This is a genomic window from Streptomyces sp. NPDC001728, assembly GCF_040297565.1.
Lineage (GTDB): Bacteria > Actinomycetota > Actinomycetes > Streptomycetales > Streptomycetaceae > Streptomyces.
Map to the genome: position 1 here is coordinate 1 of NZ_JBEOZK010000009.1, position 55,172 is coordinate 55,172.

Genomic DNA, 55,172 nt, shown 5'->3' on the forward strand with positions numbered 1-55,172 from the left:
GCCGACAGCCCCGCCGACCGATGCCGGCGGGGCTGTCGGCCGTCTGTCGGGGGATTGTCGGTGGCGGCTGGTCTAGTGGTGGACATGACGCGATCACACACCACCGCCATCGAGGTCCGGGGCCTCGTGAAGCACTTCGGCGACACCAAGGCCCTCGACGGGGTCGACCTGGACGTCCAGGAGGGCACCGTCCTCGGTGTGCTCGGCCCGAACGGCGCCGGGAAGACCACTCTCGTCCGCTGTCTGTCCACCCTGCTGGTCCCGGACGCCGGGCACGCCACCGTCGCCGGGTACGACGTGGTGAAGCACCCCCGCCAGCTGCGCCGCACCATAGGACTCACCGGTCAGTACGCCTCGGTCGACGAGAAGCTGTCCGGCTGGGAGAACCTGTACATGATCGGGCGGCTGCTCGACCTCTCCCGCGCCGACGCCCGCCGCCGCGCGGACGAGATGCTGGAGCGCTTCTCCCTCACCGACGCCGCCAAGCGGCCCGCGATGAACTACTCCGGCGGCATGCGGCGGCGCCTCGACCTCGCCGCCTCGATGATCGGCCGGCCGGCCGTCCTCTACCTGGACGAGCCGACCACCGGCCTCGACCCCCGTACCCGCAACGAGGTGTGGGACGAGGTCCAGCGGATGGTCTCCGAGGGCGTCACCGTCCTCCTCACCACCCAGTACATGGAGGAGGCGGAGCAGCTCGCGAGCGAGCTGACCGTCATCGACCGGGGCAAGGTCATCGCCCGGGGCGGGGTGGACGAGCTGAAGGCCAAGGTCGGCGGCCGGACCCTGAAGGTCCGGCCGGTGGACCCGGACCGGCTGCCGGAGATGGCCGCCGCGCTCCGCGAGACCGGGCTCGACGGGATCGCCGGCGCGACGGTCGTGGCCGACGAGGGCGCGCTGTACGTGCCGATCCTCACCGACGAGCAGCTGACGGCCGTCGTGGGCCTGCTCGGCGCCCGCGGATTCGGCATCGCCCACATCGGCACCCATCTGCCCAGCCTGGACGAGGTGTTCCTCGCCATCACCGGCGAGAAGACCGCCGATTCCGTCGAGACCCACGAGGAGGTCGCCGCATGAGCACGACCACGGTCACCAAGTCCCCCGTCGGCACGCCGAGTCCGGCACCGGTACGGCGCGGCCCCGTCGCCGAGGGCCGGATAGGACTGCGCGGCAACCTGCGCCACATCGGCGCCCTGGCCCGCCGCAACGCCCTGCAGATCAAGCAGGACCCGGAGTCGATGTTCGACGCCGTGATGATGCCGATCATCTTCATCCTGCTGTTCGTGTACGTCTTCGGCGGCGCCATCGCCGGCAAGGGCAACAACGACGCGTACGTCAACTACGTGACCCCCGGCCTGATGGCGATGATGGGCATGAACATCGCGATGGCCGTCGGCGTCGGCATCAACGACGACTTCAAGAAGGGGGTCATGGACCGGTTCCGGACGATGCCGATCGCCCGGTCCTCCGTCCTGATCGCGAAGATCGTCGTCGAGGTGGGCCGGATGCTGATCGCCACCGCGATCCTGCTCGGCATGGGCTTCCTGCTCGGCCTGGAGATCCAGACCTCGGTCCTGCACCTCTTCGCCGCGATCGGTCTCTCGATGGTCTTCGGGGCGTCGCTGATGTGGATCTTCATCCTGCTCGGTCTCACCATGAAGACCGCCCAGGCCGTCCAGGGCATGGCGATGCTGGTCCTGATGCCGCTGCAGTTCGGCTCGTCGATCTTCGCCCCGCCGACCTCGATGCCCGGCTGGCTGGAGACCTTCACCGACTACAACCCGCTGTCCAACCTCGCCGACGCCGCCCGGGCCCTGATCAACGGCGGCCCGGTCGCCCACTCGGTGTGGATGACCCTCGGCTGGTCGCTGGTGATCACGGCCGTCACGGCGCCGCTGGCGGTGGCCAAGTTCCGCAAGAAGACCTGAGCCGGGTACGGGGGTCCCTCCGGGGGATCAGGACTCGGCGCGCTCACTGATCGCGTCGGCGGCGCGACCGAGCAGGGCGGCGGCCTCCCCCAGGGAGAGGCCGCCGCCCTCGGCGTACGCGGCCTCGAACTCCCCGTCCCCGAGGACGGACCGGCACAGTTCCGTCGCCCGCTCCCGATTCTCCCGCTCGACGGGCGGCGCGAGGTGCCCGGGCGGGGTCAACCCCTCGTACGCGCCGAGCAGCACCCCCGCGGTACGGGCCGAAGGGCCGCCCAGCCCGGCGAGCGCCCAGGAGGCGCTGATCAGATGGGTCGACGGCATCTGCGGCGCGACCATCTGCGAGAGGCCGCCGAGGGAGCGCTCGTACGCCCGCCGGGCCGTCACGAGCGCCGAGGCGTACCGCCCGTCGAGGTTGTCCACCCAGCTGAGGCTGCCGAGCGCGAAGCCCTCGAAGATGGAGAACGTCTCCGAGCTGAACAGCCTGGAGGAGCCGAACTCGTCGAGCAGCCCCTCCAGATGCGCCCGGGCCTCGGCCGTCCGGCCGGTCCGGCCGAGCAGCAGCGCCAGGAAGATCCGCCCGGCCAGCATCGGTTCGTGGCCCCGGCCGTGCTCGCCCTCGACCACCGCGCGCAGGATGGCCTCCGCCTCCACGCCGCGGCCGGTCTCGATCAGCATGTCGGCGTAGCGGGCGCGCAGCAGCGCCATCTGGGACTGGGCGCCGATCCGTTCCGCGTACGTGATGGCGTCGGCGTAGTCCTGCGCGGCGCCCTCGAACTCCAGCCGCCGTTCACGGGCCTCCGCGCGCGAGGACAGCGCCTCGGCCGCACCCCAGGAGTCCCCGAGACGGACGAAGATCTCCAGGCTCTCCTCGGCGTCGGCGCTCGCCCGCTCGGCCAGGTCGGCCCGGTTGGCGAACATGTTGGCGCGCAGCTGGAGGGCGTTGGCGAGCTCCCACTCGCTGCCGTGGCGGCGGCAGGCGGTGACGTGTTCCTCCAGGGCCTCGCCCATGCGGCCCGGTTCGCCGATGAGGAGGACGGCGAACACCGTGAAGGAGCCGGGCAGCCGGCAGGTCTGCGGGAGCCCCGGCGGGTAGATCGCGTTGATCCGCCGCAGCCGCGCGACCCCGGCGGGGGTGGTCCAGCGGCCGGTGTCGTAGTCCATGTTGAGCAGCTCGATGAGCCGTACCCCGCGCCGGGCCTCCCAGCGCTGCTCCTCGGAGAGCGGCAGCGGTACGGCGGTGCACGGCTCGTGCAGCGGTACGACGGGGGCGGCGGGCGTCCCGAACGGGTCGGGCCCGAGCGCGGCGACGGACTCCGCCCAGTGGAGGGCGTCGGCGCGCAGGTCGCGCATCTGCCAGTACCAGAGGAGCGAGTGGACGAGGACGAGGGCCTCGTCCTCGTCGCGGGCGTCGACGGCGCGGCCCATCGCGGAGCGGATGTTCCCGTACTCGACGCCGAACCGGGCCATGGCCTCGACCTGCCGGGAACCGCGCAGCTCGGGGTCGCAGCGGCGGGCGAGCTCGCGGTAGTACGTGAGGTGCCGGCGCTCGACGGCGCCCCGCTCACCCGCCTCGTCGAGCCGCTCCCCGGCGTACTCGGCGACGGTCTCGAGGAGCCGGAACCGCATGCCGGTGTCGCCGGGCGCGGCGACGACGAGCGATTTGTCGACGAGGGCGCCGAGCAGGTCGAGGACGGCGGGCACCCCACTGGGGCCGCGCTCCGCCTCCGTGTCCCCGTCCCCCGCGCAGACGGCCTCCGCCGCCTCCAGGTCGCAGCCGCCCGTGAAGACCGCGAGGCGGCGCAGGACCGACCGTTCGGCGTCGTCCAGGAGGTCCCACGACCAGTCCACGACGGCTCGCAGCGTCTGCTGCCGGGGCAGCACCGTGCGTGCCCCCGAGGTCAGCAGCCGGAAGCGGTCGTCGAGCCGGTCCGCGATCTGGCGCAGGGTCAGCATCCGCAGCCGCGCCGCCGCCAGTTCGATGGCGAGCGGCAGGCCGTCGAGGCGGCGTACCACCTCGCCCGCGGCGACCGGGTCGTCCTGGGTCACGAACCCCGGGCGGACCGCCGCCCCCCGCTCCCCGAGCAGCCGCAGCGCCATCCCGGTGGGCAGGGGGCCGAGGGGCCGGATCGACTCGCCGGGGACGCCGAGCGGCTCCCGGCTCGTCGCGAGCACCCGCAGGTCGGGGCAGCGCGCGAGCAGGGCCTCGGCCAGTTCGGCCGCCGCACCGACGAGGTGTTCGCAGTTGTCGAGGAGGAGGAGCATCCGCCGCCCGGCGCAGTGCTCGACGAGCCGGGCCATGGGGTATCCCCTGGACGAAGTCCTTGGGGAAGGATCGCCCCCGCCGCGCAGCTCCTCGGCTCCGGCACCGCGCAGTACGGTCTCGCGGGCGCCGACCGCGGCGAGCACCACCTCGGCGACGGCCTCCGGGTCCCGTACGGGCGCGAGCTCCGCCACCCAGACGCCGTCCGGCCAGTCCCCGGCGCCCCGCTCTGCGGCCTCCTGCGACAGCCGGGTCTTCCCGGCCCCACCGGGCCCGAGAAGCGTCACGAGCCGGGCGCGGCGCAGGTCCTCGCGGACCAGGGCGATCTCCTCGTCGCGCCCGACGAAACTGGTGAGCCGGGCCCGGAGGTTGCCGGGGGCCGTCGGCCGCGCCGCCGGAGGATCGGCGGCGGGCGGGGCGGCGGGCCGGGCCTCGGGCGGAGCGGTGGGCGCCGCCGGGGCCAGGAGCTCCGCGTGGAGGGCGCGCAGGGCCGGGGACGGGTCGGTGCCGAGGCGGTTGGCGAGGGCGCGGCGGACCGACTCGTACGCCGCGAGCGCCTCGGCCGCGCGCCCGGTGTCCCGCAGGGCCCGGATCCGGAGGACCTGGAGGGGCTCGTCCAGCGGGTGGGCCGCGCAGAGGGCGGTCAGCTCGGGGAGCGCCGCGTGCGCCGCGCCGAGGGCGAGGGCCGCGCCGAGCCGGGCGCGGCGGGCGTCGAGGCGGCGGGCCTCCCAGCGGGCGGCCTCCGCGTCCCGGTCCGGCAGGTCGGCGAGCGCGGGACCGCGCCACAGGCCCAGGGCCTCGTCGAGGAGGGCGGCGGCCCCGGCCGGGTCGCCGGCGGCGAGCGCGGCCACCCCTTCGACGGCGAGGTGCTCGAAGCGGCGGGCGTCGACGTCCTGGGGCCGGGCGTCGAGCCGGTAGCCGCCCTCGGCGGAGACGATCCGGTCGCGTCCGAGGGCCTTGCGGAGCCGTCCGACGAGGGCCTGGAGCGCGGCGACGGCGTCGGCGGGCGGCTCGTCGCCGTGCCAGACCTCGTCGACGAGCTCGGGTACGGGCACGGTCCGGCCCGCCCGCAGGACGAGGACGGTGAGCAGCGCACGGACCCGCGGGCCGCCGACGGACACGTCGGTGCCTTCGGGGGTGCGGGCGAGGGTCGGACCGAGGACGGAGTAGCGCACGGGCCCATTCTCCGTGAGAAGGTCCCCGACTCCGGAACTCGCCCCGTCACCCGGTACGTTTCCCGCACATCAGGAAGCGCACGATCCCGTCTCCGTCCCGCCTCCGTCCCCTGGGAGCTCCCGCGATGACCACGGCCACCACCCGGCGCCACGAACGGCGGATCAGTCCCGTCTTCCTGGCGATCCTCGCCGTCATGGCCGTCACCGGCTGGGCGGTGTGGACCGACTTCGCCGCCTCGCCCGGCCTGGCGGTCTTCCTCTTCGTGACCTCGGCGTGGGTGGTGTCGCTCTGTCTGCACGAGTACGCGCACGCCCGTACGGCCCTGCACGGCGGGGACATCACGGTGGGCGCGAAGGGCTATCTGACCCTGAACCCGCTCGCGTACACCCACGCGGTGCTGAGCATCGTGCTGCCGGTGCTGTTCGTGATCATGGGCGGGATCGGTCTGCCGGGCGGCGCGGTCTTCATCGACCAGGGCCGGATCAAGGGGCGCTGGAAGCACAGCCTGATCTCGGCGGCGGGCCCGCTGACGAACGTGCTGTTCGCGCTGGTCTGCACGGCGCCGTTCTGGCTGGGCGCGCTCGACGGCGTACCGGTGGAGTTCCGGTTCGCGCTGGCGTTCCTGGCGTTCCTCCAGGTGACGGCGGCGCTGCTGAACTTCCTGCCGGTGCCGGGGCTCGACGGCTACGGGGTGGTGGAGCCCTGGCTGTCGTACAAGGTGAAGCGGCAGATCGAGCCGTACGCGCCGTACGGCTTCTTCATCGTGATCGCGCTGCTGTTCGTGCCCGCGCTGAACACGGCCTTCTTCGACGCGATCGACGCGCTGCTGCGGTCGCTCGGGGTGCCGGAGGCGAGCCGCTACTGCGGCTCGCAGCTGTTCCGCTTCTGGCAGGAGACGCCGGAGTTCTGCCGGGTCTGAACGCACCTCCGCGGCGGTGTCTAGCCCTCCGCGGCGGCGGCCTTCTCCATCCTGGCGCGGCGGACGTAGTACCAGGCCATGTTCGAGGAGAGGCCGGCGAGCAGAATCCAGACGACGCCGAGGAAGCTGCCCTCGACGAAGGAGACGACGGCCGCGGTGACGGCCAGGGCGCAGACCACGAGGGCGTAGAGGGCGAGGCGGGGCATGGGGGTCGGCTCCTGTCCGGGTACGGCTGCTGTGCCCGTCCAGTGTCCCCCATGCGCTCCGCCCCGGAGGGACCGGCTCGGGGCCGGCTCAGATGTCGGTGACGCGGAGCCCGGCGTGGGCCTTGTAGCGGCGGTTCACCGAGATCAGGTTGGCGACGAGCGACTCGACCTGGTGGGCGCCCCGCAGCCGGCCGGCGAAGACGCCGCGCATGCCGGCGATGCGGCCGGCGAGGGCCTGGACGATCTCGACGTCGGCGCGCTCCTCGCCGAGGACCATCACGTCGGTGTCGATCTCCTCGACGGAGGTGTCCTTGAGGAGGACGGCGGACAGGTGGTGGAAGGCGGCGGCGACCCGGGAGTCCGGGAGGAGCGCGGCGGCCTGCTCGGCGGCGGAGCCCTCCTCGGGCTTGAGGGCGTAGGCGCCCTTCTTGTCGAAGCCGAGCGGGTTGACGCAGTCGACGACCAGCTTGCCCGTGAGTTCCTCGCGCAGGGACTCCAGGGTCTTGGCGTGGCCCTCCCAGGGCACGGCGACGATCACGACGTCGCTGCGGCGGGCGGTCTCGGCGTTGTCGGCGCCCTCGACGCCGTGGCCGATGTCCGCGGCCACGTCGCGGGCGCGGTCGGCGGCACGGGAGCCGATGATCACCTGCTGGCCGGCCCTGGCGAGCCGGTAGGCGAGGCCGCGGCCCTGGTCGCCGGTGCCGCCGAGGACGCCGACGACGAGACCGGAGACATCGGGGAGGTCCCACGGGTCCTTGGGTGCGGCCTTGGGGGCGGCGGGCGCGGCGGCGGGGTCCTGGGGTGCGCTGGAGGAAGTCATGGCCCCGACATTACCGACCGGTCGGGCTGCCGGGAGTCCCGTACGGGTGGAACCCCCGCGACCGGCCGCGCGCGGGCCCCGCGGCGGTGCAGAATGCGGGCCCATGGATGCCGTACGGGTCGCGTTGCTGCGGGAAGTGCTCGCCGGGACGGAGTGGCCGGGGGCGGCCCGCAGGTTCGCGGGCGCGCTGCGGTCCTCGGTCGTCCCGCAACGGGGCGGGCTGCTGCTGGTCGGCACGGAGGAGTACGAGCCCTGGCACCTGGCGGCGCACCTGGTGGACGAGTCCGCCTGGTCGGGGCTGCCGGAGCTGGCGCCGACGCTGGTACGGCATCGGGTGCGACCGGGGGCGCCGGCCCACCTGGGGGTCGGTCTGGGGCGGCTGGAGGCGGCGGGACGCGGGGCCACGCTGCTGATGGTGGCGCCGGAGCGGCCGGACGCCGGGCTGCTCCAGCGGGTGCACGACGCCCGGCGGGCGGGGGCGACGGTGCTCTCGCTCGACGGGGGTGACGCGGAGGTACGGGGTCTCGCGCACGAGGCGCTGACGGTGGCGGAGGGGGCGGAGGTGGACCTGGACACGGTGCAGCACCTGGTGAGCGCGGCGGCGGGCGAGAACAGCCTGCCGTCCCCCCGGGGCCGCCGCTTCCGGGACCGCCTCTCGTCCCTGGCGGACCGTCTGACGGCGCCGCCGCCGACGCGCTGGTAGGGGACGGGCCGGGCGGCCTCACGGAACCGGCGCCGGCCTGGCGGGCCGCCCCGCGGCCCCGTGACCCGGCCGCCTGACGCAAATTCGGTTGCCCGGGTCGTCTCCCCGTCGGAGCATGGCCCCTCGTGCCCTCCCCCCTCGCGAAGCTCTCCGCCCTGCTGCCCGACCTCGCGCCCTGGCGCGCGTCCGCCGACTTCCGGCTGCTCTGGGTGCAGGGGCTCGTCACGTACTTCAGCAGTGCGATGGCGATGATCGCCCTGCCGCTCCAGATCAAGGAGCTGACGGGTTCGCCGCTCGCCGTCGGTGCGATGGGCGCGGTGGAGCTGGTGCCGCTGGTGGTGTTCGGGCTGTACGGCGGGGCGCTCGCCGACGCGGTCGACCGGCGGAAGGTGATCCTGGCGACCGAGGCGGGCCTCGGGCTGCTCGCCCTGGTCCTGCTGCTCAACGCGCTGCTGCCGGTCCCGGTGCTCTGGCCGCTGTACGTGGTGGCGGCGGGCGTCTCCGCGCTCGCCGGCCTCCAACGCCCGGCCCTGGACTCGCTGCTCGCCCGGATCGTGCCGCACGAGCACCAGACGGCTGCGGCGGCGCTGAACTCGCTGCGCTGGCAGATGGGCTCCATCGCGGGCCCGGCCCTCGCCGGTCTCGTGGTCGCCTACGCGGGCCACGCGCCCGCGTACGGCGTGACGATCGCCGGTTTCGCCGTATCGGTGCTGCTCTGTCGCCGGCTCTCCCCGGCCCCGCCCGCGCACGACGCCGAGAAGCCCTCGCTGCGGGGCATCGCGGAGGGCGCGCGGTACGCCTGGTCGCGGCCGGTGCTGCTGGGCACGTACGCGATCGACCTGGCGGCGATGTTCTTCGCGTTCCCGAACACGATCTTCCCCTTCCTCGCGGACGAGCTGGACGCCGACTGGTCGCTCGGTCTGATGTACGCGGCGGGCTCGGTCGGCTCGCTGGTCCTCGGTCTGACCAGCGGCTGGACCTCCAAGGTGCGGCGGCACGGGCTGCTCGTGGTCGGTGGCGCGGCCGGCTGGGGTCTGGCCATCGCGGCGGCCGGCTGGTTCGGGAACGTCTGGCCGGTGCTGCTGTGCCTGGCCTTCGCGGGCGCGGGCGACATGCTGAGCGGGCTGGGCCGGGCCACGATCTGGAACCAGACGATCCCGGAGGAGCTACGCGGCCGGCTGGCGGGCATCGAGGTGCTCTCGTACAGCGTCGGCCCGCAGCTCGGCCAGGTCAGGGCGGGCGTGATGGCGGGCTGGACCGGCACCCGGTCGGCGGTCTGGACGGGCGGCGTGGCCTGTGTGGCCTCGGTGGGGCTGCTCTGTCTGGCGCTGCCGAAGCTCCTGACGTACGACTCCGACACCGACGAGGACTCGCTGCGCCGCAAGGCCCAGCAGGAGACGGCCGGGGAGCGGGCGGCCCCGGAGGCGGCCGGGACCGTCTGAGGCCGGCCCCGGCCGCGCGCGCCTCGCCCCGGCGCCCGCCTCAGTCGGGGTCCTCTTCCGTCCGCCCCTTGTCGTGCCAGCGGGGATCGGTCTCCCACTCCAGGTTCCGGTCGCGGGCGGTCTCCATGGCGTGGGAGGCCTCCTCACGGCCGACGTAGGGGCCGAAACGGTTCTTCGCCGGGCACTCGGGGCCCTCTTCCACCTTCTTGTGCTCCAGGCAGTAGTACCACTCGCCCGGTTTGCCCACAGTGCGCTTCTTGAACAAAGCCATCGTCGTCGGCTCCTTCCTCCGAGACCATGCTGCCCCAGACCCGGTCGTTAGACTCGCTGGCATGTCTGGCCAGTCGCTTCTCGTACCGGGGGAGCTCTCCCCCCATCGTTCCGTTCCGGGCTCCATCCGCCGCCCCGAGTACGTCGGGAAGCCCGCCCCGACCCCCTACACCGGGCCCGAGGTGCAGGACTCCGACACCGTCGAGCGGATGCGGATCGCCGGCCGCATCGCCGCTCAGGCGATGGAGGAGGCCGCCAAGCACATCGCCCCGGGCGTCACCACCGACGAGCTCGACCGGGTCGCGCACGAGTTCATGTGCGACCACGGCGCGTACCCGTCGACGCTCGGCTACCGGGGGTTCCCGAAGTCGCTGTGCGCCTCGGTCAACGAGGTCATCTGCCACGGGATCCCCGACTCCACCGTCCTGCGGGACGGCGACATCGTGAACCTGGACGTCACCGCGTACATCAACGGCGTCCACGGCGACAACAACGCCACCTACCTCTGCGGTGACGTCGACGAGGAGTCGCGGCTGCTCGTCGAGCGGACCCGGGAGTCCCTGAACCGCGCGATCAAGGCGGTGCGGCCGGGCCGACAGATCAACATCATCGGGCGGGTCATCGAGTCGTACGCCAAGCGCTTCGGCTACGGCGTCGTCCGCGACTTCACCGGTCACGGCATCAACTCGTCCTTCCACTCGGGCCTGATCGTCCCGCACTACGACTCCCCCCACCACACCACCGAGATCAAGACCGGCATGACCTTCACGATCGAGCCGATGCTGACCCTCGGCACCCACGACTACGACATGTGGGACGACGGCTGGACCGTGGTGACCAAGGACCGGAAGCGGACCGCGCAGTTCGAGCACACGCTCGTGGTGACCGAGAACGGGGCCGAGATCCTTACGTTGCCCTGACCCCCCGGGTGGGTAGCTTCTTACCGACAGGACGTCGGGAACCAGTTGACTTAGGGAAGCCTAACTTGGCAGGATCGTCACTGGCTCCCGTCCCATCGGTCCCGGAGGCACGCCTTGGACACGCCCTTCTCCACGCTCATCCGTACGGCCTCGCACGAGCAGCACACGGAGGCGGAGACCTCGTCCTTCATGGGCGACCTCCTGGGCGGACGGCTCGCCGTCGACGCCTACGCCCGCTACACGGAGCAGCTGTGGTTCGTGTACCGGGCCCTGGAGGAGGGCGCGGAGGCCCTGCGCGAGGACCCGGTCGCCGGGCCCTTCGTACAGCCGGAGCTGTTCCGCACGGCCGCCCTGGAGCAGGACCTCGCCCATCTGCGGGGCCCCGGCTGGCGCGCCGCCGCCTCCCCGCTGCCCGCCACCGCCGCCTATGCCGAGCGGGTCGCCGAGTGCGCCCGCGACTGGCCCGCCGGATATGTGGCGCACCACTACACGCGCTATCTGGGCGACCTGTCGGGCGGCCAGATCATCCGCGACAAGGCGGAGCGCACCTGGGGCTTCACGCGCAAGGGCGACGGCGTCCGCTTCTACGTGTTCGACGCGATCGGCAACCCGGCCGCGTTCAAGCGGGCGTACCGCGAACTGCTCGACGGGGTGAACGCCGACGATCTGGAGAAGCAGCGGATCGTCGACGAGTGCAAGCGGGCGTTCGACTTCAACAGCGCGGTCTTCCACCAGCTGGGAGGCGAGTTCCCGCTCAGCGCGTGAGCCCGTGAGCGTCCGGCGCCCGTGCGCTCAGCGCGTGAGCGTCCCTTCCAGGCGGACCCGTCCGCCCAACTCCACGATGCCGTCGGGGCCTGGGGCGGTGAGCAGCTGCGAACCCCGGCCCTGCGTGATGTTCAGGGCCCGTCCCAGCTCCGCCGTGAGCAGCAGCGCCGCCGCGCCGGTCGCCTCGTCCTCGTCGATGCCGTCGCCGCGCCCCGGGAACGCCCGCGCCCTGATCCGGCCCGCGGCCTCCTCCTCCCAGGCCCAGGCGTAGATCCACTCCCCCGGCTCGGGCACGTCGAGGGCGTCCACCTCGGCGGCGGAGCCGTACCGGCGCAGGGTGCGCGGCGGCGCCCACTCGGCGCGCGCCTCGATCCAGGTGAACTCCCCGTCCCCGCGCACCCACACCTCACCGGCCGGCGGACAGATGACCTCCAGGTCGAGCAGCCAGGCGGCGCCGACGAGCGGGTGTCCGGCGAACGGCAGCCGCAGCCCGGGGGTGTAGATGTCCACGATCCCGCGCTCGGGGTCGTCCACGAACACCGTCTCGCTGAAGCCGAGCTCCTTGGCGAGCGCCTGCCGGGAGGCCTCGTCGGGGTGGGTACGGGCGTCCCGTACGACTCCGAGCCGGTTGCCGTGCCGACCGTCGCCCGCGCAGAAGACCCTGAGGACGTCGATGTCGGTGGCGGTGGCGGCGCTGCGCACGGTCGTGTTCATGGCGGAAATTGAAACATCCGGCGGCATGCCGGCAGGGCCGCACCCCGGAATCGGGTGCGGCCCCGCCTCGTTCGGCGGACGGCGGTCCAGGGGTGGCCCTCACGGCCGGCGACCTCGCGACCCGCCGAATCAGGCGAATGCCGCCAATTCATCCCCATCCGCCCACTCTTGACTCTCCCTTGACCCGGCCATGAGAAGCCCATGAAGACTCCGTGATCCCACCGTGTCCGGGTCGCCGGGGTTGAGAGCTGAATCACTGGACGGGTGGGTATTGCTGAGGTAAGCCTCGGTTAAGTTAGGTTCGCCTCAGTCCGTCCCCGCGTCCCTGGAGTCCTCATGCGAGCCGTCCGTCTGTCCGTCGTCACCGCCGCCGCGACCGCGGCGACTCTGGCCGCCGTCACGGGCTGCGCCGAGAAGAGCGACGCCAAGGCGGACGACGGCACGATCACCGTCATCGCCAAGGACGACTCCTGCGAGGTCTCGAAGAAGGAGTTCCCGGCCGGCCACGTCAAGCTGGCCGTCGAGAACCGCGGCTCCAAGATCACCGAGGTCTACGTCCTCTACCCGGACGACCGGATCGTCACCGAGCGAGAGAACATCGGTCCCGGCATCAAGGCCACGCTCACCGCCGAGATCAAGGCCGGCGACTACGCCATCGCCTGCAAGCCCGGCATGCAGGGCGAGGGCATCCGCCAGCAGGTCAAGGCCACCGGCAAGGGCGCCGCGACCGCCAAGCGCTCCCCCGAGATGGACGCGGCCGTCGCCTCCTACCGCCAGTACGTCCAGGCGCAGGCCGACGCGACCCTGCCCAAGGTGAAGGTCTTCACCGACGCCGTCCGCGCCGGTGACGTCGAGGCCGCGAAGAAGGCCTACGCCGGGTCCCGCATCGGCTGGGAGCGCACCGAGCCCGTCGCCGAGTCCTTCGGCGACATCGACCCCAAGGTCGACGTCCGCGAGGACGGCCTGGAGGACGGCCAGGACCCGGCCAAGGACTGGACCGGCTGGCACCGCCTGGAGAAGGCGCTCTGGCACGACAAGAAGATCGGCGCCCGCGAGAAGCAGCTCGCCGACCTGCTCGACAAGGACCTCGCGGACTGGGTGAAGCGGGTCGGCAAGGCCGAGATCACCCCGACCTCGATGGCCAACGGCGCCAAGGAACTCCTGGACGAGGTCGCCAGCGGCAAGGTCACCGGCGAGGAGGAGCGCTACTCGCACACCGACCTCGTCGACTTCAAGGCGAACGTCGAGGGCGCCCAGAAGTCCTTCGACCTGCTCAAGCCGGTCGCCGTCAAGAACGACCCGAAGCTCGTCGCCGACCTGGACAAGCAGTTCGCCGCGCTGAACACGCTGCTCGACAAGTACCGCACGGACAAGGCCTCCTACGTCTTCACCTCGTACGAGAAGGTCGGCAAGCCGGAGCGCAAGGAACTGTCGGACGCCGTCAACGCCCTGGCCGAGCCGCTCTCCAAGCTCGCCGCCGCCGTCGTCAAGTAGTCGTCGAGTCAGCAGGGACGGGAAGACGGACATGTCCGAGGAAACCCAGGAGCAGACCGCGGCCGCCGGGGCGACCGCGCCCTCCCGCCGTACGGTCATCGGCTGGGGCGGTGCCGGGCTCGCGCTCGGTGCCGCCGCGGCCGGCGGCGCCGTGGCGCTGACCCGGGACGGGGACACCCCCGTGCCGGTCGCGGACAGCGGCGCGGCCGTGCCGTTCCACGGCCCGCACCAGGCCGGCATCGCCACCGCCGTACAGGACCGGCTGTACTTCGCCGCCTTCGACGTGACGACGAAGGACCGCGCCGAGCTGGTCCAGCTCCTCAAGGACTGGACGCGGGCCGCCGAGCGCATGACGGCCGGCGCCGAGGTCGGCGAGGGCGCCTACGGCGGTCTGCCGGAGGCACCGCCGGACGACACCGGCGAGGCCCTGGGCCTCAAGCCCTCCCGTCTCACCCTCACCATCGGCTTCGGCCCCTCGCTCTTCGACGGGCGTTTCGGGCTGAAGGACAAGCGGCCCGGGGCCCTGGTGGAGCTGCCCAAGTTCCCGGGCGACAACCTCGATCCGGCGCGCAGCGGCGGCGACCTCTGCGTCCAGGCCTGCGCCGACGACCCGCAGGTCGCCGTGCACGCCATCCGCAACCTGGCCAGGATCGGCTTCGGCAAGGTCGCGGTGCGCTGGTCGCAGCTGGGCTTCGGCAAGACGTCCTCGACGACCCCGGACGCCCAGACCCCGCGCAACCTCTTCGGTTTCAAGGACGGCACCCGCAACATCGCGGGCACCGAGACCGACCGGCTCGCGAAGCACGTCTGGGTCTCCGGCAAGGACGCCGAGGGCGGCGCCGCCTGGATGGACGGCGGCTCGTACCTCGTCGCCCGCCGCATCCGGATGAACATCGAGACCTGGGACCGTACGTCGCTCGCCGAGCAGGAGGACGTCTTCGGCCGCGACAAGCGCGAGGGTGCGCCCATGGGCAAGCCCAAGGAGCACGACGCGCCGTTCCTGAAGGCGATGAAGCCGGACTCGCACGTCCGGCTCGCCCACCCCGACAGCAACAACGGGGCGACGATCCTGCGCCGCGGCTACTCCTTCACGGACGGCACGGACGGCCTCGGCCGTCTGGAGGCCGGCCTGTTCTTCCTGGCGTACCAGAAGGACGTCCGGACCGGCTTCATCCCGGTGCAGACCTCGCTGGCGACCGACGCCCTCAACGAATACATCCAGCACGTGGGTTCGGCGCATTTCGCGATCCCGTCGGGCGTCCGGAACAAGGACGACTGGTGGGGCCGGGGGCTGTTCTCGTGACTCCGCACGCACTCCAGGAAGGGAACCGACGTGTTCGGTAACTATCTGATCGGCCTGCGCGAGGGCCTGGAAGCCAGCCTCGTCGTCAGCATCCTCATCGCCTATCTGGTGAAGACCGGCCGGCGGGACGCCCTGAAGCCGATCTGGATCGGCATCGGCGTGGCCGTCGGTGTGGCCCTCGCCTTCGGCGCCGGCCTGGAGTTCGGCTCCCAGGAGCTGACCTTCGAGGCGCAGGAGCTGCTCGGCGGCTCGCTGTCGATCGTCGCGGTGGTCCTGGTGACCTGGATGGTCTTCTGGATGCGGCGCACGGCCCGGCACCTCAAGACGGAGCTGCACGGCAAGCTGGACGCGGCCCTCCAGATGGGCACCGGCGCGCTGGTCGCCACCGCCTTCCTCGCGGTGGGCCGCGAGGGCCTGGAGACGGCGCTCTTCGTGTGGGCTTCGGTACGGGCCTCCTCCGACGGCACGTACGCGCCGCTGGCCGGAGTCCTCCTCGGCCTGCTCACGGCGGTGCTGCTCGGCTGGCTGTTCTACCGGGGCGCGCTGAAGATCAACCTGGCGAAGTTCTTCACCTGGACCGGCGGCATGCTGGTCGTGGTGGCGGCGGGCGTGCTCGCGTACGGCGTCCACGACCTCCAGGAGGCCCGCTTCCTCGGCGGCCTCGCGAACAAGGCCTTCGACATCTCGGAGACGATCCCGCCGGACAAGTGGCTGGGCACGCTCCTCAAGGGCGTCTTCAACTTCCAGCCGGACCCGACGGTCCTTCAGGTCACGGTGTGGGCGCTGTATCTGGTCCCGACGCTCGCGATCTTCCTGGCCCCGATAGGGTCGGGTCCGTCCGCGCGGATGAAGAAGCAGAAGGCGACCGATGACAAGGCTGAGGCTGGGGCGAGCGCCGGCAGGACCGCTTGAGCGGTCGTCGGCACGGCGGCCCGCGAGACTCCTGGGAGCGACGGCGACCGCGGCCGTCCTCGCTCTGACGGCGAGCGGCTGCGTGACCGTGCACGGTGAGAGCGCGCTGCTGCCCCCGGCCACCCCGGCCGAGGCGGCGCAGGCGCTCGCCGACTTCACGGCCGCCTACAACCGTGCCGACAAGACGTACGACCCGGCCCAGGACGCGGACCGGGTCACCGGCCCGCTCGGGGAGATCAACCAGGCGGGGCTGCGCGCGCGGGCGGTCACCAGCCCCGGCGGCAACGCGAACCACCGGCCGCTCGCCCTCACCGACGCGCGCTTCACACTGCCCCGCAAGGCGGGCTGGCCGCGGTGGTTCCTCGCGGACACCGATCCCAACCTGGACACCGACGGGGGCCCGGGCGACCAGCGCTGGCTGCTGGTCTTCGTCCGCAACGGTCCGCAGCAGCTGTGGGAGGCCGCCCACCTGGTGATCCTCGGCCCTTCGCAGGTGCCCGAGTTCGCCGAGGAGGAGGGGTACGCGGTGCCGGTCGCCGCGGACACCGACGCCCTGGCGGTCGCGCCGAAGGACCTCGGCACGGCGTATGTCTCGTATCTCAAGGACGGGCGGCCGGGGCCGTTCGCGGCGGGGCCGCACACGACGACCTGGCGGGAGCAGCGGCAGAAGACCGCCAAGCGGCCGGGGCTCGCGACCCAGTTCCTCGACCGGGTCACGGACCAGGGCGACTTCGCGCCGTTCGGGCTGCGGACGAAGGACGGCGACGCGTTCGTGTTCTTCTCGACCCGGTTCTTCGAGCGGCAGACGGCGGCGCCGGGCTACCGGCCCAAGGTCGACCCCGAGATCAAGGCGCTGATGACCGGCGACGTGAAGAACACCGTCACCAAGGAGTGGGTGTCCGACCAGGTGGCCCTGGTGCGGCCGGCGGGCACGGACCGCGACGCGGTCACGGTCAAGGCCCGGCTCCAGGGCGTGGTGGGGGCGCAGGGGTCGTAGCACGGCCGCCGGGAGGGCCGGGCGGCCTCGGGGCAGGACCGCCTCTCAGTGAGACGACCGGTCCGTCACCGGGTCGGGCGGGTCTGACCTCACCGGGGCAGGCGGATCAGCCGCTCACCGGGTCAGCGGCCACGCGATCTCGTGGGCCGTGTGCTCCCCGTCGCCGTCCGCCTCGCGTTCCGCCGCGTGGCGGGCGCAGACGTCCTGCAGGGTCTCCAGGAGGTTCAGCGGGTCGGGCAGCGGGTGCTCGGGGCCGCGGAGCCAGGCGACGACCGGACGGTCGCCCTCGTCGCCGGGGAGCCGGGCCGGGGGTACGAGCACATAGCTGCCGCGGCAGTGCCAGCGGAGCCCCGGGTGCTCGTCCATCGTCTCCGGGTGGCAGTCCAGCTCACACGGCCACCACTCGTCCTCGTCCTCGGGGGTGCCCCGGGTGGCGGTGAAGAAGAGCATGCGCCCGCCGACGGTGTCGATGTCGGCCGACTCGGCGACCGGACCGACCTCCACGCCCTCGGCGAGGAGCCGCTCCAGGGCGGCCCGGCCCGCGGCGAGCGGTACGTCGAGGACGTCGTGGACCATGCCGGTGGCGGTGATGAAGTTCGCCTCGGGCTCGTTGCGCGCCCAGCGCTCGATCTGCGCGCGGTCGGTGGTCGACTGCGTCTGCCAGGCGAAGGAGACGGGGTGCCGGGCGGGGGTGGGACAGCCGATCCGCTCACAGGAACAGCTGTAGCCGACGGGGTACGCGGCGGGGGCCAGGGGCAGCCCGGCGGCGGCGACGGCCAGGAGCAGCTTCTCGCGGTCGTTCTCGTCGTCGGCCGCGGTGCGTTTCGGGCGCCTGCGCAGCCACTGTGCGAGTTTGCTCTCCGTGCCGCGGTAGCGGCCGATGCCGTCGCCCATCTATCCCCTCACACCTCATGCTCGCCCGTTCGGCTCTGCCCATGGTCCCACCATCCTGCGCCTCGGGTGACCGGAGTGCGGAACCGGGGTGCTGTGAGATGTCCCGGCTTCCCTGTGAGATGTCCCGGCTTCCCTGTGAGATGTGTCAGCGCCTGGGGGTGAGGCCGCGCAGGGCGAGGTCGACGAGGGTGTCGGCGTAGGCGTGGGTGAGGGGCAGGGTGCGGTGGAGCCAGCGGTGGTGGAGCGGGCCGACGAGGAGTTCCACGGCGATGCGCGGGTCGATGTCCGGGTCGATGTCACCGGCGGCCTGGGCGGCCTCGATGCGGCGGACGTAGTACTGGAGCTGGGGTTCGAGCAGGGCCTCGGTGAAGCGGGCGCCCAGCTCGGGGTCGACGATGCCCTCGGCGGCGAGGGCGCGGGTGGGGGCGTCGAAGGTGGGGTCGGTCATCTCGTCGACGGTGGCGCGCAGGACGTACCGGAGGTCGGCGGCGAGGTCTCCGGTGTCGGGGATCTCGCCGTCCCCTTCCCCGCCGGGGGCGTCGTTCCCCCGCATGGCTTCGTTGGCCCGTGCGGCGAGGTCGAGGAAGGCGTCGAGGAGGACGGCCGCCTTGGAGGGCCACCAGCGGTAGATGGTCTGCTTGCCGACGCCGGCGCGGGCCGCGATGCCCTCGATGGTGGTCTTCGCGTAGCCGTTCTCGGAGACGAGGGCGAGGGCGGCGGCGAAGATGGCGCTGCGGGAGCGCTCGCTGCGTCGGGAGGCGTCGGGGGCCTTGGTGTCGGGCATGGGCCCAGTCTAACCGCGCGCGAGACGGCGCGTCTCGCGAGGTGGCGAGGGCGAGGGCGGGGGCGGCGGCGCGGCGGGGGTAGGGCGGGGGTACGCGAACCACCCGAACGGTCCACAGCGCGCGGGGCCCGGAAGGCGGACCATGGGGTCCACCGATCCGGCGGGTCTTCACCCCGCCGGTGACTCCGTCCGCACGCCCGTGAGGAGCCCTCCTTGCGCACCACTCCGCGCACGCCCTCGCCCCGCCGCTACCTGATGTGCCCACCCGCGCACTTCACGGTGACGTACTCCATCAACCCCTGGATGGACCCGACGAAACCGGTCGACCTGCCGCTGGCCCTCGCCCAGTGGGAGGACCTGCGCGACCGCTACCGCGCGCTCGGCCACACCGTGGACCTGCTCGCCCCCGACCCCGCGCTGCCGGACATGGTCTTCGCGGCGAACGGCGCCACCGTCGTCGACGGCCGGGTCCTCGGCGCGAAGTTCGCCCACCCGGAGCGCGCGGCGGAGGCCGACGCGCACCTGTCCTGGTTCCGCGGAAACGGCTGGGCGGAGGACGCCGTACGGGCCCCGGAGCATGTGAACGAGGGCGAGGGCGACTTCGCCGTCACCGCCTCCTGGATCCTCGCCGGGCGCGGCTTCCGGTCCAGCCCGCTCTCCCACGACGAGGCGCAGGAGTTCTTCGGCCGCCCGGTGATCGGCCTCGAACTGGTCGACCCGCGCTACTACCACCTGGACACGGCGCTCTGCGTCCTGGACGACGCGGCCGACGAGATCATGTACTACCCGGACGCCTTCTCCCCCGGCAGCCGCGCGGTGCTCGCCCGGCTCTTCCCGGACGCCCTGATCGCCACGGACGCGGACGCGGCGGCCCTCGGGCTCAACGCGGTGAGCGACGGCCGCCACGTGCTGCTGCCGCAGGCGGCGGTGGGCCTCTTCGAGCCCCTGCGCGGCCGGGGCTTCGAACCCCTCGGCATGGACCTGGGCGAACTCCTCAAGGGCGGAGGCAGCGTGAAGTGCTGCACCCAGGAGCTACGGCCCCCGGCGGTGTCCTGACCGGCCGGGTCCTCGGGGGCGGTGCGGGGGCGGGTCCGTCGCCCGTCCCCGTCGGTAGGGTGCCGCCATGGTTGCCCCGTCCCCCACTCCCACCCCCGCCTCCACCGACGACCGTTCGCTGCCGCTCCGGGAGCGGAAGAAGCTGCGGACCCGTCAGGCGCTCGCCGCCGCCGCGCTGCGGATGTTCACCGAGCGGGGCCTCGACGCGACCACGGTGGAGGATCTCGTCGACTCGGTGGAGGTGTCGAAGAGCACGTTCTTCCGCACCTTCCCGGTCAAGGAGGCGGCGGCCGTGGAGGCCGAGGCCGAGCTGTGGGCGGCCCTGGTCGCCGCGCTGGAGGAGCGCGCGCTGTCCGGGCCCGTCCTCGCGGAACTCCAGGACGTGCTGTGCGGTACGGTCACCGCCCTGGGGGCGGACTGGGGGGAACGTTACGTCGCCACCCGGAGGCTCGTACTGAGGGAACCGGCGCTGCTGGCCCATGTGGCGCACCACCGCGCCGGGGCCGAGCAGCGGATCGGGGACCTGCTGGCGGAGCGGCTGGGACTGCCGGCGGACGACCTGCGGCCCCGGGTCCTCGCGGAGCTGACCGGCACCGGGTGGAGCATCGCGGCGCGCGACTGGGTCCGCTCGGGCGGCCGGGGCGGCCTGCGCACCCTGCTCCCGGGGGTGGAGCGCGCCTTCCTCGCCATCCCGGCGGGGCTGGAGCTCTGCGCCGGGACGTGACCACAGGCCGGGTCCGCCCCGGCCGCCGGACGGTCAGTCCTCGTCCTCCGGCGGCCACGCGTCGCCCCACGCCACGTCACGCGCCCGCTTGTAGAGGGGGCCGTGCCGCTTGGTGACCGTCTCGCGGGCGAGGCCGTCAGGGCCGCAGAGTTCCAGCTGGACCAGGCCCTTGCGGATCTGCGGCCTGCGGGTGACGCGGGAGGCCACGGGCGTCACCGGGTGCCTGGTCGCCGCCACGTAGGCGTACTTCTCGTCCTCGTACGGCAGCGAGCCGCCCTTCACCTGGCGGTGCAGCGAGGACCGGCTCACCCGGGCCGAGAAGTGGCACCAGTCCGTGCCCGGTTCGATCGGGCAGGCCCCGCTGTGCGGGCAGGGCGCGGCGACGGTGAACCCGGCCTCGACGAGGAGCGTGCGGGCGGCGATGATCCGCTCGTAGCCGTCGGGGGTGCCGGCCTCGACGATCACGACCGTCCGCGCCACCCGCGCGGCCTCGGTCACGAGGGCCGTCCGGTCGGCGGGGGTGAGTTCCTTGAGCACGTACGAGACGGTGACGAGGTCGGTGTCGTCGAGGCGCAGGGCGGCGCCGATCCGTTCGCGCCGCCACTGCGCGTCCAGGACGCTCCCGGCCAGTTCGCGGCCGAGCGCGAGCGCGGGCTCCGCCCAGTCCAGGACGGTGGTGCGGGGCGGCTCGTCCTCCCAGGCCTCGGCGACGGCCCAGCTCGCCGCGCCGGTGCCGCCGCCGATGTCGGTGTGGGTACGGGGCTCCCAGCCGGGCGCGGCCTCGCGCAGGGCGCCGAGGGCGCCGCGTACCGCCTCGAAGGTCGCCGGCATCCGGTACGCGGCGTACGCGGCGACGTCGGAGCGGTCGCGCAGCACGGGGGCGTCCGTCGGGGTGGTGCCCCGGTAGTTGGCGATCAGTCGCTCGACGGCCCGGGCGGCCTGGCGGGGCGGCAGCCCGTCGAGGAGCCCGGCGAGGGCGGCGCGCAGGGTGTCGGCGGAGGGGGAGGCGTTCACCGAGACATTCTAGGCCGCCGTGGCGCGCGGACCGGCCCCTCGGGTGCGCTGCCAGGGGCGGCACAGGGTGAGGAAGCAGACGGCGGCGAGGACGGCGCAGCTCAGCTGGACGACGGCCATCGGGACGGCGGTGTGCTCGCCCGCGATGCCGACGAGCGGGGAGGCCACGGCTCCGATCAGGAAGGAGGTGGTGCCGAGCAGCGCGGAGGCGGAGCCGGCGGCGTGCGGGGTGCGCATCAGGGCCTGGGCGTTGGTGTTCGGCAGGGTGAGGCCCATCGCGGACATCAGGACGAAGAGTCCGGCGGCGACGGGGACGAGGCCGGTCTCACCGAAGACGCCGGTGGTCATGAGGGTCAGCGCGAGGGCGGCGAGCAGGATGACGCCGAGGCCCCAGCCGAGTGCCTTGTCGAGGCTGACGCGTCCGACGAGCAGCTTGCCGTTGATCTGGCCGACGACGACGAGCCCGACGGAGTTGACGCCGAAGAGGAGGCTGAAGGTCTGCGGAGAGGCGCCGTAGATCTCCTGGATGACGTACGGCGAGGCGGAGATGTACGCGAAGAGGGCGGCGAAGGCGAGCCCGCCGGTCAGCGTGTAGCCGGCGAAGACCCGGTCGGCGAGGAGGCCCTTCATGGTGCGCAGGGCCTGGCCGACGCCGCCCTCGTGCCGCCGCTCGGGAGGCAGCGTCTCGTGGAGGAAGCGGTGGACGACGAGGGTGAGGAGGATGCCGATCACGGTGAGGACGTAGAAGACGCCCCGCCAGTCGGTGAACCGCAGGATCTGGCCGCCGATGAGGGGCGCGACGATCGGGGCGACGCCGGAGATCAGCATCAGGGTGGAGAAGAACCGGGCCATCTCGACGCCGTCGTAGAGGTCGCGGACGACGGCGCGGGCGATGACGATGCCGGCGGCGCCCGCGAGGCCCTGGAGCAGCCGGAAGCCGATGAGGAGTTCGGCGGTGGGCGCGAGGGCGCAGACGGCGGTGGCGAGGACGTACACGATCATGCCGATGAGCAGCGGGCGGCGGCGGCCCCACTTGTCGCTCATGGGGCCGACGACGAGCTGCCCGAGGGCCATGCCGGTGAGGCAGGCGGTCAGGGTGAGCTGGACGGTGGCGGCTGGGGCGTGCAGCGCGCCGGTGACCTCCGGCAGCGCCGGCAGGTACATGTCCATGGAGAGGGGCGGGAGGGCGGTGAGTCCGCCGAGGACGAGGGTGACGAGCAGCCCCGTCCGCCGGGCGGCGGTGACGGCGGGGGTCGCGGCGCCTTGGGTGGCGGTGCCGCTTTCGAGGGTCGTGGCGCTTTCGGTTATGTGCCCTTGTGTTGTTTTCTGGCCGCTCTCCGGCATCGACAGCTCCATCTCGTTGAATCCTTGCCTATGCTCTCAGCTCGACCGGACAGGTCGAGACCTCTGTGGGACGGGTGGGGACATGGGTGGGGACATGACGAAGACGGTGCGCTGGGGAATCCTTGCCACGGGCGGCATCGCGGAGCGGTTCACGGCGGACCTGCTGACGCTGGAGGACACGGAGGTCGTCGCCGTGGCCTCCCGTACCGAGGCCTCGGCGAAGTCCTTCGCCGACCGGTTCGGCATACCGAGGGCGTACGGGGACTGGGCCGGGCTCTTCGCCGACGAGGACGTCGACGTCGTCTATGTGGCGACGCCCCACCACGCGCACCGCGAGGCGGCCGGCCGCGCCCTGGAGGCGGGCAAGGCCGTCCTCTGCGAGAAGGCCCTCACCCTCGACGCGCGCGAGGCGGGCGAACTCGTCGGCCTCGCCCGGGACCGCGGCCTCTTCCTGATGGAGGCCATGTGGATGTACTGCAACCCGCTGGTCCGGCGGATCGCCGAGCTGGTGCGCGGCGGGGCGATCGGCGAGGTCAGGACCGTACAGGCCGACTTCGGGCTCGCCGGCCCGTTCGCCCCCGACCACCGGCTGCGGGACCCGGCCGTGGGCGGCGGGGCGCTGCTCGACCTCGGCGTGTACCCGGTGTCCTTCGCGCAGCTGCTCCTCGGCGAGCCGGACACCGTCCACGCGCACGCGCTCCTCTCTCCGGAGGGCGTCGACCTGAACACCGGGATGCTGCTCGGCTGGGACTCGGGGGCGTCGGCGCTGCTGTCCTGCTCGCTCGTCGCGGACACCCCGCTGACGGCCTCGGTGACCGGCTCGCTCGGCCGCATCGACATCCCGCGCGGCTTCTTCTACCCCGAGCGGTTCACCCTGCGCCGGAACGGCCACGAGCCGGAGGAGTTCGTGTCGGGGAACGACCCGCACTCCCTCCGGCACGAGGCCACCGAGGTGATGCGCTGCCTGCGGGCGGGCGAGACGGAGTCCCCGCTCGTCCCCCTCGAAGGCTCCCTGGCGGTGATGCGGACGCTCGACGCGGTACGGGACCGCGTCGGCGTCCGCTACCCGCAGGAGACGGCCGCCGCGCGGGGCTGAGGCGCCCGGTGTCCCGCCCTCGCGAGGACCGCTGACGTGTCCCCGCGAGGGCCCGGTCCTGCCGGCCCGACGGCCGGTCACGCCGACCCTGCGCCCCCGCGAGGCCCGGTCAGGCGGGCTTGAGGCCCGGGTCGCCCGCCTCCGTGACGAAGGAGGCGGCCGTGGTGACGGGGGCGCCCGGGGTCGTCACGTACGGCACCGTACGGAAGTCGGCGCGGGCGCCGTCCTCGCCGAGCGCCACCGTCACATAGCCGCGCCGCCCGTTGTAGAACTTCAGGTGCGGGTTGGCCTGGGTGAGCCGGTCGTGGTTGGACGGCCGGTCGGAGCCGTTCTTGCCGCTGGTGATCGAGGTGGCGACGATCTCGGTGCCGACCGTCCGCGAGGACGGGTCGCGGAAGTCGGCCTTGATGTCGAGGCCGTAGCCGACGTGGACGTCCCCGGTGAGCACCATCAGGTTCTCGACGCCGGCCGCCTCCGCGCCCGCGAGGACCCGCTGCCGGGAGGCCGGGTAGCCGTCCCAGGAGTCCATGGAGAGCGTGAAGTCGGCGGTGGAGCGGTCGCGGCGCTCGGCGAACACGACCTGCTGCGGCAGGACGTTCCAGCGGGCCCGCGAGTGCCGCCAGCCGTCGAGCAGCCAGCGCTCCTGGGCGGCGCCGGTCAGGGTGCGCGAGGGGTCCTCGGACTCGGGTCCCGGGACCTTCCAGCCGTCGCCGTACGCCTGGTCGGAGCGGTACTGACGGGTGTCGAGGATGTCGAACTGGGCGAGCTGCCCGAAGCGCAGACGCCGGTAGAGGCGCATGTCGGGGCCCTCGGGCCGCTGGGGCGCGCGGAGCGGCTGGTGCTCCCAGTAGGCGCGGTAGGCGGCGGCCCGGCGGAGCAGGAACTCCTCCGGCGGGACGCCGTTCTCGGGGGTGTCGCCCGCGTAGTTGTTCTCGGTCTCGTGGTCGTCCCAGGTGACGACGAAGGGGTGGGCGGCGTGCGCGGCGCGCAGGTCGGGGTCGGACTTGTAGAGCGCGTAGCGGAGCCGGTAGTCGTCCAGGGTGAGCGTCTCGCGGTTGAAGACGGCCGGGAGGGTGCGGTCGGTGTAGGCGCGGGCGCCGCCGGTGGCGTTCACGGCGTACTCGTACAGGTAGTCGCCGAGGTGGAAGACGACGTCGACGTCCTCGTCCGCGAGGTGGCGGTAGGCCGTGAAGTACCCGTCGTGGTACGCCTGGCAGGAGACGGCGGCGAGCTTGAGGGCCGCGTTGCGGGCCCAGGGGGCCGGCGCGGTGCGGGTGCGGCCGACGGGGCTCGTCCAGTCCCCGACGCGGAAGCGGTATAAGAACTCGCGGTCGGGGTCCAGGTGCTCGACCTCGACGTGGACGGAGTGCCGGAACTCCGGATGCGCGGTGGTACGGCCGCGCCGGACGGTCCGGGTGAAGCGCTCGTCGCGGGCGAGCTCCCAGTGCACGGAGAGCCGGGCGGCCGGCAGTCCGCCGTCGGGCTCGAAGGGGCGGGGCGCGAGCCGCGTCCAGAGCAGGACGGAGCCGGGCAGCGGGTCGCCGGACGCCACCCCCAGGGTGAACGGGTCCTCGGTGACGCGCCGGCCGTCCAGCTCGGCGGCGGCAGCGGCGCCCGCCGTGGGCAACTGGGTGGCGAAGGCGAGCGCGGCGGCGGCCCCGGTGACGGTGAGGAACCGGCGCCGGTCGACATGGCGTGCTGCGGCGCGGAGTTCCTCGGAGTGCGCGGATGTGTCGTGTACGTGGTTCATGTGCCCCTCCCCATACGGATACTGTCCCTCCGTCATTCGAGGGGCACGGGACGACGCCCCCGGGGCGGGTACGGAACATCCACGTGTCGGAACGATGAGTTCATGGGGCACACGTCTCGCGTACGCTGCGCGCCCATGAGCATCGCAGTGGTGACGGGAGCGGGATCGGGCATCGGCCGGAGCGTGGCGCTTGCCCTGGCGGCGGCCGGCTGGTCGGTGACCCTGGCGGGCCGCAGGGCGGCGGCCCTGGAGGAGACGGCGGCGGCGGCCCCGGCCGGGGACTTCCTGGCCGTCCCGACGGACGTGACGTCGGCGGAGGAGGTCACGGCCCTCTTCACGGCGGTACGGACCCACTACGGCCGGGTGGACCTGCTCTTCAACAACGCCGGTACGTTCGCGGGCGGCGGCGTTCCCGTCGAGGACCTGGACCCGGACACCTGGCGCGCGGTCGTCGACGTCAACCTGACGGGCGCGTTCCTCTGCGCCCAGGCGGCCTTCCGGACCATGAAGGAACAGGACCCGCAGGGCGGCCGGATCATCAACAACGGCTCGATCTCGGCGCATGTCCCGCGCCCGCACTCGATCGCTTACACGGCGACGAAGCACGCGATGACGGGCCTCACGAAGTCCCTGTCGCTCGACGGCCGCCCGTACCGGATCGCCTGCGGCCAGCTGGACGTCGGCAACGCGGCGACGGAGATGACGGCCCGCATGCAGACGGGCATCCTCCAGGCCAACGGACAACTGGCGGCGGAACCGGTGATGGACGCGGCGGACGTGGCGGCGACGGTGGTGCACATGGCGGCACTGCCGCTGGAGGCGAACGTGCAGTTCGCGACGGTGATGGCGACGGGGATGCCGTACATCGGCCGGGGGTAGGGGCGCCGGCCGACACTCGACGGGGCGTTGGTCGGTGCTGCCCGCGGCAGTGAGGGCACGCTCAGGCCCCCGACCGGCCGGGGGGCGCGGAGCCACGCCCGGCCTTCGGGCACGAGGTCAGGCAGGTCAGGCCTGGCCGGTCTCGAAGCGGGTGACCTTGCCGCCTTCGACGGCGAACCGCCACGCGGTGCGCATCTCGCCCCAGGTGTCGTTGCGGTAGCGGGCGACGAGCGCGAGCCCGCCGTCCGCCTCGGACTCGACGTCCATGTGCCCGCGCGAGGCGAACACCTCGCGGTCGAGCCACTGCCGCAGATCGCGGTCGGAGCCGTCGTCGGACATGGTCGCGCCGGGACCGAGCGCCTCGAAGAGGGCGGCCTCGTCACCGGCGTTGAGGGCGGCGACGAAGGCGCGCACGGCGGGGTCGCTGAGCTGCTTCACGGGAAGGGTCATGCCCCAACCGGTACACCGCGTGCGGCCCCGCCCCGGGGAACGGGGCCGCACGGATGCCGCCTACTGGCGCAAGGACTCGGCCACCTGGGCCAGCGGCCCGGCCGACTCCCCGCGTCGGCGCGAGGGCCCGCTCGTGGACCGGCTCGCGTGCGCCGAAGGCGCCCGGCGCCCGGTCAGGACCAGTCGCAGGCCTTGCCGTCGTTGTCGCGGTCGAGGCCCGAGCGGTACCCGGGCTCGCCTCGGTAGATCGGGGCCCTGCCGGCGGCGCGGACGGCGTCGCAGTTCTTGTAGTACGCCGAACCGCCGCCGGAGCCTCCCGAACCGCTCCCGCTCCCGCTGCCGCTTCCGGACCCGCTGCCGGTGCCGGTTCCGTGGCGGTCCGGGTCCGGGTCCGGGTTCAGGTGGGCGTATTCCTCGCTCGGGCAGGAGAGACCGGGGCGGGCCAGGGAGAGGCGTACGGTGGTGTACGTGGGACGCTCCACGTCCTCGCCGGCCTCCGGGTCCTGGAAGCAGATCCGCCAGTCCTCGTGACGGGCCGCCAGGTCCACGTCCGTGTACACGGAGGTGCCCCGGAACTCCGTGAAGCCCACCGCGCGCAGCTCCGCCGACCCCTTGGCGAAGGTCTTGCCGACGACGTCCGGCACCTTGGGGAACACCACGGCCGCACCGTCCCGCGCGGGGCAGGGGCTGCTCTTCTCGACCACGGCGAACTCGATCCTGCTCCGCCGCCCCTTCTCGGCCGTCACCGTCTCCCCCGCCGCCGGCTCCTGGAAGCAGACCTTCCAGTTGCCGTCCACGAGCTGCATCTTGTCGTTCTCGGTCGCGTCGTGCGACCGCGTCCGGAACCCGGCCTCGTATGCCGCGCGCGACGCCGTCTCCAGGTTCTGCCCGGAGTAGTCGTCGACGACCCGCCGCACGGTGGGGGTCGGGGTCGGGGTGGGCGGGGTGTACGGCGCGAAGCCCGTCGGGAACTCCCCGGCCGGCTTCGCTTCGGCGACCGCGGGCCTGTCCGCCGGCGGATCACTGGTGCCCACGGCCACGAACCAGACGCCCGACAGCACGGTGGCGAGCACCTTCCGGCCCGGCGCCCACCGGGTCCGCCAGGCGAGCACGATGCCGACCGGCGGCATCAGGAACAGACAGAAGATGACGAACCCGGGCTGCCGCCACCACCGCTCACCGCCGGACCCGCCGGATCCGGCCGAGCCCCCCGGTCGAGCCGGTCCCTCCGGTCCCACCGCCGCCCCGCCGTCCTTGCTCAGCGAAACCCCCGGCGGTTCGCCGGACGAGACCCCGTCACGAGCCCGGTCCCGGTCCCCACCCCGAGCCCCACTCCCATCTCCGTCATGGCCTCCGCCACGACCTCTGCCACCGTCCCGATCCTGCTCCACGACGCGCGGAACCTTCCCCTCCCTGAGGACATCTCAGCGCCACACAGCCTATGACCTGCGTGTTCACCGCCCTCGCGCAGGGCCGTCCGGGCAGGCTCGGGTATCTGCCGCACCCGCACCCACCCAAGGAGGAGCGATGCCGAACGCCGGCAAGATCGTCAAGCTGTACGCGAAGGGCGCCCCGGTCGGGGTCGAGGACGGAGCCCTGGTCGGCTTCCTCGTCGACCCCGCGAGGGCGGCGGAATGGCTGGTCACCCGGGAGGACCAGGGCTTCCGCCTGACCGCGAAGGGCACGGAGGACACCGTCGTCGCGGAGGGCACGGACCGCGCCCCGGCGGCCGTACGCCCCGACGAATCCCCCGCCTCCGTCTGGCGCCTCCAGCGCGTGGACGCGGACGGCGCCACCACGGTCACCTCGCTCGCGGACCTCCGGGACGGGACGTATCTGATCGACCGGAACGGCCTGGCCCTGGGCCGTGATCTGTTCGAGGACCGCTCGCTGCTCCCGAAGCGCGTCTTCGTCCGTACGGACGACCGCGAGCCCTTCTGGAGGATCGAGGTCATCGACTGACCACGGCCCCGGTGGAGCCGCCCGCGTCAGTCGAGGCAGAACTCGTTGCCCTCGGGGTCGGTCATCACGATGGACCCCGCGCTCAGCGGAGGCTCGGGCTCGAACCGCCGCATCCGTGCGGCGCCCAGTGCGACGAGCCGCTCGCACTCGGCCTCCAGGGCCGCCATCCGCTCCTCGCCGGCCAGTCCGGGAGCCGCCCGGACGTCGAGGTGGACCCGGTTCTTGGCGACCTTGTCCTCCGGCACCTGCTGGAAGAAGACGCGCGGACCCTTCCCTTCGGGGTCCTCGATGGCCGACCTCGAATTGCGCTGCTCCTCGGGTACGCCGATCCGCGCGAGGAAGTCGTCCCAGGCGGCCAACGGGTCGGCACCCTCGGGAACTTCGACCCCGGGCGGTCCGGGATGGACGTACCCGAGGGCGTCACGCCAGAAGGAGGACAGGGCGCGCGGGTCGTGGGCGTCGAAGGTGACCTGGAAGTGACGGCTCATCGGGGTGCTCCGTTCGTGGCGGTCGTTGCGGATGAGGGGGCGGAGACCAGAGGCGGACGCCTCCGCCCACGGCCCCACCCTGACACCGAAAGAGGTCAGATCCTGTCCGCCATGGCCGCCGTATCGGCCCTCGCCGCCCCGACCGCCCGGACCGCTCCGTCCGAAATGCGCCAGCGCGGGGCCGGCGGGGACGCGACCCTGGCCGTATGAGCACCGAAACGACGGCCACCGTCCACCCCACCGCCTACACGGCCCGCCCCATCGCTCCCACCACCCTCGCCCAGCTGCGGGTCACCGACGACGCCGGGCGGGCGTGTGCGCCGTACGACGACCCCGAGGGCGGGGCGCCACTGCGCTGCTGCCTGCGCCTCTCGGCCCCCGGCGAGCGGATCGCGCTCGTCTCGTACGCGCCGCTGCGGCGCTGGGCGGCCGAGACGGGGGCGGAGCCGGGCGCCTACGACGAGCAGGGCCCGGTCTTCGTCCACGCCGAGGAGTGCGGCGGCCCGGCCCCCTCGGAGACGTACCCCTTCGCCCGCGCGGGCGCACTGCGCACCCTCCGCCGCTACGACGCGGCGGGCCGGATCGTCGGAGGCCGCCTCCTGGAAATCCCGGAAGCCACCGCGCAGGGCTTCGACGAAGCCCTCACGGAAGCCTTCACCGACCCGAAGGTCTCCCTGGTCCACATCCGCGCCGTCGAATACGGCTGCTTCCACTTCGAGGTCCACCGCCCCTGACACACGCACCCCGAGGCCACGACGAGAAAGAGCCCCGCCGCACTCCCGTTTCCGGGTGCGGCGGGGCTCCTCCCCCGTGGGCCGACAGACGAGTCGGGCTGTACGCCGGGGACAGTCACCGCAACGCTATGACCTGCACGAACAGGCGGAGTGGGCACTTCCATGGCTACTTTCATGGCTACGCAAGGTGAGGAGGCAGAAGCCACAGCCTGAGCGGGGCCCTTCGGGCCGCCGTCAGCCGTCCAGCCGCGCAAGAGCCTGGGCGATCAGCGCTCTCGCGGGCTGCCCGTACACGGCGGACCGCTTCAGCAGGTCGAACGCCTTGGCGTAGAGCGCGATCTCGCGAGGCTGCGTGACGGAGAACTCCGCCGAGTAGGTCTCCACGAGAACGAGCTTGCTGTCGAACATGGAGAAGGAGTTGCCCGGCCAGATGTGCATCGGCGCTCGTGCCGGGATGAGCCCGAGGCTCATGCGGGGAAGGGACATGACGGCGAGGAGGCGGTCGAGCTGGCCTCGCATCACGTCCGGTCCGCCGAAGTTGGTGTAGAGAGCCTGCTCGGCGAGGAGGACGTTGAAGATCCGGTCGCCCCTGTAGAGGTACTGCTGACGTTCCATCCGCTTGGCCACGGCGGCGTCGACGTCGTCGGGGATCTCGTAGTAGTCGACGACCTGACGGAAGGTCTCGGCGGCGTACTCGGCCGTCTGGAGAGTGCCCCAGACCACGGTGGGATGCCAGATGCGGAAGACCTTGGTCCTCGCGTAGACCGGGAGTGCCTTGCGCTGCCGGGGCTCCGCCCCGGACTGGAGCTGACGGCGCCACTCCAGCCACAGTTCCTCAATGTGCCGGACGGTGGCGATCAGGTCGCCGGCCTGGTCCTGGGTGTGGGTCAGCTCGCACCAGACGCGGATGTCGTCCTCGCTGGCGTTCTGCCGCCCGTTCTCGATCCGGGAGACCTTCGACTCCTGCCACCCGGTCGCGGCGGCGAATGCCCGACCGCTTGAGTAGCCCGCGTCCTTGCGGAATCCTCGCAGCCGGGCACCCAACGCTTCTCGCTGTGCCTGTGCTTCAGTGCTCACTGATGGATCAGGGCTTGTACTCGGGGTGAGGGACGGCGAGGGACCAGAGCCGGTCCCGTACGCGGACGCACTCCGCCACGGTCTCGGGGGCCGTGACCAGCTCCGAGCCCAGGACCCGGCCCTCTGCGTCGAAGTGCCCCACGGCGAGGAGCCGGTCGTCGAAGAGCCACCAGTCGTTGCCCGCCACGGGGAAGGTGATGCCTTCGGGCAGCCGGTGCCGAGGCAGCCATCGGATATCCTCGCCGGCCTCCGTGTTGAGGCGCGTCAGGGAGTGTTCCCACCCGACGTACGGGGAGTGCGGCTCCGTGACGACGCGGACGCGGCGCACGGACTTGCCCTCCCCCGAGACACGCTTCATGAGCGTCATCCACGGATCCAACCACGCGTAGTCGTCGGACTCTCCCCGCTGCCAGCGGGCATACGGCGTGTCCTCGATGGGGGAGCCGTAGTCGTCCCTCAGCTCCAGATGGAACGCGTCACGCACGAAGCTGCCGAACAGCTCGTCACGCTGGGCGCTGGTGATCAGCTCCACTGCTCTCCTCCAGTAGGGCCGTGATCGAGGATTTGGGGACCTCGACGCAGGTCTCGTAGTCGGGCATCCGCATCTGGCTCAGGGCCTCGGGGTCGTGCATCTGCGGCCCCTGAACGAGGCATGTTCCCTGTTCCGTCACCAGCATGATCGGGGGCTCGTAGTTCTTGATCTCGCCGGCCGGCAGACCGTCCTTGGTCAGGTGCTCGAACAGCTCGGTCGGGACCTCGACGACCGTGTGGCCGTCCGGCACGTCGAGCCGCATGAGCAGATCAGCCGCGAGGACCTTCCAGCCCTGCACGACGTAACTGTCCTGGTCGCTGGCGTACAGGGTGGGGCTGTCTCCCGGGGTGGAGTTCTTCCCAAGGAACCGTAGCTTCATGGTGGTTCTCCCGTCCGCATCCTTGCTCAGGTTTGCGCGATGTCCTCGATGGTCGGCGAGTCGTTCGAGCCCGTCAACTGTGTTGCCGCAAACTCGCGCAATCTTCTTGGGAGTTGGCGGGAGTCCGCCCTAACGTCGTTCGTGAAGCCACGCCACGTGACGCCGAGGGGAAGCAATGGATGTAGTGGTCAGAACCCCGCAGGACTCCACCCGGACCATCGCCTTGAACGCCGTACCCGAAGTGCGGCAGGCACTTCAGATCATGCGGCTCCCCGGCGACGTGTTCCCGGGCGAGATCGTCCAGGGGCACGGCACCGTCCACATCGCCCTGCGGTCGAGCGAGGCGTACGACCTTGCCCGATGGGTGCGCGACCACTGCACGCAGGAGGAAATCCACACCTACGCGAGCGGCGACGACTCGTGACGGAGACAGGCCAGAGGGTTCCTCCGGGGCCGCTCGGCACAGTGGGCGAACTCCGCCACCCGTCCCAGTTGAGGATCGGCGACATGGTCCCCTTCGACGGCGTGTACTACGCCATCGAGGACATGTGCACGGCCAGGGCCGGCGCGAAGGTGCTGCGCTTCAAGGACCGCGAGCCGTACACCGTGGACACGCCTGTCCTCGCGTACCGGCAGCTCGACTTCACCTCGATGGCGGGTGCCGTCCGGTACCGGCTCAGCGGCTGAGCGAGCCGCCCCACGACACCCCGCCTCGGCAGTCGACATCCGCCCCACGGCCCAGCGGCCGGAGGGTCCTGCCAAGGCGGGAGCAAGTCCCCTCCCCGTTCGTCGTCTGCTCCGACGAAACCGCATCCGACGGACGGGGAGGGTCCCGCAAGATCCGTTCGAACTGGAGGTGCCCCGTATGGGTACGGCAGTAGCGGTACGCGATCCGAAGGAACTGCTGGGCGAGGAGATCTGGGACCGGGAGATCAAGCTCCTGACCCGCGACTACCTCATGGACAGCGTGATGGCGGGCCGGCTCCTCGGCCAGGCCGTCGCGTACCTGATCACCGCCATGGAGGCCATGGGCGAGGGTCTGGAACTCGGCTGCGGCGAACTCGTCGACGTGGCCGTGCACACGCTCATCCTCGACACGGCGAACTACGCCGCGTTCTGCGAGAAGTACAACAACGGGCAGTTCCTCCACCACATCCCCGAGATCGACCGCAAGGCCGACGGCACCGTCATGCGGACCGCGGCCGTCGTCGAGCAGCACGGGTTCGAGGTGGACTGGCCGCTGTGGGAGCGCGACTCGTCGAAGTGCTCCCCCTGCGCCCAGGGCACGAGCTGCCACTGACCGGCGGGGACACGAAGCCGGGGTCGTCCTTCGGGGCGGCCCCGGCCGTCACGTTCGGGGGGAAGAACCGGCATCACCGACCCGATCGGAGAGCCGGGCGAGTAACGTGCGGTGTCGTCGGAGCCGGACGGTACGGATGCTCAACACCCACTCCAACGAGGAACATCGCCACATGAGCGTTGAGAACTACTGGGATCGCTACGCGACCGAAGCCGTGACGAAGATCGGCTCGGTGCGGGACTCCATCGACAAGGGGTTCTGCTGGACGCAGTACGACTACCACGGCCCCGCCGAAGAACTGCTCTGCCAGCCCGAGAGCGCTCTGGAACTGGGCTGCGGCAGCGGAAACGAGGTCGCCTACCTCGCCCGCAAGGGCATCGCCGCCACGGGCATCGACCTCTCCCCCGTCCAGATCCGGTACGCCGAGGAACGCTGGAGCGACATCGAGGGAGCCCGCTTCCACCTCCGCGAGGCCGTCGACTTCCTGACCACCACCGAAGAGACGTACGACGCCGTCTACTCGGTCTGGGGCGCCTTCTGGTTCACCGACCCCCGCCGCCTCCTGCCCGCCATCCGCGAGCGCCTCAACCCCGGCGGCGTCCTGGTCTTCTCCCAGGCACCGGCCGTCGACGGCTGCTACGGCGCCCAGGGCATGTACGGCAACGGCTTCACGGGCAAGGTCCTGCCGGTCCAACGGTGGGCCTACTCCGAGGAGATGTGGCACGGCATCCTGATGAACTACGGCTTCCTGGAAACCGAAGCACGTGTGCTGGAAGCCCCCGACCCTGAGAACCTGGGCACGCTGATCGTCCAGGCCCGGGTGCGGTAGCCGGCGCGGCATCCCCCTGTCGGCCACCCGTTGCGAGTGGCCGACAGGGGATCCGATCTTCCTCTACTCCAGGATGTCCAGCGGGGGAAGCCCGTCCACAATCTTCACCGTCTCCAGGCTGACGGTCACGATCCGCAGGAGCAGGTCCACGATGTAACGCGGGTCGTCCGACCAGTCGTTGGGGTCGTTGACGATGCCGCTAGCCTTGTCGACCTTGACCTGATACCGGTCGATGATCCACTCGATCGCAGAACGCGCGCCGAGCTGGTAGCGGTACGCCTCCTCCGGGATGTTGGAGAGCGTGACCCGGCTGTTGTAGACGATCGTGGACTTGTCCACCTCGTTCTGCTTCTTGAGCATCTTCATCTTCGTCACCCGGAACAGCTCCGAGGGCGCGGTGTCCGCGCTCCCGCTGATCTGTTCCACGATCCCGCCGTACGGCGCCACGGTCTCGTAGCCCACGTGCAGCTCGGCGAGCTTCCGGCCGGCTTCGGCGAAGCCACGGAAGTCGCGCACCTTGGGGATGCGGGGGAGCGACTTCTTCAGGTCTGCCCCGAAGGCGTCCTTGTATTCCTGGGAGTGGAGCAGACCGTAGGTGTAGTAGAAGATGTCGTCCTTGGTGACGGTGTCGTCGGCGTACGTCGTGCGGTAGTCGCGGAGGGCCGCGTCGGTGATGTTGTCGACCCGCTCGTAGCCGGTGTCATCGCCTTCGGCAGAAGCGAAAAGGTCGTCTCCGGCGCTCCGCTCGCGGTAGGTGTGGCGCGCGAAGAAGTATCCGCCCTTGCCGAAAACGTCCAGACAGGGGGGAAGGTCTGTGGCCAGAACCGCGAACTCTGCGGTGGCGTGGAACCCGTTGACGTAGAAGCCGAGGTTCTCGTGCTCCGGTGTCGGAAATAGTTGAGGCAGCTTGCCGGGGCGGTGATTCAGGTCTCGGTCGAAGTAGACAGCTTGACGGCTGAAGGGCCGGTACGTGCCTGTGACCACACGGTCTGCGTCGTACTCGATCTTCTTCCCCTGCGCCAGCTTCATGATGAGGCTGGAAGACCAGCTGATCCGGCGAGGGTCTCGGTCAATGAAGTCCTCTGCCTGCTTGACCAGAGGGCCCGCTGCGGTAGACCCGCGTTGCTGGAAGTCCTTCATCTGACCGTCATATACGTCGATCATGCTGCGCATGTTCTCGTGCACGCGCTCAGCCGAGTAGTTGTAGACCCAGGCATCACGGTTGGTCTGGAGCCCTGGCGAGTACGCATCGAAGAGCCCCGCGTTCTGGCCCTTCGCAGTCTTGTCACCGAGTGGCCGGAACGTCGCGAACCGTTCGTCGCGCTGGTTGATCCAGTCGCCCTCGGGACTCGGAGGGATCTGCCGCCATTCCACGGTGTCGAGGTCTTGGCCAGCCACGATGCGGAGCTTGTCCTCGCGGCTGAGGTAGTCACCGATGTCTCGGTAGTACAGCTGGCAGCCTTCGCCCGTCCCCGCCGCAGTTCCGCCCTTGACGAGGATCAGGACGGCAACTGTGCTGCGGCTTCCTGAGCCGAAGACCTTGCCTCCCTCCCTGCGGGCCAGCTCGCCGGCCGTGCGCTGGTTGCCTCGCAGGTTGTAGCAGTAGATCGCGTCGAACTCGTCCACCAGGGACAAGCGCAGGCCATCGGCGGTGTTGCCGTCGATGTAGCCGCCGTTAGAAACGTAGGCGACGATGCCCTCGTCCTTGATTCGGTCCGAGGCCCAGCGGATGGCCCGGATGTAGGAGTCGTACAGCGAGTTCTTGTTGGTCGCCGTGGAGCGGGCGGCGTAGGTGGTCTGGATGCGACGGTCCAGGGCCTCGTACTTGAGGTTCTGGTTGTCGTCGTTCTGGCTGTCCTGACCCACCGAGTACGGCGGGTTGCCGATGATGACCCGGATGTCCTGCGCCTGCTGCTTGCGAACACGCTCGTTGTTGCCCTCCAGGGCCCCGAAGAGGCGGTCCGCGTGACCCTCGGCGAGCTGGAAGGTATCGGTCAGGACGATGCCCTCGAAGGGCGTGTACTCCTCCGATCCGCGCATGTCCTCGAAGGCGGCTTCGATGTTGACCGCAGCAATGTAGTAGGCGAGCAGCACGATCTCGTTGGCGTGGAGTTCGCTGACGTACTTGCGCAGCAGGTCATCCGGCTTGATGAGGCCGGACTGCAACAGGCGGACGATAAACGTGCCGGTGCCGGTGAAGGGATCGAGGACGTGGACGCCCTCGTCCGACAGGGAGGTGCCGAAGTGCTTGGCGAGGGCCTGGTCGGTGGAGCGCAGGATGAAGTCGACGACCTCGACCGGGGTGTAGACGATGCCCAGCGCATCGGCGGTCTTGGGCAGGGCGGTCTTGAAGAACTTGTCGTACAGCTCGATGATGACGCGCTGGCGACCCTCGTGGTTGTCGATCCCCTCGGCCCGTACGCGTACGGAGTCATAGAAGCCCTGGAGGGTCTTGGCCTCGTCGTCGAGGCTCTGGTCCTCCAAAACGTCGAGCATGCGCTGCATGGCCTGGGAGACCGGGTTGCGTTCGGCGAACGCGTAGCCCTTGAAGAGCGCGTCGAAGACGGGCTTGGTGACGATGTGCTGGGCGAGCATGTCGATGGCGTCGGTCTCGGTGACGCCCGGGTTTATGCTCGCGCGCAGCTCGCCGAGGAACGTGGCGAAGGCGGCCTGCTTGTCCGGAAGGGCGAGGGCGGCCTGGATGCGGGCCTTGTGGCGCTCGGCGATCTGGGCGATGTCCTTGGCCCAGTCCTCCCAGTACTGGCGCTGCCCGACCTTCTTGACGATCTGTGCGTAGATCGCGTCGCGCCAGTCCTCCAGGTGGAGCATGCCCTGGACGTAGCGGGCGGCGCTGGCCTCTCCCTGGTTCGCGGTGCCGTCGCCTTCGCCGTTGAGGGACTCTCGGTCGCCGGTGGCGTCGGCAACCATGATGTTGTCTGGGCGGCGGTTGTTCAGGTCGAGCTGGTTGACGGTGGCGTTGAAGCGGTCGTCGTGGGCGCGGAGGGCCTGGAGGACCTGCCAGACGGTGCGGAAGCGCTGGTTGTCCGCGAGCGCCTTCTCCGGCGGCGTTCCGGCCGGCACGACGACGGGCAGGATGATGTAGCCGTACTTCTTGTCGTCGGCCAGGCGCATGACCCGGCCGACGGACTGGACGACATCCACGACGGAGTTCCGGGGGTGGAGGAAGAGGACGGCGTCCAGGTCGGGCACGTCCACGCCCTCGGAAAGGCAGCGGGCGTTGGAGAGGATGCGGGCCTTGCCCGGGCCGGGGTCCTGCTTGAGCCAGTCGAGAAGGTCGTTGCGGCGCAGGGCGTTGAAGGTGCCGTCGACGTGGTCGACGTCGCAGTCGAGGATCTCCTCGTCGGCGCCGTCGTACGCCTGGACGACCTCCCTGAACCGCTTGGCGAGCTCTTTGGACTCGTTGATGTTGCGAGCGAAGGCCACGGCGCGCTTCATCGGCGCCTCGCCGGGTTCGAAGCCGGTGCCGTCCGCGAGCTTGCCGGTGCGCTTGGCCAGTCCGTTCCAGCAGCCGACGATCTTCGCCGCGTCGTCCAGGGACAGCTCGTTGTTCGCGTCGGCGAGCTGCTGTTGCAGGGACTCGGCGATCTGTCCCTCGTCGATGGTGAGGATGAGGACCTTGTAGTCGGTCAGCAGGCCCTGTTCGACGGCCTTGCCGAAGCCGAGGCGGTGGAACTCCGGTCCGTAGAGGCTCTCGTCGTCCATGGAACACAAGACGGTCTCGGAGTTCTTGGCGTCGGCCTTGACGTCCTCGCTGAAGAGGCGGGGGGTCGCCGTCATGTACAGGCGACGATCAGCCCGGATGTAGCCGTTGTCGTGGACCTTGACGAAGTTCGACTCGTCGCCCGGGGTGAGGGTGGCACCGGTGGTGCGGTGCGCCTCGTCGCACAGGATGAGGTCGAACTCCGGCAGTCCAGCCTTCTGCGCCTGAGCGATGGTGTCGATGGACTGGTAGGTCGAGAAGACGACCGTCAGTCCCGGGCCGGCCTCCACACTCGCCACCTGCTCGATGAGCTTGGTGGCACTGGTGGTGGCGGGCAGCGCCAGGTCGTGCGTCGACATGTCGGTGTTGTCTTCGTCGTTCTTCTTCGTCTGCTTGCCGACCTTGATGTCGGAGCAGATTGCGAAGCGTCGCATCGGCGTCTCGGTCTCGTACGACCACTCCCGCAGGGTCTGCGAGAGGAGCGCGATGGACGGCACGAGGAACAGCACGTTGGTGTGCTCACCCTCGCCGCGCTCCGCGCGCTCCTGCTGGAGCCGCTCGACGATCTTCAAACCGGTGAAGGTCTTACCGGTGCCGCAGGCCATGATGAGCTTGCCGCGCTGGTGCGCGGCGAAGCCCTCGAAGACCGCGTTGATGGCCTCGTCCTGGTGCGGGCGCGGCGTCTTCTTCTTCCGGAGGCTGAGTTCGATAGCCCGCTCGGCGACTGTGGGAAGGTGCCAGTCGACCGGGCTGGCCTCGATGTCGGCGAGGCCGAGCCGGGTGACGGGGATCTGTTGGTCGTCCAGCGCGGATTCGGCGTTTTGGCCCCACTTGTCCGTCGTCGAGATGATCATGCGACGGGTGAAACCACCCTTGCCGGAGGCCGTGAAGAAGGAGTCGAGGTCGGCCTTCTGGACGGTGTGCTCCGGCTCGTAGAACTTGCACTGGATGGCGCAGAAGCCGCCCGTCTCCCGGTCCTGGGCCACCAGGTCGATGCCGACGTCCCGCTTGTCGTGCTCCGCGCCTGGCCAGTCGCCGTACATCCACACCTGGGTGAACTGCTCACGCCAATCCGGGTCGGCTCCCAGGTACTGGACCATGAGTTCCTCGAAGCGCGTGCCGCGGTCACGGTTCGTGGCCGACTCGTCGCGGATCTTCCTGAGAACGTCATGTACCGAAGTGGCCACTGCTCGTCGCTTCCCTCACAGCCGGAGACGCGCGGAGACGCGCGTCGAGGAGATCACACCAAGTTCACGGAAACCCTACTTGCACCCACCGACACGGGAGGGGCACTCGTCACGATCGCGCGCCCCTCCCCGCACCCGCGCCCCGATCTCGCGGAGGCATGTTCGCCAACGGGGCGCTCCACCTCTGGAACGGGTTGATCGCCTCGACCAGCCTGCCGAGCGCGTCCCCGTAGCTATAACCGTCGTCGCTCGCCTCGACGCCGCGCGGATTGCTTGCGGGCGTGGAACCCGGCTGCACGGGACGTTCGCGTGCGTCCTTGCCAGAGCCTTCGTCGTGGTTGGCGGGCTCGTCGCGCCCCTTGCCCTTGTCGGAGCCGCTCACAAAGGACGGCGCCGGCGTGGGCCCCACGACCGCGACCACATCGAGGGTCTCCAGTGCGTCCAGAACGGCTTCGTCCATCACGTCGGTCCGACTTGCCCCAGGGCGGCGCCGTTCGTCCTCGACGGCGCCGTAGAGCGTAGAGCGGAGCGAGGCGGGCAGTGCGCCGGTGTCGATGATCTCGGCGGCCTGGGCTCTGGTGAGCCCGGCGTCATCGAGGACCTTGATGCCCTGGGCCCGCACGGCGCCTCCGAGCTTGATGCCGGCCGCCTCGCGCGGGCCCGAGATCGCTCGCAGGAGGTCGGCGGCGTTCTCGACGGCGCTCGAAGCGCTCGCGGGCGCCGCGACCGCTCGCCTCGGCCTCGACGAAGTGCCGCTGATAGGTCATCCGGCTCGCGGACGTGAGCAGGCCGAGGCTCACGAAGGTGAGGCCACAGGCGGTCGCGATGACCGCAGGGCGCCCCTTACGGGCCTTGCGGGCAGGACGCCGGTTCTCGTCGGCGTCAGTAGTACGTGGTGCACCCACGACGATCCCCCTTGGGCTCGTGCTCGTTCTCTTACGTCCGGACGGCAGCCCATCAATCGAACAAGAGTCGAACAAAATGCGTACGTCCGCGAATCCAACCATGGAACACGCGTTCGAACTGCTCATCGAACGCCGATCCCGACCTTCAGCCCCGTGAGGTTGACCACGCGCCATCCACGAGGGGACGTCGGGTCGCCCCCGAGACGTGCACGGATACGCAAAGGGCCCTGCCGCAGGGGCAGGACTCTTCCGCGTGACTGGACGGGCAGACGGGGCCTTGGGAGCGCACGGGAGACGACCGAAGCGCCGCCACACGATCGCCACACAGCACCCGAGAACACCGAGGAATAGTCACAAAGAGTGAGCAGCCCCCTCGTCCGCCCGAAACGCGAAAGGGCCCCTGACCAGGCAAAATGCCTGGCCAGAGACCCTTCTCCGGCTTACCGACAGACGAGTCGGGCTGTACGCCGGGTTCTGTGCCCCGGGACCTCGCGGTCGTCGGGGCGACGGCCATCCATCTAGGACCGGCGTTGCCGCCGGCCTCCTGCGGTCTACCCGCGGACTCGGGCGAGCAGCCCTCGAACATCCGCGCAGGGACACCGGGGTGTCCCCTCTTGACCTTGCTCCGAGTGGGGTTTACCTAGCCGCCTGAGTCACCTCAGGCGCTGGTGGTCTCTTACACCACCGTTTCACCCTTACCGGGGACCGAAGTCCCCGGCGGTCTGTTTTCTGTGGCACTGTCCCGCGGGTCACCCCGGGTGGCCGTTAGCCACCACCCTGCTCTGTGGAGCCCGGACGTTCCTCGGGAAGATCCGAGGATCTCCACGCGGCCGTCCGCCCGGCTCGTCTGCCGTGCCGACCATGCTACCCGCCGGGGGCCACGCGCTTGACCCTGCCGCGGCGTCGGGGATTCCGCCGGCCCCGCCGTCGGCGACCCGCTCGCCCCGCCCAAGGCCCTCACGCGGGCGCGAACAGCGCCTTCGCCGTCCCCGGGTCCGCCTCCGCCAGCCTGACCCGCAGCCACTCGCCCAGCGGCAGCCGGGTCGTACCTCCCTCGATGCGGGCGACGACCGCCGGGTCGTCCAGGTGGACGGTGCCGACCGCCGGTTCGCGTTCCTTCACGTCGATGACGTACGCGTCGAAGACCTCGCCGACCCGTTCCCGCAGCAGGGCCGCCTCGACGATGTCGACGCTCTCCCGCTCCACCGTGTTGGCGCGGCGCGAACCGGCGGCCATCTCGACGGGGAGGGCGGGCAGGGCTGCCCGTACCCACTCGGGCGGTTCGTCGCCCGCGACCGCCGCCACGCACAGCTCGCCCGCGTACCGGTCGACGAGGCGGCGCAGGGGCGCGGTGCAGTGGGTGTACTCGTCGGCGACGGCCGCGTGCATCGCGGGGGTGGGGATGTGGCCGTCGGTGAAGACCGTGTACCCGGCGCCGCGCAGGAGGGACGTGCACTCCTGGAGGAACGCCGCCTGGCGCGGGTCGGTGGGGTCGGCGGCGCGGACGACGTCGGCGTACGAGACGTGGTGCGGCCAGTCGACACCGAGGGCCTGCGCGGAGCGGCGCAGCCGCGCGACGGCGCCGTCCGGGGCGGTGGGGAGGGTGCGCAGGATGCCGGTGCCCGCCGCGGTCATGAGGTCGGCGGCGGCCATGCCGGTGAGCAGGGAGATCTGGGCGTTCCAGCCGTCGGCGGGGAGCGGTGCGCGGTAGGCGAGGGAGTAGGCGTGGTCCTGCTCGACGATCTCCTGTTCGGGGACGTTGAGGGAGATCCCGCCGCGTTCCGCTTCGAGGGTCTCGCGGAGGCGGCCGATCTCGCGGAGCAGGGCCACCGGCTCCTCCGCCGTACCCGTGTCGATCCGCCGCTGCACGTCCGCGTAGTCGAGTTTGGCGCGGCTGCGGACGAGGGCGCGGCGGACGTCGGTGGCGACGCGGCGGCCCTCGGCGTCCAGGTCGATCCGCCACAGGAGGGCGGGGCGGGGCTCGCCGGGGAGGAGGCTGGCGGCGCCCTCGGAGAGTACGGCGGGGTGCAGGGGGACCTTGCCGTCGGGGAAGTAGAGGGTGAGCACGCGCCGGTGGGCCTCGGTGTCCAGGGCGGAGCCGGGGGTGACGAAGGCGGCGACGTCGGCGATGGCGTAGTGGACGCGGTAGCCGCCGTCGGCCCGGCGGGCCAGGTGCATGGCCTGGTCGAGGTCGGTGGAGGTGGGCGGGTCCACGGTGAAGAAGGGCAGGTCCGTGGCGTCGTACGAGGGGAGCCGGGGGTTCTTGGCCACGGTCTCGGCCTCGGCGAGGACGGCCGGCGGGAAGTCCTCGGGGACGCCGAGCTCGGTACGGAGTGCGCGCAGGGCGGCCCGCAGCGGAGCCTCGGCTGCGCCGGTCACGTGAATGTGGCGGCGGGGCATGGACCGAGCGTATGGGGAGGGGAGGGGTGCGGCATTTCGTACGGGGGCGGAGCGGGGAAACGGGGGTGGGGCTGGGATCGGGGACGGGGGTGCGCTCGGGCGGAGGGCCGTTGGGCCCGGCTCGGCCTCCCTGCCGGGCCTGCCCCTCCGCTCGTACGGGACCCGCCCCGTACCTCGTACGCTGGGCCCTCGGGGCCGCACCCCCTCCCGTACCGACGAAGGAGAACCACCGTGCTCGTGCTGTTGCCGCCCTCCGAGGGCAAGGCCTCCTCGGGGCGCGGGGCGCCGCTCAAGCCGGAGTCGCTGTCCCTGCCGGGGCTCGCCGAGGCGCGGGCGGCCGTCGTGGACGAGCTGGTCGAGCTGTGCGCGGCCGACGAGGAGAAGGCGCGCGAGGTGCTCGGGCTGAGCGAGGGCCTGCGCGGCGAGGTCGCGAAGAACGTGGAGCTGCGGACGGCGGGCGCGCGGCCCGCCGGGGAGATCTACACGGGCGTGCTCTACGACGCGCTGGGTCTGGCGACCCTGGACGCGGCGGCGAAGCGGCGGGCCGGGCGGTCCCTGCTGGTGTTCTCGGGGCTCTGGGGCGCGGTCCGGGTGACCGACCGGATTCCCTCGTACCGCTGCTCGATGGGGGTCAGGCTGCCGGGGCTCGGCGCGCTCGGCGGGCACTGGCGGAGCGCGATGGCCTCCGTGCTTCCCGAGGCCGCCGGTGACGGGCTGGTCCTTGACCTGCGCTCGTCGGCGTACGCGTCGGCGTGGAAGCCGAAGGGCGCGGTGGCGGCGCGGACGGCGACGGTACGGGTGCTGCACGCGCCGACCCGGAAGGTCGTCAGCCACTTCAACAAGGCGACGAAGGGGCGGATCGTCCGGAGTCTGCTGGAGACCGGTGCGGTGCCGGGTTCGCCGGAGGAGCTGGTGGTGGCGCTGCGGGACCTGGGGTACGTGGTGGAGGAGAGCGGGAAGTTGGGGGCGCTCGACGTGCTGGTGGACGAGATCCACTAGGGAACCCCGGGGTCGTGTTGCACCCTGCGCAACGCTCGTTGCGTGGGGCGTTCCTTCGTGGGCAGGATGAGGCCCATGCCGACGAGCGTGTTCGACCTTGCCCCCGGAACCCCCGTCGTCCCGGTCGTGGTGATCGAGGACGCCGCCGACGCCGTACCCCTCGCCCGCGCCCTGGTCGCCGGCGGGCTGCCGCTCGTCGAGGTCACCCTGCGCACGCCGGCCGCGCTCGACGCCGTCCGGGCGATCGGCGCCGAGGTGCCGGAGGCGGTCGTCGGCGTGGGGACGGTCGTCTCGGCCGCCGGGGTCGCCGACGCGGTCGGCGCGGGGGCCCGGTTCCTGGTCAGCCCCGGCTGGACCGGGCGGCTGCTCGGCGCGATGCGGGAGTCGGGCGTGCCGTTCCTGCCGGGCGTCTCGACGGCCTCGGAGGTCGTGGCCCTGCTCGAACAGGGCGTGGAGTCGATGAAGTTCTTCCCGGCCGAGGCGGCGGGCGGCGTCCCGTACCTCACCTCCCTCGCGGGGCCGCTCCCCCGGGCCCGCTTCTGCCCGACCGGCGGCGTCTCCCGCGCTTCCGCCCCCGGCTATCTGTCCCTGCCGAACGTCGGCTGTGTCGGCGGTACGTGGATGCTGCCGCCCGACGCCCTCGCCGCCCGCGACTGGGCGCGGGTGGAGGCACTGGCGCGGGAGGCGGCGGGGTTGCGGGGGCCGGGGAGCCACGGCGGCCCCGGGGGGCCCGTCAGCGGGTGAGACCTGTGAGCCGCGCGTCCAGGTGGTCGGTCACCGGGCGGTAGCCGAGGCGGCGGTAGAGGGCGTTGCTGGTGGGGTTGGCGAGGTCCGTGAAGAGCAGTACGTGGGCGGCGCCCGCGCCTTGGGCGAGGTGGCTGACCGCCGTGGTGATGCCCGCCGCGTATCCCCGTCCGCGGTCGGCGGAGGGCGTGTAGACGAGGTGGACGCGGGCCTGGCCCTCGATCGTGCGGGAGGTGCTCGCCATCGACACCGGGCGGCCGTCGGGGGTCTCCCAGAGGAGCAGGCGGCCCTCGGAGATCCGGTCCGTGACCGGCGCGGTGAAGTCCCTGGCGTCGGCGTCCTCCCCGACGTCCCGGGCGAACTCCCGGGCCCAGGCGGCGGCCAGCGGGATGTCGGCCGGACCGGCCACCCGCGCGCGTCCGGCGGGCGCGGGGTCGGGCGGGGTGAGCGTACCGAGCCGGAAGAGCCGCAGCCGGACGGCGGGCCGCCAGCCCCCACCGAGCGCTTCGGCGAACGCCGCCGCGCACGCTTCGGCGGGACCGGTCTCGCCCCGCACGGCGGTCGGAGCGTCTCCTGCCGGGAAGAGGCGGGGGCCGGTGGTCGCCGCCAGAGCCCGTACCGCCTCCGTCGTCACCGTGCCGAGGACGACCACGCGGGGCGCCGTGACCGCGAGGACGCCCGTGACCCTGCCGTCCTCGGGTTCGGTCCACCAGCCGAGGCGGTCCGCCGCGGCCATGAGGGTGAGGACTCCGGTGTTACGAGCCGGCTCGGCGGCCAGCAGGGGCGCCGCGGACGCCCGGAACGCATCAGGGTCTTCGGTGAAGTGCCACGTCATGGACGTCGATGGTGGTACGGGGCCGGGGCCCCGCGCCACCCCATTCCCGCCGCGGCGCCCATGCCTACCGGAGGTGCGAGGTGTCGTTGAGGAGCCGTACCGACGCGTTGCCGTCCGCGTAGTACGCCACCGCCGAGATCGACGCCGCCGACAGCTCCATCCGGAACAGCGACTCCGGCGGCGCCCCGAGGGCCAGCCGGACCAGCGTCTTGATCGGCGTGACGTGGGTGACGAGGAGGACCGTACGGCCCGCGTACGCGGCCGTCAGCCGGTCCCGGGTCGCGGCGACCCGCCGGGCGACGGTCGCGAAGCTCTCGCCCCCGCCCGTCGGCGCGGCCTTCGGCGAGGCCAGCCAGGCGTCCAGGTCCTCCGGGTGGCGCTCGCGCGCCTCCCCGAAGGTCAGCCCCTCCCACGCACCGAAGTCGGTCTCGCGCAGGCCCTGCTCGATCCGTACGTCGAGCCCGAGGCGGGCGGCGACGGCGGCGGCGGTCTGGCGGCAGCGGGTGAGGGGCGAGCTGACGATCTCCTGGATGGTGCCGCGCGCGGCGAGCGCCTCCGCGACGGCCTCGGCCTGCCGCAGTCCCGCCGCCGACAGCTCGGGGTCGCTCCCGCCGCTCCCCGAGAACCGCTTCTCGGGCGTGAGCGCGGTCTCGCCGTGCCGCAGCAGTACGAAGGTCGCGGGCGCTCCCATGTCGGGCCCTGCCCAGCCCTGGCGGGGCGCGGCACCGGCCTGCGCGGGTGCGGCAGCCGTACCACCGGTCGCGGGGGCGGCGGGCGACTCGCCCGTCACGGGTGCCGGGCCGGGAGCCGTGACCGGGGCCGTTGGTACGGTCACGGGTGCCGGGCCGGGAGCCGTGACCGGGGCCGTTGCCTGCGCGGCTGCAGCCGCCCGGCTGCGTGCCGCGTGGCCCGTCGGGGCCAGAGCGCCCGCCTCCGCCTCGAAGTCCCCCGAGGCCTGCGCGCCGCCCGGCGCCGTGAAGGCCTCCTCGGCGGCGAACAGGCCTTCGTCCGGAAGCGCGTCCGGGGTCGTGGGGCGCGCCACCGAAGCGGGCCAGGCGCCCGTACCCGCGCCCGCACCTACGGACACGCCCGAGCCCGTCCCCGTGACCCCACCCGCCACCAGCGCCGCGCGCGCACGTGCCGCGCCCGCTGTCGCGTCGCCCGGCGGGCCCGACGGCGGCGGGGTCGCCGCGTTGCGGGCGGCCACCGCGTCCAGGCCAGCCGTCGACGACGACGGCTCCCACTGGCGGCCCCGCTTGCCCGCGTCCATCGCCTCGTTCGCGAGCCGGTCCGCGTGCTTGTTCCGTTCGCGCGGGATCCACTCGTAGCGGACCCGGCCCGCCGGGTAGACCCGGCCCGCCTCGGCCGCGAGCGGCTTCATGTCCGGGTGCTTGATCTTCCAGCGGCCGGACATCTGCTCGACGACCAGCTTGGAGTCCATCCGGACGTGGACGTCGGCGTCAGGGAAGAGCGCCCGGGCGGCTTTCAGGCCCGCGACCAGGCCCTTGTACTCGGCGACGTTGTTCGTCGCCACGCCGATGTACTCGGCCGCCTCCGCGAGCGTCTCGCCCGTCACGGGGTCCAGGACGACCGCCCCGTAACCGGCGGGTCCCGGATTGCCCCGGGACCCCCCGTCGGCCTCGACGATCAGCTCGCGCGGAGGCGTCGTGGCCGGCATTACAGGCCGGACTCCGAGGTGCGGACGAGGATGCGGCGGCAGTTCTCGCAGCGGAGGACCGTGTCCTTGGCCGCGGCGCGGACCTCGTTCAGCTCGGTGATGTTGAGCTCGATGTGGCAGCCCTCGCACTTGCGCTGGTACAGCCGGGCCGCGCCGACGCCGCCCTGCTGCTCGCGCAGCTTCTCGTACAGCTTGAGGAGGTCGGCCGGGACGGAGCCCGCGACGAGCTGGCGCTCCTTCGTCACGGACGCGGCCTCGGCGTCCAGCTCGCCCTCGGCGGCGTCGCGGCGGGCGGTGGCGTCGTCGGTCTTGGCCTGGACGGCGGAGACCCGCTCGGTCAGCTCGGCCAGGCGCTCCTGGGCGGACTCGCGGCGCTCCATGACCTCGAGGACGATCTCCTCCAGGTCGCCCTGGCGCTTGGCGAGGGAGACGATCTCGCGCTGGAGGTTCTCCAGGTCCTTCGGGGAGGACACGGTGCCCGCGTCGAGGCGCTGCTGGTCGCGCGCGGCCCGCTGGCGGACCTGGTCGACGTCCTGCTCGGCCTTGGTCTGCTCGCGGCCGCAGTCGCTCTCCTCGGTCTGCGCGGCGACGAGCAGGTCGCGCAGCTGGGTGAGGTCCTTGTTCAGCGACTCGATCTCGGCGTGCTCGGGGAGCGAGCCGCGCTTGTGCGCGAGCTGCTGGAGGCGGACGTCCAGCGACTGGACGTCGAGGAGGCGGATCTGGTCGGCGGGCGCGGCGTTCAGTTGGGGGCTCCAGGGGAGGTGTGGTGGAAGGACCAGGGGTCGGTGACCGTCTTCGAGACGTGGACGCGGAGGTCCCAGCCGTGACGGTCGGAGATCGCGTCGAGCTGGGCGGCGGCCTGCTCGCACCAGGGCCATTCGGTCGCCCAGTGGGCGGCGTCGACCAGGCCGAGGGGTGACTGCTGGGTGGCCTCGGAGACGGGGTGGTGGCGCAGGTCGGCGGTGAGGAAGGCGTCCACGCCGGCGGCCCGCACGGCCTCGAAGAGGCTGTCGCCGGAGCCGCCGCTGACGGCGACGCGGCGCACGGTCATGCCGGGGTCTCCGGCGACCCGGATGCCCTGCGCGGTCGCGGGCAGCCGCTTCGCGGCGCGCGCGGCGAACGCGGCGAGGGTCTCGGGCGGGTCGAGCTCGCAGATCCGGCCGAGGTTGTTCTCGGGGACGAGGGGGCCCGTGACGCGGAGGTCGAGCGCGCCGGCGAGGGCGTCGGAGACGCCGGGGTCGGCGGTGTCGGCGTTGGTGTGCGCGACGTGCAGGGCGATGTCGTGCTTGATCAGACCGTGCACGACCCGGCCCTTGAAGTGGCCGGCGGCGACCGTCGTCGTACCGCGCAGATAGAGCGGGTGGTGGGTGACGACCAGGTCGGCTCCGAGGGCCATGGCCTCGTCGGCGATCTCCTGGACGGGGTCGACGGCGAAGAGGACGCGGCCGACCTCGGCGTCGGGGTCACCGCAGACGGTGCCGACGGCATCCCAGGACTCGGCCCGCTCTGGAGGCCAGAGGGCGTCGAGCTCGGCGATGACTTCAGACAGACGGGGCACGAGGAAAGGCTACCTGGCTCCTCTTTGCGCCTTGACCGGCGCCGCTCTCGCGGAGGTGGCGGGCCGCCGTCGGGGTTCCTCCATCGATGGTTGCGGTGAGCTCGGACGCAAGAACGCCTGGTGCCGCGGCACCAGGCGTTCCGGCGGCTACTTGACCAGGTCCGCGCGCAGGTCGTCGAGGACGCTGTTCGCCGCCGTCACGCCGAGGCCCAGGTACCAGGTCTCGTCCGGCACGTCCTTGGCCTGGCCGGCCTTGACGGCCTTGAGGTTCTTCCAGAGCGGGTTGGCCTGGGCGGTGTCCTTCTTGGTGGCCTTGGCGTCGCCGTACACGCCGGTGAAGATCCAGTCGGCGTCGGCCTCGTCGATCTTCTCCGGGCTGATCTCGGCGGCCAGCTCGTCGATCTGCTGGTTCTTGGGCCGCGGCAGGCCGGTGTCCTCCAGGATCGTGCCGATGAAGGAGGCCTTGGCGTAGAGGCGGATCTTGCCGGGGAGGTAGCGGACCATCGAGATGGTCGGCTTGTTCGGTCCGATGTCCGTGCCGAGCTGCTTCGCCTTGGTCTCGTACGCGGCGAGCTTCGTCTTCGCCTCGGCGGTCCTGTCGAGCGCGGCGGCGTTGAGAAGGTAGTTCTCCTTCCAGGTGAAGCCCGGACGGATGGAGAACACGGTCGGCGCGATCTTCGACAGCTCGTCGTACTTGTCGGCGGCGCGGAGCCGGCTGCCGAGGATCAGGTCGGGCTGGAGGTTGGCGATGGCCTCCAGGTTCAGGTTGTTGATGGTGCCGACCGACTTGGGGCTGCCGGCGTCCTTCTCGAGGTAGCCGGGGATGCCGTCGTCGCCCTCGGAGGGGGCGTAGCCGACGGGCTGGATGCCGAGGGAGACGACGTTGTCGAGCTCGCCGACGTCGAGGACGACGACCCGCTTCGGGGCGGCCTTCAGCTCGGTCGTGCCGAGGGCGTGGGTGAGGGTGCGCGGGAACTGGCCCGGCTTCGCGTCGGTGCCCATGGCCGCGGTCTTGGCGGCGGCGTCGCCGAAGTCCTTGCCGCCGGTGGCGACGTCCTTCTTCTTGGTCGTGTCCTCCTTCTTGGAGGCGTCGGATCCTCCGTCGCCTCCTCCGCAGGCCGCGAGCGAGGCCGCGGCGGCGAGGGCGAGGACGGCGGCGGTGCCGCGGCGGCGGAGGAGGGACATGAGAAGGCTCCTGTACGGGTCCTGGCGGGGATACGGACGCGACCGCGCGGAGTCCGGGAAGGGGTGGGCCGTCCGGGTGGACGACCGGACCCCCAGAGTCCGCTTAGGTTCGCCTTACCTTACTCACCACTGACCACTCCAGCACAACCGCCCCCCACGGCTCAGCAGAACCGCCGCGCGGCCACCCATATGTGTGAAGTGACCCGGCTCGTGTTGTTCGCCTTGAAGTGCGAAAACTAGCTTCGTGGCCGGAGGTGACGAGTCGATGACAGCGTGTGCCATCGAGACCACGGCCGAGGACGACGACCGCCGCGACGCCGGCCGAGGCGGGGAGCGCCCCGGCGGCGCGGCCCGGCCGACGGGTTTCACGATCACGGCGAACGGCGCGTACGCGGCCAGGCTCGCGGGCGCCGGGAACGCCCTGTACGCGGAGCGGTGGACCCTCGACGGCCCCGAGCCGTACGCCGTGCCGCTCCCCCTCGGCCAGCCGGAGGAGCCGGGCACGCAGCTGCTGCCGCTCGCGGACGGCCGGGTGCTCGTCGCCCGCCGGGTGGACGGGCGGCGGAACACGTTCTCGCTGCTCTACCCCACCGGCCCGGCCACCGGGGAGCTCCAGCTCGGCGCGGTCGAGGCCCCCGGCTCCGAGCGGCTGGTGCTGCTGCCGCCCTCGCCGGACGGCATCTGCGCGTACGCGATGTGCGTCGGCCCCGACACCACCACGCTGTGGCTGGTCGCGGGCGGCGCCTTCGGCCCCGAGCAGGTGGCGGAGATCAAGGGCCGCTGCTCGGGCGGGGTCTGGCTGGACCGGACGGGCCGGATACTGGCGCTCGACCGGCGGCTGGACGACGGGCCGGTGAAGGCCGTCGCAGTCGACCTGGAGCGGGGCGGGGAGGCGACGCCGCTGCTGCAGATCACCGAGGAGAGCGACGACCGGCTGCTCCTCGCGGACCCGGACAGCGGGCTGCTCCTGATCCGCTCCGACGCGCCCTCGCCGGGGCACGACCGGCTCGGCTGGGGCGTGCTCGGGAGCCTGCGGCCGGTGCGGTTCCCCGAGTGCCTGCGGCTCGACGACGCGGCGCTGACGCCGTTCGCCGTGCAGCCGGGGCAGGTGCTGATGCCGGAGAGCTGCGCGGTGGCGCTGCGGATCGACGCGGCGGGCGGCAGCTGGGTGGGCACCTGGCAGCCCTCGTCCCGGCGGCTCGGCCAGCTGGCCGCGCCCGCGGGCTGGCTGGCCGGTGCGGGGCTGTGGACGGCCGGAGGCGTGCTGCGACTGCCGTACGCGACGGCCGGGGCGCCGTGCGGGCTCGCGGACGTGGAGGCGCCGCCGGAGCCCGAGCCGGAGCCGGAGCGCGCGGCCGGGCCCGAGCCGGTGGCGGTCGTCGAGGAGCCCCGGGTATGCCGCCCGGTGCCCTTGCGGGAGGCTCCGCTGACCGATCGCAAACCAGCTGGTTAGACTCACGGCCGCACATCAAGAGCAATACGTACGGGGTGAGTTCCAGCATGTCCGAAGCAAGCACGGAGGGTACGGAGTCGAACGGCTCCGGGAAGCACCGCGGTGATGCCTCGCCGGCGGAGGACTCCACGTCCTCGCCGCACGGCAGGCACCGCCGCGAGGCCGAGGCCCACGCGCGGTAGCAAGTGAGAGGCGAAGGGCCCCGGGGTCTCCCCCGGGGCCCTTCGCCTTCCCCACCACCACCCCCGTGGCCGGGCTCTTCCCCCGCCCCCGAAGCCGGGCTTCTCCGCCACCCCCGTGGCTCAGCCCTTCTTCAGTCCCAGCACCTCCGAGGCCGCGAAGGTCTCGCCCGCCGGGCGGGAGGCGTAGTGCGGGGTCAGGAGGCCGTCCAGTTCCTCGTACGTGAACGCCTCCTTCGCCGTGTCGAACTTGGCCGACACCTTCGGCCGGTCGACCACCGCGACCATCCCGCCGTGCACGACGAGCAGCTGGCCGTTGACCCCGGCCGCCGCCGGGGAGGCCAGATAGCCGACGAGCGGGGCCACGTGCTCCGGCGACAGCGGGTCGAGGTCGCCCTCCGCCGGTTCGCCGAAGCCCGCGAAGACGTCCTCGGTCATCCGGGTCCTGGCCCGGGGGCAGATGGCGTTGGCCGTCACCCCGTACCGGGCGAGCGCGAGCGCCGACGACGTGGTCAGGCCCACGATGCCGCCCTTGGCCGCCGCGTAGTTGGGCTGGCCGGCCGAGCCCGCGAGGAAGGCCTCGGAGGAGGTGTTGACGATCCGGCCGTAGACGCCGGCCTCCCCCGCCTTCGACCGGGTCCTCCAGTGCACCGCCGCGAAGTGGGTGGTGTTGAAGTGGCCCTTGAGGTGGACCCGTACGACCGAGTCCCACTCGTCCTCGGTCATCGAGAAGATCATCCGGTCGCGCAGGATGCCCGCGTTGTTGACGAGGACGTCCAGCTTGCCGAACTCGCTGACGGCCAGGTCGACCAGGGCCCGCGCGGTCTCGAAGTCGGAGACGTCGCCGAGGTGGGCGACCGCCCGGCCGCCGGCCGCGCGGATCTCCGCCGCGACCTCCTCGGCGGGTGCGGCGGACGCGGCGCCCGAGCCGTCGCGGCCGGGCTGGCCGTAGTCGTTGACGACGACGGCGGCGCCGAGCCGGGCCAGTTCCAGGGCCTCGGCGCGGCCGAGTCCCCGGCCGGCGCCGGTGACGATCGCGCTCAGTCCCTCAAGAGGGAGTGACATGGGGCGGGTTCCTCTCAGATCTCGATGCAGGTGCGCAGGGCGGCGCCCGTACGCATCTGCTCCAGGGCCTCGTTGATGCCCGCGAGCGGTACGCGGTGGGTGATGAGGGACTCCAGGTCGATGCGGCCGGCCCGCCAGAGCGCGATGGCCCGCTCGTACGAGCGGATCACGTCGCCGCCGCCGTACATCGAGGGCAGGATGCGCTTCTCGTCGAAGAACAGCTCGAACATGTTGAGCTGGAGGAAGTCGTCGAGGGCGCCCGCGCCGACGACGCAGAGGGTGCCGCCGCGCCGGGTCGTCTCGTACGCGGTCCGCGCGGTGGCGGACTTGCCGACGACCTCGAAGACGTAGTCGAAGCCCTCGCCGCCGGTGATCCGCTGCTTGGCGTCGGCGAGCGCGTCGGGGGCGACCGCCTCGGTGGCGCCGAAGCGCAGCGCGGCCTCGCGGCGGGACTCGACGGGGTCGACGGCGACGATCTGGGCGGCGCCCTGGAGCTTGGCGCCCTGGATCGCGGAGATGCCGACGCCGCCGCAGCCGATGACGGCGACCGACGAACCGGCCCCCACCTTGGCGGTGTTGATGGCCGCGCCGAGGCCGGTGGTGACGCCGCAGCCGATGAGGGCGGCGATGTCGAAGGGCACGTCGTCGGGGATCGGGACGGCGCAGCCCGCGTCGACGACGACCTCCTCGGTGAAGGTGCCGGTGCCGGCGAAGCCGAAGACGTCTCCGCCGGGGCGCTTGAAGTTGGGGGTGCCGGCGTTCATGAACCCGGCGAGGCACAGCTGTGTCTGGCCGCGCTTGCAGGCGGCGCAGCTGCCGCAGGCGGGCAGCCAGCAGAGCAGCACCCGCTGGCCCTGGCTGAGTCCGGTGACGCCGTCGCCGACGTCGAGGATCTCGCCGGCGCCCTCGTGGCCGGGGATGAAGGGGGCGGGCTGCGGGAGGACGCCGCTCATCGCGGAGACGTCGGAGTGGCAGAGGCCGGTGGCCCGGATGCGGATCTTCACCTTGCCGGGGCCGAAGCCCACCGCCTCGACGTCGTCGAGGACTTCGAGTTTGTCCTGGCCGATCTCGTGCAGTACGGCTGCGCGCATGGTGCGGCTCCAATCGAACGGATCAGGAGTGCTCGACGACGGTGTCGGCGAGTACGGGTGCGTCGTCGCGCTCCACGGCGGTGACCGTCACCTGGACGCGGCCCTCGTCGGTCCACATCCGGATGCGCAGGGTCTCGCCGGGGAAGAAGATCCCGGCGAATCGGGTGCGGTACGAGCGGACGCGGGTGACGTCGCCGCCGAGCACCGTGTCCACCACCGCCTTGAGCGTCATGCCGTACGTGCAGAGTCCGTGCAGGATCGGCCGGTCGAATCCGGCGAGTCCGGCGAACTCGGGGTCGGCGTGGAGCGGGTTCCAGTCGCCGGAGAGGCGGTACAGCAGCGCCTGGTCCTCCCGTACGGGCCGCTCGACGGTCTTGTCGGGCTCGCGGGCGGGGATGTCGAGGCGCTCGGAGGGGCCCCGGTCGCCGCCCCAGCCGCCCTCGCCCCGGACGAAGATCTGGGCGTCGCTGGTCCAGAGCGGCCCTTCGGCGTCGGAGGCCTCGGAGCGCAGGACGAGGACGGCGGCCTTGCCCTTGTCGTACACGGCGGCGACGCGCGAGGTGGAGACGGCTCGGCCGGAGGCGGGGACGGGGCGGTGGAGGGTGACCGACTGGCCGCCGTGCAGGACGGCGGCGAGGTCGATGTCGATGCCGGGGGCGGAGAGGCCGCCGACGACGCCCATCCCGGCGCCCGCGACGGTCGCGAAGCTGGGCAGGACGTGGAGGCGGGATTCGAGGGTGTAGCGCAGCTCGCCGGGGTCCGTCGCCGGGACACCGGCGCCCAGTCCCAGGTGGTAGAGCTGGACGTCCTTGTGGTCCCAGGAGATCTCGGCGCTGCGGGGTTCGGCGGCGACGGCCTTGGCGGGGTCGATGGGCATCGGGCTGCTGCTCCTCGTGGCGGGGAAGACCTCGGCGCGGCCGTCCGCACCGTCGGCCGCACCGAGGCCGTGCGGGGACCGTCCCGTACGCGGCCGTTCTAGAACGCGTTCTAGGTCGGTGGACCCCATGTATAGCCGAGGCGGGGGAAGTTGTGAACCCTCCCGGCGACGTCCAACTGACGCAGCGTCAGAAACACACCCGGGACATTTGTCACGGCCAGGTCCGTACATGCGCGCCTGCCGCCCGGAGCCCCCGGCTCGTAGCGTCGTACCCATGAAGAAGGACACGAACGCACCGGCGGTCGACTTCCGGGCCGCGACCAAGACCTTCGGCGCCGTCCGCGCCGTCGACGGACTCGACCTCACCGTCCCGCGCGGCGAGACCGTGGCACTGCTCGGCCGCAACGGCGCCGGGAAGTCCACCGCCATCGGCCTTCTCCTGGGCCTCGACACGCCCGACGGCGGCCTGGTCGAACTGTTCGGCGGGGCTCCGGAGGCCGCCGTGGCCGCCGGCCGGGTCGGCGCGATGCTCCAGGAGGGCCGCGCGGTCCCCCGGGTCACCGTCCGGGAGCTGGTCTCCTTCGTCGCCCGCACCTACCCGGCGCCGATGCCGGTCGCGGAGGCCCTGGCGCTGGCCGGCCTCACCGAGCTTGCGGGCCGCCGGGTCGACCGGCTGTCGGGCGGCCAGACCCAGCGGGTCCGGTTCGCCGTCGCGCTGGTCGGGAACCCGGAGCTGATCGTCCTGGACGAGCCGACGGCCGCCCTGGACGTCGAGGCCCGCCGGGAGTTCTGGGACTCCATGCGCGGCTACGCCCGCCGGGGCAACACCGTCCTGTTCTCCACCCACTACCTGGAGGAGGCCGACGCGTACGCCGACCGGATCGTCGTCCTCGACGCCGGCCGCGTCCTCGCCGTCGGCACCAGCGAGGACCTGAAGCGGGCCGCGGGCGGCAGTCTCGTCTCCTTCGACCTGGCGGGCGGCCCGACGGACTGGCTGGACCTGCTGCCCGGCGTCACCGCGTACGAGATCAGGGGCGACCGCGCCCGGCTGCGTACCGACGACTCCGACGCCACCGTCCGCGCGCTCGCCGAGCGGGACGCGATCCGGTCCCTCGAAGTCACCCCGGTCTCGCTCGACGACGCCTTCCTCGCCCTCACCCTGGCCCAGCAGCCC

Annotated in this window: 53 protein-coding genes and 1 other RNA gene (1 of these 54 running past the window's edge); 26 read left to right on the top strand and 28 right to left on the bottom strand. The window is 72.2% G+C overall.

Annotation, left to right across the window (positions count from 1 at the left end; all coding sequences use genetic code 11):
- Window positions 1–84 precede the first annotated feature (84 nt).
- Complete coding sequence (locus tag ABT154_RS15505; RefSeq protein ID WP_351857334.1) at window positions 85–1,077, top strand: ATP-binding cassette domain-containing protein; 993 nt, start codon at window positions 85–87, stop codon at window positions 1,075–1,077.
- Window positions 1,074–1,928 carry an ABC transporter permease gene (locus tag ABT154_RS15510; RefSeq protein ID WP_351857336.1) on the top strand — a complete coding sequence of 285 codons (855 nt, stop codon included), beginning with the start codon at window positions 1,074–1,076 and terminating at the stop codon, window positions 1,926–1,928. Before ABT154_RS15505 ends, ABT154_RS15510 begins: the two co-directional genes overlap by 4 nt.
- 27 nt (window positions 1,929–1,955) lie before the next feature.
- Here ABT154_RS15510 and ABT154_RS15515 read toward each other — a convergent pair whose 3' ends face one another.
- Complete coding sequence (locus tag ABT154_RS15515) at window positions 1,956–5,363, bottom strand: AfsR/SARP family transcriptional regulator (protein WP_351857338.1); 3,408 nt, start codon at window positions 5,361–5,363, stop codon at window positions 1,956–1,958.
- A gap of 125 nt (window positions 5,364–5,488) precedes the next feature.
- On the opposite strand from ABT154_RS15515, the gene ABT154_RS15520 reads away from it, so the two are divergent.
- Window positions 5,489–6,283: a site-2 protease family protein gene (locus tag ABT154_RS15520; RefSeq protein ID WP_351857340.1), complete on the top strand. Its 795-nt coding sequence runs from the start codon at window positions 5,489–5,491 to the stop codon at window positions 6,281–6,283.
- 20 nt (window positions 6,284–6,303) lie between these two features.
- On the opposite strand, the gene ABT154_RS15525 is transcribed toward ABT154_RS15520, so the two are convergent.
- Together ABT154_RS15525 and npdG are read right to left on the bottom strand one after the other, a co-directional pair.
- A complete protein-coding gene (locus ABT154_RS15525; RefSeq protein ID WP_056560177.1) occupies window positions 6,304–6,489 on the bottom strand; it encodes a hypothetical protein in 186 nt (61 codons plus the stop codon).
- Between the two features lie 88 nt (window positions 6,490–6,577).
- Entirely contained in the window at window positions 6,578–7,309 is a 732-nt protein-coding gene (gene npdG / locus ABT154_RS15530; RefSeq protein ID WP_351857342.1) for an NADPH-dependent F420 reductase, read from the bottom strand.
- A 103-nt stretch (window positions 7,310–7,412) separates the two neighbouring features.
- Between npdG and ABT154_RS15535 the strand changes: the two genes are divergently transcribed.
- Window positions 7,413–8,012, top strand: a complete 600-nt coding sequence (locus ABT154_RS15535) for a hypothetical protein (RefSeq protein ID WP_351857344.1) — start codon at window positions 7,413–7,415, stop codon at window positions 8,010–8,012.
- Window positions 8,013–8,137: 125 nt separating this feature from the next.
- Entirely contained in the window at window positions 8,138–9,454 is a 1,317-nt protein-coding gene (locus ABT154_RS15540) for an MFS transporter (RefSeq protein WP_351857346.1), read from the top strand.
- Between the two features lie 40 nt (window positions 9,455–9,494).
- Here ABT154_RS15540 and ABT154_RS15545 read toward each other — a convergent pair whose 3' ends face one another.
- Window positions 9,495–9,725 carry a hypothetical protein gene (locus ABT154_RS15545; RefSeq protein WP_351857348.1) on the bottom strand — a complete coding sequence of 77 codons (231 nt, stop codon included), beginning with the start codon at window positions 9,723–9,725 and terminating at the stop codon, window positions 9,495–9,497.
- 61 nt (window positions 9,726–9,786) lie between these two features.
- Between ABT154_RS15545 and map the strand changes: the two genes are divergently transcribed.
- Together map and ABT154_RS15555 are read left to right on the top strand one after the other, a co-directional pair.
- Window positions 9,787–10,644 (top strand): type I methionyl aminopeptidase, encoded by an 858-nt coding sequence (gene map, locus ABT154_RS15550; protein WP_317875111.1) that lies wholly within the window; start codon window positions 9,787–9,789, stop codon window positions 10,642–10,644.
- A gap of 114 nt (window positions 10,645–10,758) precedes the next feature.
- A complete protein-coding gene (locus tag ABT154_RS15555; RefSeq protein WP_351857350.1) occupies window positions 10,759–11,409 on the top strand; it encodes a biliverdin-producing heme oxygenase in 651 nt (216 codons plus the stop codon).
- Between the two features lie 27 nt (window positions 11,410–11,436).
- Here ABT154_RS15555 and ABT154_RS15560 read toward each other — a convergent pair whose 3' ends face one another.
- Window positions 11,437–12,123 carry a PhzF family phenazine biosynthesis protein gene (locus ABT154_RS15560; RefSeq protein WP_351857352.1) on the bottom strand — a complete coding sequence of 229 codons (687 nt, stop codon included), beginning with the start codon at window positions 12,121–12,123 and terminating at the stop codon, window positions 11,437–11,439.
- 336 nt (window positions 12,124–12,459) lie between these two features.
- On the opposite strand from ABT154_RS15560, the gene efeO reads away from it, so the two are divergent.
- The 4 genes from efeO to ABT154_RS15580 are packed head-to-tail and all read left to right on the top strand — an operon-like array spanning window position 12,460 to window position 16,829.
- Window positions 12,460–13,617 (top strand): iron uptake system protein EfeO, encoded by a 1,158-nt coding sequence (gene efeO / locus ABT154_RS15565; RefSeq protein WP_351857354.1) that lies wholly within the window; start codon window positions 12,460–12,462, stop codon window positions 13,615–13,617.
- Between the two features lie 31 nt (window positions 13,618–13,648).
- Complete coding sequence (gene efeB, locus ABT154_RS15570) at window positions 13,649–14,920, top strand: iron uptake transporter deferrochelatase/peroxidase subunit (protein WP_351857356.1); 1,272 nt, start codon at window positions 13,649–13,651, stop codon at window positions 14,918–14,920.
- Window positions 14,921–14,950: 30 nt separating this feature from the next.
- The gene (gene efeU / locus ABT154_RS15575; RefSeq protein WP_351857358.1) at window positions 14,951–15,832 is read left to right on the top strand and encodes an iron uptake transporter permease EfeU; all 882 of its coding nucleotides are present in this window, start codon (window positions 14,951–14,953) and stop codon (window positions 15,830–15,832) included.
- Window positions 15,789–16,829 (top strand): SCO2278 family lipoprotein, encoded by a 1,041-nt coding sequence (locus tag ABT154_RS15580; RefSeq protein WP_351857360.1) that lies wholly within the window; start codon window positions 15,789–15,791, stop codon window positions 16,827–16,829. Before efeU ends, ABT154_RS15580 begins: the two co-directional genes overlap by 44 nt.
- A gap of 114 nt (window positions 16,830–16,943) precedes the next feature.
- On the opposite strand, the gene ABT154_RS15585 is transcribed toward ABT154_RS15580, so the two are convergent.
- Complete coding sequence (locus ABT154_RS15585; protein ID WP_351857362.1) at window positions 16,944–17,723, bottom strand: bifunctional DNA primase/polymerase; 780 nt, start codon at window positions 17,721–17,723, stop codon at window positions 16,944–16,946.
- Window positions 17,724–17,868: 145 nt separating this feature from the next.
- A complete protein-coding gene (locus ABT154_RS15590; protein ID WP_351857363.1) occupies window positions 17,869–18,507 on the bottom strand; it encodes a TetR/AcrR family transcriptional regulator in 639 nt (212 codons plus the stop codon).
- 213 nt (window positions 18,508–18,720) lie between these two features.
- Between ABT154_RS15590 and ddaH the strand changes: the two genes are divergently transcribed.
- Together ddaH and ABT154_RS15600 are read left to right on the top strand one after the other, a co-directional pair.
- Window positions 18,721–19,563, top strand: coding sequence for a dimethylargininase (gene ddaH, locus ABT154_RS15595; RefSeq protein WP_351857365.1), 843 nt, complete (start codon window positions 18,721–18,723; stop codon window positions 19,561–19,563).
- Window positions 19,564–19,630: 67 nt separating this feature from the next.
- Window positions 19,631–20,287 (top strand): TetR/AcrR family transcriptional regulator, encoded by a 657-nt coding sequence (locus tag ABT154_RS15600; RefSeq protein WP_351857367.1) that lies wholly within the window; start codon window positions 19,631–19,633, stop codon window positions 20,285–20,287.
- Between the two features lie 33 nt (window positions 20,288–20,320).
- On the opposite strand, the gene ABT154_RS15605 is transcribed toward ABT154_RS15600, so the two are convergent.
- The gene (locus ABT154_RS15605; RefSeq protein ID WP_351857369.1) at window positions 20,321–21,301 is read right to left on the bottom strand and encodes a small ribosomal subunit Rsm22 family protein; all 981 of its coding nucleotides are present in this window, start codon (window positions 21,299–21,301) and stop codon (window positions 20,321–20,323) included.
- Window positions 21,302–21,310: 9 nt separating this feature from the next.
- The gene (locus ABT154_RS15610; protein WP_502969520.1) at window positions 21,311–22,645 is read right to left on the bottom strand and encodes a Bcr/CflA family multidrug efflux MFS transporter; all 1,335 of its coding nucleotides are present in this window, start codon (window positions 22,643–22,645) and stop codon (window positions 21,311–21,313) included.
- A gap of 94 nt (window positions 22,646–22,739) precedes the next feature.
- Here ABT154_RS15610 and ABT154_RS15615 point away from each other — a divergent pair, with 94 nt between their 5' ends.
- Window positions 22,740–23,741: a Gfo/Idh/MocA family protein gene (locus ABT154_RS15615; RefSeq protein ID WP_351857373.1), complete on the top strand. Its 1,002-nt coding sequence runs from the start codon at window positions 22,740–22,742 to the stop codon at window positions 23,739–23,741.
- A 109-nt stretch (window positions 23,742–23,850) separates the two neighbouring features.
- Here the strand turns inward: ABT154_RS15615 and ABT154_RS15620 are convergent, their stop codons facing one another.
- Window positions 23,851–25,491 (bottom strand): alkaline phosphatase D family protein, encoded by a 1,641-nt coding sequence (locus tag ABT154_RS15620; RefSeq protein ID WP_351857374.1) that lies wholly within the window; start codon window positions 25,489–25,491, stop codon window positions 23,851–23,853.
- Window positions 25,492–25,593: 102 nt separating this feature from the next.
- Here ABT154_RS15620 and ABT154_RS15625 point away from each other — a divergent pair, with 102 nt between their 5' ends.
- Complete coding sequence (locus ABT154_RS15625; RefSeq protein ID WP_351857375.1) at window positions 25,594–26,370, top strand: SDR family oxidoreductase; 777 nt, start codon at window positions 25,594–25,596, stop codon at window positions 26,368–26,370.
- 126 nt (window positions 26,371–26,496) lie between these two features.
- On the opposite strand, the gene ABT154_RS15630 is transcribed toward ABT154_RS15625, so the two are convergent.
- Complete coding sequence (locus ABT154_RS15630; RefSeq protein ID WP_351857376.1) at window positions 26,497–26,820, bottom strand: nuclear transport factor 2 family protein; 324 nt, start codon at window positions 26,818–26,820, stop codon at window positions 26,497–26,499.
- Window positions 26,821–26,993: 173 nt separating this feature from the next.
- Window positions 26,994–28,058 (bottom strand): excalibur calcium-binding domain-containing protein, encoded by a 1,065-nt coding sequence (locus ABT154_RS15635; protein ID WP_351857377.1) that lies wholly within the window; start codon window positions 28,056–28,058, stop codon window positions 26,994–26,996.
- A gap of 289 nt (window positions 28,059–28,347) precedes the next feature.
- Here ABT154_RS15635 and ABT154_RS15640 point away from each other — a divergent pair, with 289 nt between their 5' ends.
- Window positions 28,348–28,782, top strand: coding sequence for a ricin-type beta-trefoil lectin domain protein (locus tag ABT154_RS15640; protein ID WP_351857378.1), 435 nt, complete (start codon window positions 28,348–28,350; stop codon window positions 28,780–28,782).
- Window positions 28,783–28,808: 26 nt separating this feature from the next.
- Here ABT154_RS15640 and ABT154_RS15645 read toward each other — a convergent pair whose 3' ends face one another.
- Window positions 28,809–29,270: a VOC family protein gene (locus ABT154_RS15645; RefSeq protein WP_351857379.1), complete on the bottom strand. Its 462-nt coding sequence runs from the start codon at window positions 29,268–29,270 to the stop codon at window positions 28,809–28,811.
- A gap of 206 nt (window positions 29,271–29,476) precedes the next feature.
- Here ABT154_RS15645 and ABT154_RS15650 point away from each other — a divergent pair, with 206 nt between their 5' ends.
- Complete coding sequence (locus ABT154_RS15650; RefSeq protein ID WP_351857380.1) at window positions 29,477–30,004, top strand: DUF1203 domain-containing protein; 528 nt, start codon at window positions 29,477–29,479, stop codon at window positions 30,002–30,004.
- Between the two features lie 234 nt (window positions 30,005–30,238).
- Here ABT154_RS15650 and ABT154_RS15655 read toward each other — a convergent pair whose 3' ends face one another.
- The 3 genes from ABT154_RS15655 to ABT154_RS15665 are packed head-to-tail and all read right to left on the bottom strand — an operon-like array spanning window position 30,239 to window position 31,992.
- The gene (locus tag ABT154_RS15655) at window positions 30,239–31,081 is read right to left on the bottom strand and encodes a helix-turn-helix domain-containing protein (protein WP_351857381.1); all 843 of its coding nucleotides are present in this window, start codon (window positions 31,079–31,081) and stop codon (window positions 30,239–30,241) included.
- A gap of 7 nt (window positions 31,082–31,088) precedes the next feature.
- Window positions 31,089–31,613 (bottom strand): DUF6879 family protein, encoded by a 525-nt coding sequence (locus tag ABT154_RS15660; protein WP_351857382.1) that lies wholly within the window; start codon window positions 31,611–31,613, stop codon window positions 31,089–31,091.
- A complete protein-coding gene (locus ABT154_RS15665) occupies window positions 31,585–31,992 on the bottom strand; it encodes a hypothetical protein (RefSeq protein WP_351857383.1) in 408 nt (135 codons plus the stop codon). The genes ABT154_RS15660 and ABT154_RS15665 overlap by 29 nt, the downstream gene beginning before the upstream one ends.
- A 175-nt stretch (window positions 31,993–32,167) precedes the next feature.
- On the opposite strand from ABT154_RS15665, the gene ABT154_RS15670 reads away from it, so the two are divergent.
- The 4 genes from ABT154_RS15670 (at window position 32,168) to ABT154_RS15685 (ending at window position 34,121) form a co-directional block, all read left to right on the top strand.
- Window positions 32,168–32,416 carry a hypothetical protein gene (locus tag ABT154_RS15670; protein ID WP_351857384.1) on the top strand — a complete coding sequence of 83 codons (249 nt, stop codon included), beginning with the start codon at window positions 32,168–32,170 and terminating at the stop codon, window positions 32,414–32,416.
- Between the two features lie 83 nt (window positions 32,417–32,499).
- Entirely contained in the window at window positions 32,500–32,679 is a 180-nt protein-coding gene (locus ABT154_RS15675) for a hypothetical protein (protein WP_351857385.1), read from the top strand.
- Window positions 32,680–32,857: 178 nt separating this feature from the next.
- Window positions 32,858–33,292, top strand: coding sequence for a glycine-rich domain-containing protein (locus ABT154_RS15680; RefSeq protein ID WP_351857386.1), 435 nt, complete (start codon window positions 32,858–32,860; stop codon window positions 33,290–33,292).
- Between the two features lie 172 nt (window positions 33,293–33,464).
- Window positions 33,465–34,121 (top strand): class I SAM-dependent methyltransferase, encoded by a 657-nt coding sequence (locus ABT154_RS15685; RefSeq protein WP_351857387.1) that lies wholly within the window; start codon window positions 33,465–33,467, stop codon window positions 34,119–34,121.
- Between the two features lie 63 nt (window positions 34,122–34,184).
- Here the strand turns inward: ABT154_RS15685 and ABT154_RS15690 are convergent, their stop codons facing one another.
- The 4 genes from ABT154_RS15690 to ABT154_RS15705 form a co-directional block, all read right to left on the bottom strand.
- Entirely contained in the window at window positions 34,185–39,029 is a 4,845-nt protein-coding gene (locus tag ABT154_RS15690) for a DEAD/DEAH box helicase (protein ID WP_351857388.1), read from the bottom strand.
- Window positions 39,030–39,138: 109 nt separating this feature from the next.
- Entirely contained in the window at window positions 39,139–39,651 is a 513-nt protein-coding gene (locus ABT154_RS15695) for a hypothetical protein (RefSeq protein ID WP_351857389.1), read from the bottom strand.
- A 730-nt stretch (window positions 39,652–40,381) separates the two neighbouring features.
- Window positions 40,382–40,780, bottom strand: an RNA gene (rnpB, locus tag ABT154_RS15700) — RNase P RNA component class A.
- A gap of 111 nt (window positions 40,781–40,891) precedes the next feature.
- Entirely contained in the window at window positions 40,892–42,334 is a 1,443-nt protein-coding gene (locus ABT154_RS15705; RefSeq protein ID WP_351857390.1) for an RNB domain-containing ribonuclease, read from the bottom strand.
- 231 nt (window positions 42,335–42,565) lie between these two features.
- Here ABT154_RS15705 and yaaA point away from each other — a divergent pair, with 231 nt between their 5' ends.
- A complete protein-coding gene (gene yaaA / locus ABT154_RS15710) occupies window positions 42,566–43,333 on the top strand; it encodes a peroxide stress protein YaaA (RefSeq protein ID WP_351857391.1) in 768 nt (255 codons plus the stop codon).
- Between the two features lie 75 nt (window positions 43,334–43,408).
- Complete coding sequence (gene eda, locus ABT154_RS15715) at window positions 43,409–44,077, top strand: bifunctional 4-hydroxy-2-oxoglutarate aldolase/2-dehydro-3-deoxy-phosphogluconate aldolase (RefSeq protein ID WP_351857392.1); 669 nt, start codon at window positions 43,409–43,411, stop codon at window positions 44,075–44,077.
- Here eda and ABT154_RS15720 read toward each other — a convergent pair.
- From ABT154_RS15720 to ABT154_RS15740, 5 genes are all read right to left on the bottom strand, one after another.
- On the bottom strand, window positions 44,067–44,912 hold the full coding sequence (locus ABT154_RS15720) for a GNAT family N-acetyltransferase (RefSeq protein WP_351857393.1): 846 nt from the start codon (window positions 44,910–44,912) through the stop codon (window positions 44,067–44,069). The genes eda and ABT154_RS15720 overlap by 11 nt on opposite strands.
- Window positions 44,913–44,976: 64 nt before the next feature.
- Window positions 44,977–46,590, bottom strand: a complete 1,614-nt coding sequence (locus ABT154_RS15725) for a bifunctional RNase H/acid phosphatase (protein ID WP_351857394.1) — start codon at window positions 46,588–46,590, stop codon at window positions 44,977–44,979.
- Window positions 46,590–47,333: a zinc ribbon domain-containing protein gene (locus ABT154_RS15730; RefSeq protein ID WP_351857586.1), complete on the bottom strand. Its 744-nt coding sequence runs from the start codon at window positions 47,331–47,333 to the stop codon at window positions 46,590–46,592. The genes ABT154_RS15725 and ABT154_RS15730 overlap by 1 nt, the downstream gene beginning before the upstream one ends.
- Complete coding sequence (locus tag ABT154_RS15735) at window positions 47,330–48,148, bottom strand: Nif3-like dinuclear metal center hexameric protein (RefSeq protein WP_351857395.1); 819 nt, start codon at window positions 48,146–48,148, stop codon at window positions 47,330–47,332. Before ABT154_RS15735 ends, ABT154_RS15730 begins: the two co-directional genes overlap by 4 nt.
- A gap of 147 nt (window positions 48,149–48,295) precedes the next feature.
- The gene (locus tag ABT154_RS15740; protein ID WP_351857396.1) at window positions 48,296–49,333 is read right to left on the bottom strand and encodes an ABC transporter substrate-binding protein; all 1,038 of its coding nucleotides are present in this window, start codon (window positions 49,331–49,333) and stop codon (window positions 48,296–48,298) included.
- Between the two features lie 265 nt (window positions 49,334–49,598).
- Here ABT154_RS15740 and ABT154_RS15745 point away from each other — a divergent pair, with 265 nt between their 5' ends.
- A complete protein-coding gene (locus ABT154_RS15745) occupies window positions 49,599–50,786 on the top strand; it encodes a hypothetical protein (RefSeq protein ID WP_351857397.1) in 1,188 nt (395 codons plus the stop codon).
- 47 nt (window positions 50,787–50,833) lie between these two features.
- Window positions 50,834–50,968, top strand: coding sequence for a hypothetical protein (locus ABT154_RS15750; protein ID WP_351857398.1), 135 nt, complete (start codon window positions 50,834–50,836; stop codon window positions 50,966–50,968).
- A gap of 120 nt (window positions 50,969–51,088) precedes the next feature.
- Here ABT154_RS15750 and ABT154_RS15755 read toward each other — a convergent pair whose 3' ends face one another.
- Genes ABT154_RS15755 through chsH3 form a run of 3 tightly spaced genes read right to left on the bottom strand, consistent with a single transcriptional unit; the run spans window position 51,089 to window position 53,998 of the window.
- Window positions 51,089–52,030, bottom strand: coding sequence for a 3-oxoacyl-ACP reductase (locus ABT154_RS15755; RefSeq protein ID WP_351857399.1), 942 nt, complete (start codon window positions 52,028–52,030; stop codon window positions 51,089–51,091).
- A 14-nt stretch (window positions 52,031–52,044) separates the two neighbouring features.
- Window positions 52,045–53,121, bottom strand: a complete 1,077-nt coding sequence (locus ABT154_RS15760; RefSeq protein ID WP_351857400.1) for a Zn-dependent alcohol dehydrogenase — start codon at window positions 53,119–53,121, stop codon at window positions 52,045–52,047.
- A gap of 22 nt (window positions 53,122–53,143) precedes the next feature.
- Window positions 53,144–53,998, bottom strand: a complete 855-nt coding sequence (gene chsH3, locus ABT154_RS15765) for an enoyl-CoA hydratase ChsH3 (RefSeq protein WP_351857401.1) — start codon at window positions 53,996–53,998, stop codon at window positions 53,144–53,146.
- Between the two features lie 274 nt (window positions 53,999–54,272).
- On the opposite strand from chsH3, the gene ABT154_RS15770 reads away from it, so the two are divergent.
- Window positions 54,273–55,172, top strand: the 5' portion of a protein-coding gene (locus ABT154_RS15770) for an ABC transporter ATP-binding protein (protein ID WP_351857402.1). Its footprint extends 27 nt past the window's final position; only the first 900 of its 927 coding nucleotides appear in the window; its start codon is at window positions 54,273–54,275; its stop codon lies beyond the right edge, outside the window.

Bases quoted from the DNA above. Each gene is read 5' to 3' on its own strand.
- ABT154_RS15505 (WP_351857334.1), top strand. From the start codon at position 85: ATGACGCGATCACACACCACCGCCATCGAGGTCCGGGGCCTCGTGAAG.
- ABT154_RS15510 (WP_351857336.1), top strand. From the start codon at position 1,074: ATGAGCACGACCACGGTCACCAAGTCCCCCGTCGGCACGCCGAGTCCG.
- ABT154_RS15520 (WP_351857340.1), top strand. From the start codon at position 5,489: ATGACCACGGCCACCACCCGGCGCCACGAACGGCGGATCAGTCCCGTC.
- ABT154_RS15525 (WP_056560177.1), bottom strand. From the start codon at position 6,489: ATGCCCCGCCTCGCCCTCTACGCCCTCGTGGTCTGCGCCCTGGCCGTC.
- npdG (WP_351857342.1), bottom strand. From the start codon at position 7,309: ATGACTTCCTCCAGCGCACCCCAGGACCCCGCCGCCGCGCCCGCCGCC.
- ABT154_RS15535 (WP_351857344.1), top strand. From the start codon at position 7,413: ATGGATGCCGTACGGGTCGCGTTGCTGCGGGAAGTGCTCGCCGGGACG.
- ABT154_RS15545 (WP_351857348.1), bottom strand. From the start codon at position 9,725: ATGGCTTTGTTCAAGAAGCGCACTGTGGGCAAACCGGGCGAGTGGTAC.
- map (WP_317875111.1), top strand. From the start codon at position 9,787: ATGTCTGGCCAGTCGCTTCTCGTACCGGGGGAGCTCTCCCCCCATCGT.
- ABT154_RS15560 (WP_351857352.1), bottom strand. From the start codon at position 12,123: ATGAACACGACCGTGCGCAGCGCCGCCACCGCCACCGACATCGACGTC.
- efeO (WP_351857354.1), top strand. From the start codon at position 12,460: ATGCGAGCCGTCCGTCTGTCCGTCGTCACCGCCGCCGCGACCGCGGCG.
- efeB (WP_351857356.1), top strand. From the start codon at position 13,649: ATGTCCGAGGAAACCCAGGAGCAGACCGCGGCCGCCGGGGCGACCGCG.
- ABT154_RS15580 (WP_351857360.1), top strand. From the start codon at position 15,789: ATGACAAGGCTGAGGCTGGGGCGAGCGCCGGCAGGACCGCTTGAGCGG.
- ABT154_RS15585 (WP_351857362.1), bottom strand. From the start codon at position 17,723: ATGGGCGACGGCATCGGCCGCTACCGCGGCACGGAGAGCAAACTCGCA.
- ABT154_RS15590 (WP_351857363.1), bottom strand. From the start codon at position 18,507: ATGCCCGACACCAAGGCCCCCGACGCCTCCCGACGCAGCGAGCGCTCC.
- ABT154_RS15600 (WP_351857367.1), top strand. From the start codon at position 19,631: ATGGTTGCCCCGTCCCCCACTCCCACCCCCGCCTCCACCGACGACCGT.
- ABT154_RS15610 (WP_502969520.1), bottom strand. From the start codon at position 22,645: ATGCCGGAGAGCGGCCAGAAAACAACACAAGGGCACATAACCGAAAGC.
- ABT154_RS15615 (WP_351857373.1), top strand. From the start codon at position 22,740: ATGACGAAGACGGTGCGCTGGGGAATCCTTGCCACGGGCGGCATCGCG.
- ABT154_RS15620 (WP_351857374.1), bottom strand. From the start codon at position 25,491: ATGAACCACGTACACGACACATCCGCGCACTCCGAGGAACTCCGCGCC.
- ABT154_RS15625 (WP_351857375.1), top strand. From the start codon at position 25,594: ATGGGGCACACGTCTCGCGTACGCTGCGCGCCCATGAGCATCGCAGTG.
- ABT154_RS15630 (WP_351857376.1), bottom strand. From the start codon at position 26,820: ATGACCCTTCCCGTGAAGCAGCTCAGCGACCCCGCCGTGCGCGCCTTC.
- ABT154_RS15640 (WP_351857378.1), top strand. From the start codon at position 28,348: ATGCCGAACGCCGGCAAGATCGTCAAGCTGTACGCGAAGGGCGCCCCG.
- ABT154_RS15645 (WP_351857379.1), bottom strand. From the start codon at position 29,270: ATGAGCCGTCACTTCCAGGTCACCTTCGACGCCCACGACCCGCGCGCC.
- ABT154_RS15650 (WP_351857380.1), top strand. From the start codon at position 29,477: ATGAGCACCGAAACGACGGCCACCGTCCACCCCACCGCCTACACGGCC.
- ABT154_RS15665 (WP_351857383.1), bottom strand. From the start codon at position 31,992: ATGAAGCTACGGTTCCTTGGGAAGAACTCCACCCCGGGAGACAGCCCC.
- ABT154_RS15670 (WP_351857384.1), top strand. From the start codon at position 32,168: ATGGATGTAGTGGTCAGAACCCCGCAGGACTCCACCCGGACCATCGCC.
- ABT154_RS15675 (WP_351857385.1), top strand. From the start codon at position 32,500: ATGGTCCCCTTCGACGGCGTGTACTACGCCATCGAGGACATGTGCACG.
- ABT154_RS15680 (WP_351857386.1), top strand. From the start codon at position 32,858: ATGGGTACGGCAGTAGCGGTACGCGATCCGAAGGAACTGCTGGGCGAG.
- ABT154_RS15685 (WP_351857387.1), top strand. From the start codon at position 33,465: ATGAGCGTTGAGAACTACTGGGATCGCTACGCGACCGAAGCCGTGACG.
- ABT154_RS15705 (WP_351857390.1), bottom strand. From the start codon at position 42,334: ATGCCCCGCCGCCACATTCACGTGACCGGCGCAGCCGAGGCTCCGCTG.
- eda (WP_351857392.1), top strand. From the start codon at position 43,409: ATGCCGACGAGCGTGTTCGACCTTGCCCCCGGAACCCCCGTCGTCCCG.
- ABT154_RS15720 (WP_351857393.1), bottom strand. From the start codon at position 44,912: ATGACGTGGCACTTCACCGAAGACCCTGATGCGTTCCGGGCGTCCGCG.
- ABT154_RS15725 (WP_351857394.1), bottom strand. From the start codon at position 46,590: ATGCCGGCCACGACGCCTCCGCGCGAGCTGATCGTCGAGGCCGACGGG.
- ABT154_RS15740 (WP_351857396.1), bottom strand. From the start codon at position 49,333: ATGTCCCTCCTCCGCCGCCGCGGCACCGCCGCCGTCCTCGCCCTCGCC.
- ABT154_RS15745 (WP_351857397.1), top strand. From the start codon at position 49,599: ATGACAGCGTGTGCCATCGAGACCACGGCCGAGGACGACGACCGCCGC.
- ABT154_RS15750 (WP_351857398.1), top strand. From the start codon at position 50,834: ATGTCCGAAGCAAGCACGGAGGGTACGGAGTCGAACGGCTCCGGGAAG.
- ABT154_RS15755 (WP_351857399.1), bottom strand. From the start codon at position 52,030: ATGTCACTCCCTCTTGAGGGACTGAGCGCGATCGTCACCGGCGCCGGC.
- ABT154_RS15760 (WP_351857400.1), bottom strand. From the start codon at position 53,121: ATGCGCGCAGCCGTACTGCACGAGATCGGCCAGGACAAACTCGAAGTC.
- chsH3 (WP_351857401.1), bottom strand. From the start codon at position 53,998: ATGCCCATCGACCCCGCCAAGGCCGTCGCCGCCGAACCCCGCAGCGCC.